General features: G+C 64.9%; 39 protein-coding genes and 1 pseudogene. 15 read left to right on the forward strand and 25 right to left on the reverse strand.

From position 1 onward, the window contains the following. Positions 1-237: hypothetical protein (locus I6F38_RS38125; RefSeq protein WP_225164036.1), on the forward strand; the 237-nt coding region annotated here is incomplete at its 5' end. Positions 238-258: 21 nt separating this feature from the next. Here the strand turns inward: I6F38_RS38125 and I6F38_RS38130 are convergent. Next, a complete protein-coding gene (locus I6F38_RS38130) occupies positions 259-447 on the reverse strand; it encodes a hypothetical protein (RefSeq protein ID WP_038387623.1) in 189 nt (62 codons plus the stop codon). A gap of 77 nt (positions 448-524) precedes the next feature. Between I6F38_RS38130 and I6F38_RS38135 the strand changes: the two genes are divergently transcribed. After that, positions 525-1871: a DUF805 domain-containing protein gene (locus I6F38_RS38135; RefSeq protein WP_225164037.1), complete on the forward strand. Its 1347-nt coding sequence runs from the start codon at positions 525-527 to the stop codon at positions 1869-1871. A gap of 187 nt (positions 1872-2058) precedes the next feature. Here the strand turns inward: I6F38_RS38135 and I6F38_RS38140 are convergent, their stop codons facing one another. Together I6F38_RS38140 and I6F38_RS38145 are read right to left on the reverse strand one after the other, a co-directional pair. Continuing rightward, positions 2059-3015: a DMT family transporter gene (locus tag I6F38_RS38140; protein WP_028343556.1), complete on the reverse strand. Its 957-nt coding sequence runs from the start codon at positions 3013-3015 to the stop codon at positions 2059-2061. A 231-nt stretch (positions 3016-3246) separates the two neighbouring features. Further along, positions 3247-3735: a transcriptional repressor gene (locus I6F38_RS38145; protein ID WP_026191999.1), complete on the reverse strand. Its 489-nt coding sequence runs from the start codon at positions 3733-3735 to the stop codon at positions 3247-3249. 167 nt (positions 3736-3902) lie between these two features. Here I6F38_RS38145 and I6F38_RS38150 point away from each other — a divergent pair, with 167 nt between their 5' ends. The 4 genes from I6F38_RS38150 (at position 3903) to I6F38_RS38165 (ending at position 8801) form a co-directional block, all read left to right on the forward strand. Then, positions 3903-4382: a MarR family transcriptional regulator gene (locus I6F38_RS38150; RefSeq protein ID WP_085970781.1), complete on the forward strand. Its 480-nt coding sequence runs from the start codon at positions 3903-3905 to the stop codon at positions 4380-4382. Continuing rightward, positions 4375-5547, forward strand: a complete 1173-nt coding sequence (locus tag I6F38_RS38155) for an HlyD family secretion protein (RefSeq protein WP_225164038.1) — start codon at positions 4375-4377, stop codon at positions 5545-5547. The genes I6F38_RS38150 and I6F38_RS38155 overlap by 8 nt, the downstream gene beginning before the upstream one ends. A 101-nt stretch (positions 5548-5648) precedes the next feature. Then, complete coding sequence (locus tag I6F38_RS38160) at positions 5649-7205, forward strand: MDR family MFS transporter (protein ID WP_225164039.1); 1557 nt, start codon at positions 5649-5651, stop codon at positions 7203-7205. A 285-nt stretch (positions 7206-7490) separates the two neighbouring features. Next, positions 7491-8801, forward strand: coding sequence for an ABC transporter substrate-binding protein (locus I6F38_RS38165; protein WP_225164040.1), 1311 nt, complete (start codon positions 7491-7493; stop codon positions 8799-8801). Positions 8802-8929: 128 nt separating this feature from the next. Here the strand turns inward: I6F38_RS38165 and I6F38_RS38170 are convergent, their stop codons facing one another. The 9 genes from I6F38_RS38170 to I6F38_RS38210 all read right to left on the reverse strand — a co-directional run bounded on the left by I6F38_RS38170 (position 8930) and on the right by I6F38_RS38210 (position 15705). Then, complete coding sequence (locus tag I6F38_RS38170) at positions 8930-10099, reverse strand: Gfo/Idh/MocA family oxidoreductase (RefSeq protein ID WP_225164041.1); 1170 nt, start codon at positions 10097-10099, stop codon at positions 8930-8932. Between the two features lie 16 nt (positions 10100-10115). Continuing rightward, the gene (locus I6F38_RS38175) at positions 10116-10970 is read right to left on the reverse strand and encodes a shikimate dehydrogenase (protein ID WP_225164042.1); all 855 of its coding nucleotides are present in this window, start codon (positions 10968-10970) and stop codon (positions 10116-10118) included. Positions 10971-10991: 21 nt separating this feature from the next. Next, complete coding sequence (locus I6F38_RS38180) at positions 10992-11456, reverse strand: SRPBCC domain-containing protein (protein WP_225164043.1); 465 nt, start codon at positions 11454-11456, stop codon at positions 10992-10994. An 11-nt stretch (positions 11457-11467) separates the two neighbouring features. Beyond that, positions 11468-11791: a metalloregulator ArsR/SmtB family transcription factor gene (locus I6F38_RS38185; RefSeq protein WP_225164044.1), complete on the reverse strand. Its 324-nt coding sequence runs from the start codon at positions 11789-11791 to the stop codon at positions 11468-11470. 143 nt (positions 11792-11934) lie between these two features. Further along, positions 11935-12537: a protocatechuate 3,4-dioxygenase subunit alpha gene (pcaG, locus tag I6F38_RS38190; RefSeq protein WP_225164045.1), complete on the reverse strand. Its 603-nt coding sequence runs from the start codon at positions 12535-12537 to the stop codon at positions 11935-11937. Position 12538: 1 nt separating this feature from the next. Then, a complete protein-coding gene (gene pcaH, locus I6F38_RS38195; protein WP_225164046.1) occupies positions 12539-13240 on the reverse strand; it encodes a protocatechuate 3,4-dioxygenase subunit beta in 702 nt (233 codons plus the stop codon). A gap of 38 nt (positions 13241-13278) precedes the next feature. Continuing rightward, entirely contained in the window at positions 13279-13818 is a 540-nt protein-coding gene (locus I6F38_RS38200) for a DUF4863 family protein (protein WP_225164047.1), read from the reverse strand. Between the two features lie 13 nt (positions 13819-13831). Next, positions 13832-14560, reverse strand: a complete 729-nt coding sequence (locus tag I6F38_RS38205; protein ID WP_225164048.1) for a nitroreductase — start codon at positions 14558-14560, stop codon at positions 13832-13834. Beyond that, positions 14536-15705 carry an ABC transporter substrate-binding protein gene (locus tag I6F38_RS38210; protein ID WP_225164068.1) on the reverse strand — a complete coding sequence of 390 codons (1170 nt, stop codon included), beginning with the start codon at positions 15703-15705 and terminating at the stop codon, positions 14536-14538. The genes I6F38_RS38205 and I6F38_RS38210 overlap by 25 nt, the downstream gene beginning before the upstream one ends. A 292-nt stretch (positions 15706-15997) precedes the next feature. On the opposite strand from I6F38_RS38210, the gene I6F38_RS38215 reads away from it, so the two are divergent. Then, complete coding sequence (locus I6F38_RS38215) at positions 15998-16975, forward strand: LysR family transcriptional regulator (protein ID WP_225164049.1); 978 nt, start codon at positions 15998-16000, stop codon at positions 16973-16975. 8 nt (positions 16976-16983) lie between these two features. On the opposite strand, the gene pcaG (I6F38_RS38220) is transcribed toward I6F38_RS38215, so the two are convergent. The 3 genes from pcaG (I6F38_RS38220) to pcaF all read right to left on the reverse strand — a co-directional run bounded on the left by pcaG (I6F38_RS38220) (position 16984) and on the right by pcaF (position 19603). Then, positions 16984-17586 carry a protocatechuate 3,4-dioxygenase subunit alpha gene (pcaG, locus tag I6F38_RS38220; protein WP_225164050.1) on the reverse strand — a complete coding sequence of 201 codons (603 nt, stop codon included), beginning with the start codon at positions 17584-17586 and terminating at the stop codon, positions 16984-16986. A 1-nt stretch (position 17587) separates the two neighbouring features. Then, the gene (gene pcaH, locus I6F38_RS38225; RefSeq protein ID WP_225164051.1) at positions 17588-18289 is read right to left on the reverse strand and encodes a protocatechuate 3,4-dioxygenase subunit beta; all 702 of its coding nucleotides are present in this window, start codon (positions 18287-18289) and stop codon (positions 17588-17590) included. A 105-nt stretch (positions 18290-18394) separates the two neighbouring features. Next, a complete protein-coding gene (gene pcaF, locus I6F38_RS38230; protein ID WP_225164052.1) occupies positions 18395-19603 on the reverse strand; it encodes a 3-oxoadipyl-CoA thiolase in 1209 nt (402 codons plus the stop codon). Positions 19604-19814: 211 nt separating this feature from the next. On the opposite strand from pcaF, the gene mutS reads away from it, so the two are divergent. Next, complete coding sequence (mutS, locus tag I6F38_RS38235; protein ID WP_225164053.1) at positions 19815-22544, forward strand: DNA mismatch repair protein MutS; 2730 nt, start codon at positions 19815-19817, stop codon at positions 22542-22544. 264 nt (positions 22545-22808) lie between these two features. Here the strand turns inward: mutS and I6F38_RS38240 are convergent, their stop codons facing one another. The 5 genes from I6F38_RS38240 to I6F38_RS38260 form a co-directional block, all read right to left on the reverse strand. Next, positions 22809-23612 (reverse strand): hypothetical protein, encoded by an 804-nt coding sequence (locus I6F38_RS38240; protein WP_225164054.1) that lies wholly within the window; start codon positions 23610-23612, stop codon positions 22809-22811. Between the two features lie 158 nt (positions 23613-23770). Beyond that, positions 23771-24280 (reverse strand): OsmC family protein, encoded by a 510-nt coding sequence (locus I6F38_RS38245; protein ID WP_225164055.1) that lies wholly within the window; start codon positions 24278-24280, stop codon positions 23771-23773. Between the two features lie 57 nt (positions 24281-24337). After that, the gene (locus tag I6F38_RS38250) at positions 24338-25123 is read right to left on the reverse strand and encodes an ABC transporter ATP-binding protein (RefSeq protein WP_225164056.1); all 786 of its coding nucleotides are present in this window, start codon (positions 25121-25123) and stop codon (positions 24338-24340) included. Beyond that, positions 25123-25956 (reverse strand): ABC transporter permease, encoded by an 834-nt coding sequence (locus I6F38_RS38255; protein WP_225164069.1) that lies wholly within the window; start codon positions 25954-25956, stop codon positions 25123-25125. The genes I6F38_RS38250 and I6F38_RS38255 overlap by 1 nt, the downstream gene beginning before the upstream one ends. A gap of 230 nt (positions 25957-26186) precedes the next feature. Beyond that, the gene (locus tag I6F38_RS38260) at positions 26187-27161 is read right to left on the reverse strand and encodes an aliphatic sulfonate ABC transporter substrate-binding protein (protein ID WP_225164057.1); all 975 of its coding nucleotides are present in this window, start codon (positions 27159-27161) and stop codon (positions 26187-26189) included. 197 nt (positions 27162-27358) lie between these two features. Between I6F38_RS38260 and I6F38_RS38265 the strand changes: the two genes are divergently transcribed. Then, a complete protein-coding gene (locus tag I6F38_RS38265) occupies positions 27359-30151 on the forward strand; it encodes a [protein-PII] uridylyltransferase (RefSeq protein WP_225164058.1) in 2793 nt (930 codons plus the stop codon). A 247-nt stretch (positions 30152-30398) separates the two neighbouring features. On the opposite strand, the gene I6F38_RS38270 is transcribed toward I6F38_RS38265, so the two are convergent. The 3 genes from I6F38_RS38270 to I6F38_RS38280 all read right to left on the reverse strand — a co-directional run bounded on the left by I6F38_RS38270 (position 30399) and on the right by I6F38_RS38280 (position 34404). Continuing rightward, positions 30399-32345 (reverse strand): glycosyltransferase, encoded by a 1947-nt coding sequence (locus tag I6F38_RS38270; RefSeq protein ID WP_225164059.1) that lies wholly within the window; start codon positions 32343-32345, stop codon positions 30399-30401. Then, a complete protein-coding gene (locus I6F38_RS38275) occupies positions 32342-33697 on the reverse strand; it encodes an HlyD family secretion protein (protein WP_225164060.1) in 1356 nt (451 codons plus the stop codon). Before I6F38_RS38275 ends, I6F38_RS38270 begins: the two co-directional genes overlap by 4 nt. 386 nt (positions 33698-34083) lie before the next feature. After that, positions 34084-34404 (reverse strand): hypothetical protein, encoded by a 321-nt coding sequence (locus tag I6F38_RS38280; protein WP_225164061.1) that lies wholly within the window; start codon positions 34402-34404, stop codon positions 34084-34086. A 313-nt stretch (positions 34405-34717) separates the two neighbouring features. On the opposite strand from I6F38_RS38280, the gene I6F38_RS38285 reads away from it, so the two are divergent. The 4 genes from I6F38_RS38285 to I6F38_RS38300 all read left to right on the forward strand — a co-directional run bounded on the left by I6F38_RS38285 (position 34718) and on the right by I6F38_RS38300 (position 37959). Then, on the forward strand, positions 34718-36469 hold the full coding sequence (locus tag I6F38_RS38285) for a PAS domain S-box protein (RefSeq protein WP_225164062.1): 1752 nt from the start codon (positions 34718-34720) through the stop codon (positions 36467-36469). Next, the gene (locus tag I6F38_RS38290) at positions 36463-37137 is read left to right on the forward strand and encodes a response regulator transcription factor (RefSeq protein ID WP_225164063.1); all 675 of its coding nucleotides are present in this window, start codon (positions 36463-36465) and stop codon (positions 37135-37137) included. Before I6F38_RS38285 ends, I6F38_RS38290 begins: the two co-directional genes overlap by 7 nt. 101 nt (positions 37138-37238) lie before the next feature. Beyond that, a complete protein-coding gene (locus I6F38_RS38295) occupies positions 37239-37613 on the forward strand; it encodes a response regulator (RefSeq protein WP_225164070.1) in 375 nt (124 codons plus the stop codon). 37 nt (positions 37614-37650) lie between these two features. Continuing rightward, positions 37651-37959 carry a hypothetical protein gene (locus I6F38_RS38300; protein ID WP_225164064.1) on the forward strand — a complete coding sequence of 103 codons (309 nt, stop codon included), beginning with the start codon at positions 37651-37653 and terminating at the stop codon, positions 37957-37959. A 427-nt stretch (positions 37960-38386) separates the two neighbouring features. Here the strand turns inward: I6F38_RS38300 and I6F38_RS38305 are convergent, their stop codons facing one another. Further along, positions 38387-38911: a methylated-DNA--[protein]-cysteine S-methyltransferase gene (locus tag I6F38_RS38305; protein WP_225164065.1), complete on the reverse strand. Its 525-nt coding sequence runs from the start codon at positions 38909-38911 to the stop codon at positions 38387-38389. A 189-nt stretch (positions 38912-39100) separates the two neighbouring features. Between I6F38_RS38305 and I6F38_RS38310 the strand changes: the two genes are divergently transcribed. Continuing rightward, the gene (locus I6F38_RS38310) at positions 39101-39463 is read left to right on the forward strand and encodes a DUF1304 domain-containing protein (RefSeq protein ID WP_225164066.1); all 363 of its coding nucleotides are present in this window, start codon (positions 39101-39103) and stop codon (positions 39461-39463) included. A 203-nt stretch (positions 39464-39666) separates the two neighbouring features. Beyond that, the gene (locus I6F38_RS38315) at positions 39667-40887 is read left to right on the forward strand and encodes an ABC transporter substrate-binding protein (RefSeq protein WP_225164067.1); all 1221 of its coding nucleotides are present in this window, start codon (positions 39667-39669) and stop codon (positions 40885-40887) included. A gap of 169 nt (positions 40888-41056) precedes the next feature. On the opposite strand, the pseudogene I6F38_RS38320 reads toward I6F38_RS38315, so the two are convergent. Then, positions 41057-41243 (reverse strand): annotated as a pseudogene (locus I6F38_RS38320) (transposase); the annotation flags it as partial.

Raw genomic sequence — 41243 nt, forward strand, 5'->3', positions numbered from 1 at the left:
CCCATCGGCCGCCAACAGGCCGCGTGGTTGTTTGGAACTCGCATCGCGCAAACCATCTTGGCCAGCGATCCATTCGATCGCACCCAACAGGCCGGACATATGGATGCAAGCGATCCGATCTCACCAAACAGCTCTTGTGCCACGGGGGCCGTCCACATATGGGTCCTGGCTTTCGCCAGGACGACGCTGAATGTTTGGCGCGCCGATGAGGCATACATCCGCATTCTCGCGACATGAATCGTCGGAGTCTTGAGGCGATCAAGCCGGCTTCTTGACGATCTCAAGGCCGCGGGCCGCCAATTCCTTCAAGATGCTCCGTGCGAGGTGGGAGCACTCATCCGGCTTGATCCAGCACGCGCTCCGCCAGTCCGGATCATCTTCCTTGGAGTATGCGGTGAACGCGGAGCGAATACCGGCTTCAATTGCATCGGTGGCATCGATTGGCATCGGCGCGCCTCCAACGGCATCCCTCGCATGGGAGCCTTCGTGGAGGCGATGTTGACGTAAATCGATACCGTCCGCAATTGCGCCTGAAGGCCACAATTGTCCGCTCAGCAATAGGGAAACGTAAATCTTCGCCGCTAGAGTGCTGCCGTCTGCCGGAGATGGTCGTGCATCCCACCGCGTCGATCGCCACCTGTTTCAGGAAGTTCGCTGATTTCACCGGACGGGCTTCGCGCGCCGAGTTCTGGTGGTTCTTCGGCTTTTGTCTGCTGCTCCTGCTCGCAGCCCATCAGCTCGACAAGACGGTCTACGCCGCCGTCGCAATAGCGCTGCCGCTGTTTGCCGTGACGGCCCGGCGCTTCCACGACAGTGGCCTGACCACCGGCCTTGCGGTGTTCTTCGCCGTTGCGCCGTTTGTCATCTTCTACTTCTTTTCCGCTGTCCAGGATCGCATCGAGGCATGGTTTGGCGTGCACGTGCCGTATGGATTGATCGCCGCGATCCCGGCGACCTGCGCCTTTGCTTTCTCTGCCTTCTGCTTCCTCGCCGCACTCGGCCGCCGAAGCCTGCAGACCGCTTCGACGGTACGGTCGAGGTCCGACGTCGATTCATCGGAAGCAAATCCGGCCGTGCTCGCCAGGCAAGAGGCGGAACGCAAGGTCTCCGGTTTTTCCAAAGCCGTCATGGCCGTATTCGCGATCCCGGCGGATGGCGGGACGTCGGCCGTCGCCGACAAAACCGACCCGGGCGTCACCGCCGCGTGCGGGATCGTCGTCGATCTCTGCGCGCGTTACGGACACGGCATCACCTCACCGCCATTCAACGCGCTGTTTTCCGGATCAGGGGCGCGACTTGAGGCCGCCGGCTGGCACGCCCTACCGGACGGCGGCGCGGAGATCGACCTGAACCATCGCGCAAGCACCAGCATCGTGCGCAATTGCGCAGTTGAACTGCGCAAGGACGCGGGACAGATCGACATTGCCGGCCTGCTGCGCAAGGAGAAAGAGCAGTTGCAGGCGGCCGAGACGGCGACGCCGGAACAGGATCGGACGACGGCCTATTACGCGCTCGACGGAGCGGGCGCAGCCGGATTCATTGCCATCGAGAAGCTGCGTCAAAGCTACAACACCTATTTCCGAATCCGCATCTGCCTTGCCGAACGGCATGGGCGCGCCGCGATGGAGACCCTGCGATCGTCGACGCTCTACCAGGCATTTCGCCACGCGTTCTCCGATGGCGCGCCGCCCTATCCCGCGTTCGGCCAGAGAATCATCAAGGGCTATCAGCCGATCCTCTGCCGGGACGGACTCGGCATCTCACTCGAGGTCACCGAACTCGGAGCCGGGAGCGCAAAAATGCTTGCCGGCCGCGGGCTGCATCTTCCGCCGGTCTACGTCGATTTCGAGATGCATGAGCGGATGATGTAACGGGATTGCGCTCCGGTTGTCTGCGGCATTCCGCTCCTCTTTGCTCGTCATCCTGAGGCGCGAGCTCTTGCGAGCCTCGAAGGATGAACGGCCCGGCCGCCGGCTGGGCTGTCGTGCTTCGAGACGCGCGTTCCGCGCTCCTCAGCATGACGGTGAGAGAGTTGAGTGCACGGCACCCAGGATAACCTCACGCCGGCACGTTGGGATCCGGCGTCACCTTCGGGTCGGGCTTGTTGACGAGATAAAGCCCGGCGATCACCAGCAGCGCGGCGACGCCGAACACCGCCGTCAGCGTGTCGTGCATGATGAAATAGGCCGCGACCACGCCGAACAGCGGCGTAACGAAGGTGAAGGCGGACAGCTTGCTCGCGGAGTAGGTTTTCACCATCGCGAACCAGATGACGAACGTGCAGCCCACCACCCAGACCGCCTGATAGGCGAGCAGCGAGATCGACAGCGCGCTCGGCACATGCTCGATGCGCTCGCCCGCGATCCAGGCGGCGAGGCCGAGGATCGGAATCGAGATCGCGACCTGGTAGCCGAGCGCCTTTTCCGGCGCGGCCTTGCGCAAGCCTGTGCCCTTGGCGACCAGCGTGGTCGCCGCCCACAGCGCGCCGCCGCCGACCACCATGAGGTCGCCGAGCAGCACCTTGGCGTCGACGTTCGGCTGCGGCACGCCGATCGCGAGCGCGACGCCGGCAAAGCTCAGCGCAAGCCCGCTCCACTGCACGGTCGAGAGACGCTCGCCGAGGAATTGGTGCGAGCCGAGCGCGACGAAGAACGGCGCGGTGTAGAGGAACACCGAGGCGCGCGAGGCCGAGGTGAAGACGAGGCCGGTGAAGATCAGCACGAACTCGCAGCCGAACATCAGCCCGGCGATGATCCCGGGCACGAGCGTGCCGTCGCGCTCGAAGAATTTGACGCCGCGCAGGTGGCCGACGATCAGCATCACCGGCAGCGCGCCGGCGGAGCGGATCATCGCCTGCAACATCGGCGGCACGTCGGGCAGCGCGAGTTTCACCGCAAGCTGGTTGAAGCCCCAGCTCACGCACAGCATCAGCATCACGGCGATGGCGCCGGGCGGCAGCCCATGCCCGACGCTGACGGGCCTCGTGACGCTGGCGGAGATCGCTTGGGTCGACATGTTTCCTCGCGTGCCGGCTTGGTGCCGTGTTGTTAATTGCCGGTTGGGCTCCCTCGCCCCGCTCTTGCGGGGAGAGGGTTGGGGTGAGGGGCCGTCGCCGCAAATTCGATAGAGGCGAGCGTGCGGAGAGTCCCCCTCACCCGAAATTCGCTACCGCGAATTTCGACCTCTCCCCGCAAGCGGGGCGAGGTAGCTCGAAAGCAGTGCGAGTTAGCTGAAACCATCGCGCCATCACGTCTTCTGGCAATGCGCGCAGGTGCCGGCGATCTCGACGACGGAGAGTTTCGGGATGAACCCCGAGGCCCGCGCCGCCGCGGTCAGGCTTTGCGCGACGGGGGCGGCCGGGATCTCGCCGACCGAGCCGCAATGGTCGCAGATCAGGAACGCCACCATCGAGGTCTCGTCATGGTCATGCGCGCAGGCGAGGAAGGCGTTGCGGCTCTCGATGCGGTGGACGAGACCGTTCTCCATCAGGAAGTCGAGCGCGCGGTAGACGGTAATCGGTGCCGGCCGCGGCATCGTCTTGGCCAGCTCGTCGATCACCTCATAGGCGCCGAGCGGGCGATGGCTCGACAGCAGCGCCTGCAGCACCTGTCGGCGGATCGGGGTGAATTTCTGGCCGCGGCGCGCACACACCTGCTCGGCATGCGCCATCGCGTCCGCGGCGCAGCGGCCGTGATCGTGGTCGGGGGCAGGAAATGTCGGCTTGGCCAGGCTCATTGCCTCGATATGTAGCATTTGCGCGCCCGTTCCCAAAGCCCGGCTCTCAACCCCGGTTCGCCGCCGCGTTGCAGCCATGCCCGCAATGCGGGGCAGCCTCGCGTTAACCCGGCATGCAGAAATCATAAGCAAGCTTATTATATCCTAAGCTTATGGAGGCAGGATCGATGCGCGGTTCGGTGGACACCGATTTCTTGTTTACGCTGGGCGAAGTGTTCCGGCTGATCCGCGTCTATGCGGACAAGGAGGCCGCACGCTACGGCATCACCCGCGCGCAATGGGCCGTGCTGTCCAAGGTGGAACGCCAGGAAGGATTGAAGCAGACCGAGCTCGCCGAGCTGCTCGAGGTGCAGCCGATCACGCTGACGCGGCTGATCGACAAGCTCTGCGACAATGGCTGGATCGAGCGCCGCAGCGACGAGAACGACCGCCGCGTCAACCGCCTCTATCTGAAGAAGGCCGCGCGCCCGCTGCTCGGCAAGCTCGCCGGCCTCCGCTCCGAACTCACCGCGACCGCGCTCGAGGGCATCAGCCCCGCTGACGCGTATCGCCTGCTCACCCAATTGGAATCGATCAAGGAAAACGTTCGCAATGCCGTCCAGACCCCAGCCGGCGAGCCCTCCCGAAAGGAACAGCGCTATGGCTGAACCCGTCCTCAAACTGGCCCCCGAGCAGAAGAGCAATCCGGGCGAGCCTGCGCCGTCGGGCAAGGCCAGCCGCGCGCCGCGCCGTCGCCTGATGGCCGGCCTGCGGCGCTATCGCCGCACGCTGCTGCTGGTCGTGCTGCCGACGCTCGCTGCGATCGGCGGCATCGTGTTCTATCTCAATGGCGGCCGCTATGTCGGCACCGACGACGCCTATGTCGGGGCGCAGAAGGTGCTGATCACGCCGGAAATCTCCGGCAAGATCGACAAGATCGTCGTGAAGGAAGGCCAGCACGTCAAGAAGGGCGACGAGCTGTTCGAGATCGACCCGGTGCCGTTCCGCCTCGCGGTGGCGCAGGCCAAGGCCGCGCTCGACCAGACCAGGACCACCTATGACAACCTGGTCGACAACATCAAGATCAACGGCAGGATGCTGGAATTCGCCCAGCAGAGCATCGAATTGAAGAAGCGCGACGTCGATCGCAAGTCGACGCTGGCCAAGCAGAATTTCGGCTCGCAGCTCGACCTCGACAACGCGGCGAACGCGCAAGTGACGGCCGAGAGCCTGGCGCAATACATTAGGCAGCAGATCTCCAAGGACAAGACGCAGCTGCTCGGCGACGTCGACCTGCCGATCGAGCAGTTCCCGCCCTACGCCCAGGCCAAGGCCAAGCTCGACGACGCACAGCGCAATCTCGACCACACCGTGCTGCGCGCGCCGATGGACGGCGTCGCGACCCAGGTCGACCAGATCCAGCTCGGCCGCTTCGTCGCCGCCGGCTCGCCGGTGTTCTCGATCATCGATGTCGACCATCCCTGGGTCGACGCCAATCCGAAGGAGAGCGACTTCACCTATGTCGCGGTCGGCCAGCCGGTTGAGCTCGACGTCGACGCGTTCCCGAACCATCAGTTCAAGGGTAAGGTCGGCTCGCTGTCGCCCGGCACCGGCGCGCAGTTCGCGATCCTGCCGCCGCAGAACGCGACCGGCAATTTCGTCAAGGTGGTGCAGCGCGTGCCGGTGCGAATCTATTTCGACGAGAACGATCCGTTCGTGAAGAAGCTGAAAGCCGGCATGAGCGTCTACGCGACGATCGACACCAACCACCGCCGCACGCTGGCCGGCCTGCTCGGGCTGGCGCCGGCCTCGGCGCACCCGGACCACGAGTAGGAATAAATGAGATGAGGCCGAACTGGCGGCCGCGATAACAGTACGCCACCTCTCCCGCTTGCGGGAGAGGTGATTCCAACGCTCGAACGGGACCGACCTGAATGAATGCACCGTCACCATCCGCCGTGCCCGGCATGCGCCGGAACATGGTGACGATCTGCGCGATGACCGCGACGATCATGCAGGCGCTCGACACCACGATCGCCAACGTCGCGCTGCCCTATATGCAGGGATCGCTGTCGGCCTCGCAGGACCAGATCAACTGGGTGCTGACCTCCTACATCGTCGCGGCCGCGATCATGACCGCGCCGGTGGGCTGGATCGCCAACCGCTATGGCCGCAAGCGCATCTTCATCATCTGCTCGGCCGGCTTCACCGTCGCCTCGGTGTTCTGCGGCCTGGCGCAGGACATCAACCAGATGGTGCTGTTCCGCCTGCTGCAGGGCGTGTTCGGCGCGGCGCTGGTGCCGCTGTCGCAGGCCGTGATGCTCGACTCTTACGCGCTGCATGAGCGCGCGAAAGCGATGTCGATCTGGGGCATGGGCGTGATGATGGGCCCGATCATGGGGCCCTCGCTCGGCGCCTGGCTGACCGAGACCTATTCCTGGCACTGGGTGTTCTTCGTCAACCTGCCGTTCGGCGCCATCACCGTGCTCGGCCTTGCCGTCTTCATGGACGAGACCAAGCAGGACCTCAATCTGCGCTTCGACTGGTTCGGGTTCGGCGCGCTCGCGGTCGCGATCGGTTCGCTGCAGCTCGCGCTCGACCGCGGCGAGCAGCTCGGCTGGCTGGAATCCAACGAAATCATGATCGAATTCATCGTCTCCGCGGTCGGCTTCTACTATTTCTTCGCCCATTCGCTGACGACCAGCCGGCCCTTCATCCAGTTCGCGCTGTTCAAGGACAAGAACTTCCTCGGCGGCTGCGTGTTCATGACTGTCATGGGCCTCGTGCTGTATTCGACCATGGCTCTGTCCTCGCCCTATCTGCAGAACGTGGTCGGCTACCCGATCATCACCGCGGGCCTGTTGTTGGCGACCCGCGGCGCCGGCACCTTCGTCGCGATGATGCTGGTCGGCCGCATGATGCGCTATATCGAGGCGCGCACGCTGATCATCTCCGGCCTGGCGCTGACCGCGGCCTCGCTGTTCCAGATGACCGGCTGGACCGACATGACGCAGGCCAACGAGATCATCGTCGTCAGCGTGGTCCAGGGCTTTGGCTTCGGCCTCGTGTTCGTGCCGCTGTCGACGGTGGCGTTCATGTCGCTGCCCAACCATCTGCGCACCGACGGCACCTCGATGCTGACGCTGCTGCGCAACGTCGCAAGTTCGGTCGGCATCTCGATCGTGATCGCGCAGCTGACGGAAGGCGGACGGCGGATCTACGCAAAGCTGTCGGAGCAGATCAATCCGTTCAACCACGCGCTGCAGATGCCCGACGTATCGGGCATGATCAACCTCAACACCGATGCCGGCCGCGCGATGGCCGACAAGATGGTGGCGGCGCAGTCGCAGATCATCGCGTTCTCGCACGACTACCAGCTGGTGATGCTGTTCATCCTGGTCTCGATCCCGCTTGCGCTGATGATCGGCTCGACCAAGGCCACGCTGCGCGCGCAGTCGGCGCCGTCGGATCATGCCGCGGTGATGGAGTAGGTTTTCGCCCTACGTTCTCCGATTGTCGGGGCGATTGGTCACACCGTCATCCTGAGGCGCGAGCATTTGCGAGCCTCGAAGGATGCACGGCCCCGTTGGTGGCCGTCGACCCTTCGAGACGCGCTACGCGCTCCTCAGGGTGACGGTGAAAGAGTGAGGACGCCCCCTCCGAAAGCGCAAGACGCCGCAGCCGCAAGCCGCGTTGACTTTCCGACCTCGCCTCCCAATACTCCGCGAAAACAAGCAAGGCCCGTCACACAACTGACGGTTTCAGGGGAGGACGCGATGCCGACTTCACGCAGGACGCTGCTGAAGACTTCAGCGGCTGCCGCCGCTGCATTCAGCTTGGATTGGACACGGGCGCAGGCGCAGGCCGAGACGGTCCGGATCGGCGTGATCTACGACCTGACCGGCCCGTTCGCCGCCGGCGGCTCGGTCGCCTCCTCGATCGGCACCCAGATCGCGATCGACCTCGTCAACGAGAAGGGCGGCATCGGTGGCAAGTACAAGATCGCGCCGGTCAACGTCGATTCCCAGAGCAAGCCCGATGTCGCGATCAACGAGGCCAATCGCCTGATCGACCAGGAGAAGGTCGACATCCTCAACGGCGTGTTCGCGAGCTCGCACGCGGTGCCGCTCGCCGCCAAGGTCGAGCAGCAGAAGCGGATCCTGTGGATCACCACCGCGGTCTCGACCGCCGTGTTCAAGGACAAGAACCTGCAATACGTGTTCCGCGCGCAGATCCATTCCGACCAGTACGGCCAGGCGTTCGCGAGCTTCATCAACGAGCACGCCAAGGCCAAGCTCGGCATGGAGCCGAAGGACGTCAGGGTGGCGCTGATCCATGAAGACGGGCCCTATGGCGTCGGCGTCGCCGCGGCCGACGAGGCCTTCGCCAAGGAGGTCGGGCTGCAGGTCGCGCTGAAGGAGGGCTATTCCGCCTCCGCGCCCGATCTCTCGGTGCTGGTCACCAAGCTGAAGCGCGCCAAGGCCGACGTGATCTCGCATGCCGGCTACAATCCCGACATCACGCTGTTCCTGCGCCAGACACGCGAGAGCGGGCTGAAGTTCAAGATGCTGTTCGGCGCCGGCGCCGGCTACAGCCAGCTCGACAAGCTGCGCGCGACCTTCGGCGCCGACATCGACAATTTCTGCAACATCGATCCGGTGCCGGCGCAGCTGCTCGATCCGGCCAAGCTCGCGCCGGGAATCGGCGATCTCACCAAGACCATGGTCGCGCGCTACCGCGAGAAGACCAATGCAACCGAAGTGCCACCGCACTGCTCGATGGGCTTCAACCAGACCTGGATCCTGCTCAACAATGTGCTGCCGGTCGCCAAGGAGAAATACGGCGGCTTCGATCCCGAGGCGATCCGCAAGGCGGCGCTCGACGTCGACATCCCCGCAGGCGGCACCATCCAGGGCTATGGCGTGAAGTTCTATCCGCCGGGCACGCCGCTGTCCGGCCAGAACGAGCGCTCGACGCCGGTCGTGATGCAGAACGCCGGCGAGCGTATCACCGTGGTGTGGCCGACCAATATCCGCACGCAGGATCCGGTGTTCCCGCTGCCGAAGGGATCGGTCTACGCGGCGTAGGGACGATCGTTTGCTGTGCGGCTCGCCGGAGAATTATCCCCGTCATCCCCGCGCAAAGGCTTCGCCTTTGCGCGGGGATGACGGGTCTGGCGTGAGTATACGCGCGTAATCTCGTCGTTCCCGCCACCCTACAGCACGACCCGCCTGCCCTCATCCGCCGCCCAGTAGCCGGCGTAGTTCACCCTGGTCGTCTCATACGCCAGCGCGAGGTCCGCGAGGGGCTGCCGCCCGGTCGCGACGCATTCCATGAAATCTTGGATCTCCTGCAGGTAGCCGCGGGTCCATTCCTCCTCGAGGCAGACATATTGCCAGCCGGTTTTGCGATCGACCTTTTCGGTGATGTAGACCGAGGCGAGCTTCTCCTCGCTCGTCTGGTAGCTGGTCAGATGCGTGTTGGGGGTGATGTTGGCGAACAGCGAGCCGCCGCTCGTATAGGTTTCGATCAGGTTGCGCACGCCGCCTATGATCATATCGCCCGAAAGCACCGTGGCCTTGGTTCCGTCGGAGAAGGTTGCGGTCAGCGTGCCCCAATCCTCGACGTCGACCGGATTGGCCTTGATGTAGGCGCGCTCTTCCGGCTTGAGGCCGGCAGTGACATTGCCAACATCGCAGGTGACGTTGGCGACCGTGAAGGTCTCGCCGCGCGCACGGGCCTCGACCTGCTTGAGATAAAGCACCGCCGACAAGGGATGACAGCCCATCCGGATCAGCGAGCCGCCGCCGGTCATCGCCCACTCGGCGGCATGCGCCGCATGCGAGCCGGAATGGCTCTCCTCGCCCTTCATGAACAGGATTTTGTCGCCTGTCGCGCGGATGATCTCCGCGGTCTTGGTCACCGCCGGCGCGTAGATCCAGTCCTCGGCATACATGAAGAGTTGTCCGCTTCGCTCGATCGCGGCGCGGGTTTTCTCCATCTCCTCCATCACACGCTGGTACATCAGCGCTTTCGGCACATGCCTGCCGATCGGCGCCTTGTCGCCGTCGCGGCCGAAATAACCGCTGAACGGCTTCTCGCAGATCACGTGCTTGCCGGCCTGCATCGCCTCGACGATCATCGCGGCGTGAAGGTTCGGCGGGGTGCAGATGTCGATGACGTCAAGCTCGCGGTCGGCGATCAGCTCGGCGAAGCTGCGATAGGCGTTCGGGATTGCGTGCTTGCGGGCGAACGCATTGACATGATCGCCGCGCGCCGCGACCGCCCTCACCTCGACGTCGACGCCATAGACGCGCCGGTAGGCAACCATGTGCAGCTCCGACACGAAGCCGCAGCCGGCCAGCCCGATCCTGATTTTTGTCATGTGATGTCTCCGCCCTTCAGGCGGGCGGAGAGTAGCGTGCGGCCATCACCGCGTCGAACGCATTTGCCATGACATCGGTCGAAGGCATCATTGTCGTGAACAATTCGAACGCGTCCGCTGCTGCGTAGATCGCAAGATCGCGCCCGGTCAGGACTTTGGCGCCTTTGGCCTTGGCCGCCAACAGCAACGGCGTCCAGAGCGGCGTGTAGACCGCGTCGGCGACCCACATCGACGGATGCAACAAGCTCTCCGGCACGGGACTGTCGCGGCTCGGCAGCATGCCGACCGGCGTTGCGTTGACGACGCCGGTCGCGCCATCGACCGCGACCTCTACGCTGGCGACACCACGAGCCGCATGGCGGCCGGCCAACTGACCGGCCAACCGCGCGACCTTCGCGGCATCGGCGTCGAAGATGCGCAGTTCACCGACACCGAGGCCGGCGAGCGCGAAGGCGATCGCCTTACCAACGCCGCCGGCACCGATCAGCGCGATCGGGCCGCGCGACGCTGAGACAATCAGCGGTGCGATCGCGCGCGCAAAGCCCGTCGCGTCGGTGTTGTGTCCGACCAGAAGCGTGCCATCGGCGACGATGGTGTTGACCGCGCCGATCGCGCGCGCATCGGGTGCGAGGTCATCGATGAGATCGACGACCGCCTCCTTGTAGGGAAAGGTGACGTTGACGCCGGCGAAGCCGAGCCGCCGGATGCCCTCGAGCATCACGCGCAGCTCGTCGCGGCCGGCGCCCTTGACCTCGATGAGCTGGTAGTGAGAGCGAACGCCGAGCGCAGCTGCGGCCGCTTCGTGCATCGCAGGCGCCGCCGAATGCGCGATCGGATAGCCAATCAGCCCCGTCAGGAAACGGTCGCGCATTGTCCCTCACGTCAGTCGCGTTCAGCTCATGCGGTCGAGCCGAGCATAGCTGTCTTCCATGCCGTGCTCCATGCCGGTCGCGAGCATCGCTGCGCGCGTTTCGGCATCCGGCAAGGTCATCCGCATCGTCATCAAGGTGCCGTCGCGGTCGGGCGCAAAGCGCGTCTCGACATGATTGTCCGGCGTCGGATCCGGCAGATGCATGCGCTCGACATGCACGATGCGGCTGAACGGTTCGAGCGCGAGATATTCGCCGGTCAAATGAAAGCCGCCGCCCTTGCCGTCGGTCCATTCGTAGCGGATCCTACCGCCGGGCTTCGCCTCGCTGATGCAAACCGGCATGGTCCAGCCGTCGGGACCGAGCAGCCATTTCTGCAACAGCTCCGGCTCGGTATGCGCGCGATACACCGCCTCCGGCGGCGCGACGAAGCGCCTGGTCACGACGACCTGGCGGTCGCCTTCGGTCTTCAGCGTCAACTTGCTCATGGGGATACCCTTCACTGCTCAGGCTTCATTGCGGCCAGCACACCGTCCAGCCGGTCGTAATTGGTTTCCAGCGCGCGGCGCAGCATGCCGAGCCATTGATCGATCTCGGCCACCGCCGTCGGCGCGAGCCGGCACGGCCGCTTGGTGCCCTCGATGCGCCGCACGATCAGGCCGGCTCCCTCGAGCACCTTGAGATGGCGGGAGATCGCGGGCTGGGTCATGTCGAACGGCTCGACCAGCTCCATGACCGTCGCCTCGCCCAGCGCGAGGCGCGCCAGGATCGCCCGGCGGGTCGGGTCGGCGAGCGCGGAAAAGGCGGCATCGAGGTTGGCCATGCTTGATCTCAAATCAGTTATATAACTTATTCATTATATAACCGATACCGCATGGTCAAGCCAAATCCGCCGCGGCGAACGCGCGCAGCGGATTTTTCGGTCGTCCCCCAATGTTGGATTGGCGCGCCGCTGGCGGCGCGCAGCTAGACGTCGAAGAACACCGTCTCGTTGTCGCCCTGCAGATGGACGTCGAAGGTGTAGGCGTTGCCCGCGCCAGCCTTGCGCCTGGCGATCAGCGTCGCGCGACGGTCGGCCGGCACCAGCGCCAGCGTGGAATCGGCGGCGTTGCCGGCCTCGTCGTCGAAATAGATCCGGGTGTAGAGGTGCAGCAGCATGCCGCGCGCGAACACCGCGAGCCCGATATGCGGCGCCTGCGGCTTGCCGTCGGCATCCGGCACCACGCCCGGCTTGATGGTGTCGAAGGCGTAACCGCCGTTCTTGTCGGTGCCGCAGCGGCCAAAGCCCTTGAACGAGGAGTTCGGCAGCGCGCGCGCATCCTGCGGATCGGAGAAGCGCCCTTGCGCGTCGGCCTGCCAGATCTCCAGCATGCAATCCGGGATCACGGCGCCGTCGCCGTCATAGACCTTGCCCTCGACGCGGATGCGCTCACCCGAGACGTCAGGCGTCAACAGATTGCTGGTGAAGGCGTCGTTCCATTCGTATTCGCCGTTCGGCGTCAGGCCATACTTGAAATAGGGGCCGACGGTCTGCGAAGGCGTGATTCCATCAGGACGCGGGTTCGACACGTTACTTGGTCTCCATCGGCGTGGCACTCTGCCCGCGCAGCACGATATCGAAGCGGTAGCACAGCGCCCATTCCGGTTTGGTGTTCTCGAGATCGAAGGCGGAGATCATCCGCGCCCGCGCCTTCCCGTCCGTCACCGAGTTGAAGATCGGGTCGAACGGAAACAGCGGATCGCCGGGAAAGTACATCTGCGTGACAAGCCGCGAGACGAAGGAGTGGCCGAACACCGAGAAGTGGATGTGCGCGGGCCGCCACGCATTATGGTGATTGCCCCAGGGATAGGCGCCGGGCTTGATGGTGATGAACTTGTAATAGCCCTTGGCATCGGACTGCGTGCGGCCGGCGCCGGTGAAGTTGGGATCGAGCGGCGCCGGATGTTGGTCGACGACATGGATGTAGCGGCCGCAGGCATTGGCTTGCCACAGCTCGACCAGCGTGTTGGGCACGCCGCGGCCGTCCTCGTCGAGCACATAACCATGCACGATGATGCGCTCGCCGAGCGGCTCGCCCTTGGCCTGGATGGTGAGGTCGTTGTCGTGCGCGCGCACGGTCTCATGACCATAGACCGGCCCGGTCAGTTCCGAGAGCGTGTGCCGCATCGGGATCAGCGGCTTTTGCGGCGAACGCTTGATCGCGCTCCGGTACGCAGGCGACAGGCGCGCGGGATGGACGCTGTTCGAAGCGACAGGGTAGATCAACGTCATGAGCTTTCTCCAGACCGGATTGCCGCCCGCGCCGGATATCAGGCCGGCGCCTTGAAATCGTAGGAGATGCGCCCAGCCGGCAGATAGAACAGTGCGATGACCGCGCCGCCCCTCACCTCCGGATAATGCCGGCTGCCGGGATCCGGCGCGGTCCAGCCCGGCCCCTGCCAGCCCTGCAGCCCCTTCAACTGCGCGCCCTTGTCGAGGGGAACGACGAGGTTGAGCTCGCCATAGGGGTGGCCGTGATATTGCCCGCGCAGCACGTCGTGATCGTCCTCGTCCTTGAAGCGGCGCGGATCGGCGCTGTTCATGTAGACCGCGGTGATGCTGAACTGGAACGTCTCGGGGACCGGCTCAAGGATGCGGCTGCGCCGATAGTTCGGGCCCTCCACCTCCTGGTTCGCCGCCCAGCCCTCCTCGACTCCCATTTTGATGAGGCGGGCGAGATCCTGGTACAGCGCGCTGTCCTCTCCATAGGTCTCGTTGAGCCATCGCTCCATCGCCGCGCTCGGCGTCATGTCCTTGACCTCGCGCAGAAACGGAATGCTGCGTTCGATAAGCTGTTCCCGGCTTCCCATGACTTTCTCCTGTCTAATCCTCGAAACCCTTGAAGGAGGCGAATGCCTCCAGTTCCGCGCGCGGCATCAGCCGCGTGCGCGACCGCTCCCTGGGGTGGCCCATCGAGATCCCGCAGGCCACCATCTGCTCGGCGGGGATCGACAGCAGCGGACGCAAGATCCGATGGAATCTGGCGAAGGTCTCCTGCGGACAGGATTGCAGCCCGCGTCCGACCGCCGCCAGCATCACGTTCTGGATGAACATGCCGAGATCGAGCCAGCTTCCCATCGCCAGGCGCCGATCGATGGTGACGATCAACCCAACCGGCGCGCCGAAGAACATGAAGTTCTTTGCGGTCTGCCGGCTCCTCGCCGCAGCGTCGCTTTGCGCGATCCCGAGCGAGTCATAGAACAATCGCCCGAACTCCTGACGACGGCCGAGATACGGCTCGGGGAAAGCGCTGGCGTAGTATTGATATTCGGAGACGTGCTCGTTCGGCTCGTTCTCATACGCATCCAGCAGCGCAGCCGACACCTCGGTCTTGGCGGCGCCGGCGAGCACGTAGACGTGCCAGGGCTGGATGTTCGCGCCGCTCGGCGCGAACCGCGCCACGCGCAGGATCTGCTCGATGGTCGATCGGGAGACCGGACTGCCGGAGAACTCGCGGCACGACAGCCGGCCGGCGATCACCTCGTCGATTGGATTGCGTGCGGCTCCGCACGCCACACCCCGGTCGATCACGACTTCTTCACGAGCGAGCATCCGCCGTCCTCCATCGGTCTGAAGGCCTCTTCACCCGGGATCGTGGCCAGCAGCTGGTAGTAGTCGAACTGGTATTTCGACTCTGCCGGCGACTTGACGCGGAACAGATACATGTCGCGGACCAGCCGGCCGTCGGGACGGATCCTGCCGTTGCGGGTCATGAAATCATTGACCGGCAATTCGCGCATCTTGGCCGCGACCGTCGGCCCATCAAGCGTGCCGGCGGCTTCGACCGCCTTGAGGTAGTGCATGACAGCACCATAGGTGCCGGCGTGGATCATGGTGGGCACCTTCTTCGTCTTCTCGATGAAGCGCTTCGACCACGCCCGCGTCTCGTCGTTGAGGTCCCAGTAGAACGCCGAGCTCAGCATCAGGCCTTGCGCACTCTGCAGCCCAAGGCTGTGAATGTCGGCGATGAAGACGATCAGGCCGGCAAGCTTCTGCCCGCGCGTCACCCCGAACTCGCCGGCCTGCTTCACGGCGTTGATGAAGTCGCCGCCGGCGTCGGCGAGCGCGATCACGTCGGCCCTGGAGGCCTGCGCCTGCAGCAGGAAGGACGAGAAATCGGGCGTGTTGATCGGGTGTTTCACGGCGCCGACCACCTTGCCGCCGGTCGTGTCGATCACCTTGCGGCTGTCGGCCTCGAGCTGCGCACCGAGCGAGTAGTCGGCCGAAAGAAAGAACCAGGACCTGGCGCCGAGGCGCGAAATCGCCCTCGTCGTCCCCTGCGACAGCGCATAGGTATCGTAGGTCCAGTGGATGCCGGTCGGCGAGCACTCGTCGCCGGTCAGCCGGGACGTTGCCGCGCCGGTGGCGAGAAACAGCTTCTTCTTGTCGCGCGTGATGCCCTGCACCGCCAGCGCGACCGCGGAATTCGGGACATCGAGAATGGCCTCGACATTGTCGTTCTCCAGCCAGCGCCGGGCAATCGCCGAGCCGATATCCGCCTTGTTCTGATGATCGCCGGCAACGATCTCGATCGGGCGGCCGAGCACCTTGCCCTTGAAATCGTCCACCGCCATTTGCGCCGCGACCACCGAGCCCTGGCCGCCATTGTCAGCGTACAGCGACGACATGTCGGTCAGCACGCCGAGCCTGACCGGCCCGTTCTGTGCAATCGCCGACGTCGCCGTCGCCACCAGCATCAACGCCAGTCCGATTGATTTACGCGCGCCACTTCGGGCCAACATCACCCAGGCCTTCATCGCTTTTCTCCTCCCAACCCGGCGCCGGCAATCTTGGCCAGAACGCCGCGTTGCGGAAGTGAAAGTCTTGCAGAGTGATCCTGAACCGGCTTCAGATGGCAGGTGGTGACGACACGGCTATACGCTCGTGGAGAATCCGCTCGGTTGCATCCGCCAGACGCCTGGCCTTAACTGCCGTCGATCGCGGAATTTTGCCGAGGCGAGCGATCTGCCATAGACGGGGACTCTCAACGTGTCCGTTTCCTTCAAGACCCTGGATCTGAATCTGCTCAAGGTATTCGACGCCGTCATGGAGGAGCGCAGCGTGCTGCGGGCCAGCCAGAAAGTCGCGCTGAGCCAATCCGCTGTCAGCCACTCTCTGGCGCGGCTGCGCGAGATGCTGGATGACGACCTGTTCGTGCGCACGGCCACCGGCATGCAGCCGACCGCGCGCGCGTTGACGATGGCGCCGCAGGTTCGCCAGGCGCTGCGATCGCTGGAGGCCGCGGTCGAGCTGCCGACCTTCGCTCCAGCAGCCTCCACCAAGCCGTTCACGCTGGCCGCCAACGACTTCACGACGATGGTGCTGGCGCCGCCGCTCCTGAAGATCCTGGGCCGGGAAGCTCCTGCGATCGACCTCACCATCAAGCCGGTGACGCGGATCGATCTTGCCGAGCAGATCGACCTCGGCCGCATCGACGTCGCGATCGGCGTGTTCTCGGCGCCGCCGAGCCGTTTCCGCACGGCGCTGCTGTTCGAATATAATGATGTGCTGATCGTCGGCAAAAGGCGCAAGCTTGGCCGGCTCGACAAGGCAAAGCTCGCGACCTTGCCGTTGGTCGTGGTGTCCTTTGGCGGCGAGCAGGAAGGCGCGATTGGCGGCTTCATCTCCGAGCGCGGACTCGCCAGGCGTTCGGAGATGTACGATCGCCCCGCGCTCGAACGGGCGCTGTCCGACAGCGACCGGCCGCCGCGGATCGCGGTCTCGCTGCCGCACTTCCTTGCCCTGCCCGCACTGCTGATCGATTCCGAGTTGGCTGCGATCGTCCCGCGGCCGCTGGCGCGTGCACTCGAGCAGGCACATGCGATCACGACCTATGAACTGCCTTACACCACGACGCCCGTGGAGGTTCGGCTGCTCTGGCACGAACGCGTCGAGGACGAGCCTTCGCACGAATGGCTTCACGAGGTGCTCCGGCGCGCCACCGAAGAGCTGCGGCGCGGCGGCTAGCGGCCGGGCTAGACGTCGAAGAACACCGTCTCGTTGTCGCCCTGCAGATGGACGTCGAAGGTGTAGACGTTGCCCGCGCCGGCGTTGCGCCTGGCGATCAGCGTCGCGCGGCGCTCCGCCGGCACCAGCGCCAACGTGGAGTCGCCGGCGTTGCCGGCCTCGTCGTCGAAATAGATCCGGGTGTAGAGGTGCAGCAGCATGCCGCGCGCGAACACCGCGAGCAGGATGTGCGGCGCCTGCGGCTTGCCGTCGGCATCCGGCACCACGCCCGGCTTGATGGTGTCGAAGGCGTAAGCGCCGCTCTTGTCGGTGCCGCAGCGGCCAAAGCCCTTGAAGCTCGAATTGGGCAGCGCGCGCGCATCCTGCGGATCGGAGAAGCGCCCTTGCGCGTCGGCCTGCCAGATCTCCAGCATGCAGTCCGGGATCACGGCGCCGTCGCCGTCATAGACCTTGCCCTCGACGCGGATGCGCTCACCCGAGACGTCAGGCGTCAGAAGGTTGTTGGTAAAAGCGTCGTTCCATTCATATTCGCCGTTCGGCGTCAGGCCGTACTTGAAATAGGGGCCGACGGTCTGCGAAGGCGTGATTCCATCAGGACGCGGGTGCGACACGTTACTTGGTCTCCATCGGCGTGGCACTCTGCCCGCGCAGCACGATATCGAAGCGGTAGCACAGCGCCCATTCCGGCTTGGTGTTCTCGAGATCGAACGACGAGATCATCCGCGCCCGCGCCTTCTCGTCGGTCACCGAGTTGAAGATCGGATCGAACGGAAACAGCGGATCGCCGGGGAAATACATCTGGGTCACGAGCCGCGAGACGAACGAGTGGCCGAACACCGAGAAGTGGATATGCGCCGGCCGCCAGGCGTTGTGGTGATTACCCCACGGATAGGCGCCGGGCTTGATGGTGATGAACTTGTAATAGCCCTTGGCATCGGACTGCGTGCGGCCGGCGCCGGTGAAGTTGGGATCGAGCGGCGCCGGGTGCTGATCGACGACATGGATATAGCGGCCGCAGGCATTGGCCTGCCACAGCTCGACCAGCGTGTTGGGCACGCCGCGGCCGTCCTCGTCGAGCACATAGCCGTGCACGATGATGCGCTCGCCGAGCGGCTCGCCCTTGGCCTGGATGGTGAGGTCGTTGTCGTGCGCGCGCACCGTCTCATGACCATAGACCGGCCCGGTCAGCTCCGAGAGCGTGTGCCGCATCGAGATCAGCGGCTTCTGCGGCGAACGCTTCACGGTGGAGCGATAGTCCGGCGACAGCCGCGCCGGATGGGCCGCAAGCGATTGCAGCGGGTACAACAAGGTCATGGCGAATTCCTCCGCGGCCCACGCGCCCGGTGAGCTCACGTCAGATCATTATAATGCATAACCAAATTGGGGAAGGGCTGTTTTCAGCCCCTCCAAGCCATTGGCTTAATTCAGCTTTTCGATCGCGACCGCGACGCCTTGGCCGACCCCGACGCACATAGTTGCCAAGGCAAGCTTCCCGCCCAGCTTCTCCATGCCGTGCACGGCGGTCAAGACCAGCCGCGCGCCGCTCATGCCGAGCGGGTGGCCGAGCGCGATCGCGCCGCCATGCGGATTGACGAAATCGGCGTCTTCCTTGACGCCGAGCTGGCGCAGGCAGGCGATGCCCTGCGAGGCGAAGGCCTCGTTGAGCTCGATCAGGTCGAAGTCCGACACCTTGATGCCGAGACGCTCGACCAGCTTCCTGGTAGCCGGCACCGGGCCGATGCCCATGATGCGCGGCGGCACCGCGGCCGAGGCAAGGCCGAGGATTTTTGCGCGCGGCGTTAGGCCGTGCTTCTTCACCGCGGCTTCGGAAGCGAGGATCATCGCGGCGGCGCCGTCATTGACGCCGGATGCGTTGCCCGCGGTCACCGTGCCCGGATTGCGCACGATCGGCTTCAGCTTGGCGAGGCCTTCGAGCGTGGTCTCCGGACGCGGATGTTCGTCCTTGTCGACGGTGATCGGGCCGGCCTTGCCGCCGGGCACCTGGACCGGAATGATCTCCTCGGCGAAATAGCCCGACGCGATCGCCGCGCCCGCACGCTGCTGCGAGCGGATCGCCATCGCATCCTGATCGGCGCGCGACACCTGGAATTCCTCGGCGACGTTCTCGCCGGTCTCCGGCATCGCATCGACGCCGTACTGCGCCTTCATCAGCGGATTGATGAAGCGCCAGCCGATCGCGGTGTCGTAGATCTCGGACGAGCGCGAAAAGGCTTCCGCGGCCTTGCCCATCACGAACGGCGCGCGCGTCATCGATTCGACGCCGCCCGCGATCGCGAAATCGATCTCGCCGGCGCGGATGGCGCGGCCCGCGGCGCCGACCGCGTCGAGGCCGGAAGCACAGAGCCGGTTCAGGGTTTGGCCGGGAACCGACTCCGGCATGCCTGCGAGCAACAGCGCCATGCGCGCGACGTTGCGGTTGTCTTCGCCGGCCTGGTTGGCGCAGCCGAAATAGACCTCGTCGACCTCGTTCCAATTGAGCGTCGGGTGCTTGGCCATCAGCGCCTTGATCGGGGCCGCCGCGAGATCGTCGGCGCGTACTTTGGCGAGCGAGCCGCCGAAACGGCCGATCGGGGTCCGGACCGCATCGCAAATGAACACATCACGCATTGAATCTCTCCCTGAATGCCGCGACTTAGCGCTGGATCGGCTGGAACTTGAGATCGGTTTTAGGAGCGTGCCCGCGGCAGGTCAATTGATGCCACCGCGCGCCCTGCACGCATTACCGTGAGGGCTGACAAACCGACACCGTGGACAGGGTGGAAAACCCCCTTCTCTCGGATAGGACCGCGCGGCGAAATTTTGTAGCTTCCGCCACCTCATGACCATCCAGCAGCCCATCCCCGTTCCGCCCGAGTCCGCTCCCGCCGCCGAGGCGCCGTCGCGCGTCACGCCGATGATGGAACAGTATCTGGAAATCAAGGCCGCCCATCCCGGCCTGCTGCTGTTCTACCGGATGGGCGACTTCTACGAGCTGTTCTTCGAGGATGCGGAGATCGCCTCCCGGACGCTCGGCATCGTGCTGACCAAGCGCGGCAAGCATCAGGGCATGGACATCCCGATGTGCGGCGTGCCGGTCGAGCGCTCCGAGGATTACCTGCATCGCCTGATCGGCGCCGGCCACCGCGTCGCGGTGTGCGAGCAGACGGAAAATCCCGCGGAGGCCAAAGCCCGCGGCAACAAGAGCGTGGTCCGCCGCGGCGTGGTGCGGCTGGTGACGCCGGGCACGCTGACCGAAGACACCCTGCTCGACGCCCGCACCAACAATTATTTGATCGCGATCGCGCGCGCCCGCGGCTCGGCCGGCGCCGACCGGCTCGGGCTCGCCTGGATCGACATCTCGACCTCCGAATTCATGGTGACGGAGTGTTCGACCGCGGAGCTCGCGGCAACGCTGGCGCGCATCAATCCGAACGAGGCCATCGTCACCGATGCGCTCTACAGCGACAGCGAGCTGGCGCCGACCTTGCGCGAACTGCCGTCGGTGACGCCGCTGACCCGCGACGTGTTCGACAGCGCCACCGCCGAGCGGCGGCTGTGCGACTATTTCGCGGTCGCGACCATGGACGGCCTGTCGGCGATGTCGCGGCTGGAGGCGACCGCCGCAGCCGCGGCCGTCACCTATATCGACCGCACCCAGGTCGGCAAACGTCCGCCGCTGTCGCCGCCGGCGCGCGAGGCCGCCGGCACCACGATGGCGATCGATCCGGCGACCCGCGCCAACCTCGAACTGACCCGCACGCTGGCCGGCGAGCGCCGCGGCTCGTTGCTCGATGCGATCGACTGCACCGTCACTGCGGCGGGCTCGCGCCTCCTGGCGCAGCGCCTTGCCGCGCCGCTCACCGACGTTGCCGTGATCGCGCGGCGGCTCGATGCCGTCTCGGCCTTCGTCGCGGATTCCGCGGCGCGCGAGGACGTCAGGACCGTGCTGCGCGCAGCGCCCGACATGTCGCGCGCGCTGGCGCGGCTCTCGGTCGGCCGCGGCGGCCCGCGCGATCTCGCGAGCCTCCGCGACGGCATCCTCGCCGCCGACCAGGCGCTGGAGCTGCTGGCGCAGCTTGCCAATCCGCCGGCCGAGATTTCGACCGTGATGGCGGCGCTACAGCGCCCGTCGCGCGATCTGGCGCAGGAATTCTCCCGCGCACTCGCCGATCAGCTTCCGCTGATCAAGCGCGATGGCGGTTTCGTCCGCGAGGGCTATGAGGCCGCGCTCGACGAGAGCCGCAATTTACGCGACGCCTCGCGCCTCGTCGTCGCCGCGATGCAGGCGCGCTACGCCGAGGACACCGGCATCAAGACGCTGAAGATCCGGCACAACAACGTGCTGGGCTATTTCGTCGAGGTCACCGCGCAGCACGGCGACAAGCTGTTCGCGCCGCCGCTGAATGCAACCTTCATCCATCGCCAGACGCTGGCCGGACAGGTCCGCTTCACCACGGCAGAGCTCGGCGAGATCGAAGCCAAGATCGCCAATGCCGGCGAGCGCGCGCTCAATCTCGAGCTCGAGATCTTCGACCGCCTGAGCGCGATGGCGCTCGCGGCGAGCGATGATCTGCGCAATGCCGCACATGCCTTCGCGATGCTCGACGTCGCGACGTCATTGGCCAAACTTGCGATCGACGACAATTACGTGCGGCCCGATGTCGACGGCTCGCTCGGTTTTGCGATCGAGGGCGGACGGCATCCGGTGGTCGAGCAGGCCCTGAAGCGCGACGGCCAGCCGTTCATCGCCAATGCCTGCGACCTGTCGCCGGCGCCGGGCCAGAAATCCGGCCAGCTCTGGCTGATCACAGGTCCGAACATGGCCGGTAAGTCGACCTTCCTGCGGCAGAACGCGCTGATCGCGCTCTTGGCGCAGATCGGCTCTTACGTGCCGGCGTCGCGCGCGCGGCTCGGCATCGTCGACCGGCTGTTCTCGCGCGTCGGCGCTGCCGACGACCTGGCGCGGGGACGCTCGACCTTCATGGTCGAGATGGTCGAGACCGCGGTGATCCTGAACCAGGCGAGCGAGCGGTCGCTGGTGATCCTCGACGAGATCGGCCGCGGCACGGCGACGTTCGACGGGTTGTCGATCGCCTGGGCCGCGATCGAGCATCTGCATGAGAGCAACCGCTGCCGCACGCTGTTCGCGACGCATTACCACGAACTGACCGCCCTCTCGGCGAAACTGCCGCGGATGTTCAACGCCACGGTGCGGGTCAAGGAGTGGCAGGGCGACGTCGTGTTCCTGCACGAGGTGCTACCCGGCTCCGCCGACCGCTCCTACGGCATCCAGGTCGCAAAACTCGCCGGCCTGCCGCCGGCCGTGATCACGCGCGCCAAATCGGTGCTGGCAAAACTCGAAGCGCAAGATCGCGGCCAGACCGCGCGCGCCTTGGTCGACGACCTGCCGCTGTTCGCCGTCCCCTCCCGCGCCGCCAGCGAGGACAAACCGCCGAGCGAAGCCGATCTGCTGGTCGAGGCGGTGAAGGCGCTGCACCCCGACGAGATGTCGCCGCGCGAGGCACTGGATGCGCTGTATGCGCTAAGGGCGAAGCTGCCGAAGCAATAGATCCGTAACCCGGATGCAGCGAAGCGAAATCCGGGAACGCGCTCTCCATTGCACGACCGCCGCGGATTGCGTGGAGTCCGTCATCGGGCGCGCGTTCGCGCGACCCGTTGGCTTCATCCGGGCTGCGGATCATCCTTCTCCTTCCCCCTGAAAGGGGGAAGGTCGGGATGGGGGTCAGCCGCAGGCAACACTGTTTGCGGAGAGAGCAGATCCCCACCCGCTTTGCTCAGCCGAGCAAAGCGACCTCCCCTTTTCAAGGGGAGGTCAAGACGCCTTCCCACTCTTCCTCCGCCCGAGCTGCCACAGCACCAGATTCCAGACGATGCAGGTGACGAGCGCGCAGCTGAGGCCGATTGGCGAGCCGAATTGCAGCACCGCGACGTGCAGCACGGCAACGCCGAGACCAAATCCCATCAGGCCCCAGGCGCTGTTGGCGAGCACGGCGGCGGTGGCGGGGCCGCCGATGCGCGGATGCAGGATCAGCATCATCGAGGAGAACACGATCGGAAACAGTGCCATCACGCCGGTAACACGCGGGCCGACCCAGCCTGACGCCGTGACCACGGTGCCGACCAGGCTTGCGACCAGCGCCGCGCGCAGCGGAATGTCGTACCAGCGCCGCGCGATCAGCGGCATTTTCGCGACGTGCCGATAGGGCCTCAGCAGCGGGATGCAGATCGCAAAGGTGATGGCGTTGACGATCAGCCCGGCGGCGAGCGACCACTCGAACTGGCGGATGATGGTGGCGAGCACCAGCCACACCGCGATCGCGCTGCCCGCGCTGATCCACATGCTGAAGCGCTGCGCCAGCACGGCGTAGGTCAGGCCCATATAGATCGTGGCGGCGTTGACCGGCAGGCTCGCCAGCGCGCCCTCGGCGATGAAGGCGGCGTCATGGTCGAGCGCGAGGAAGGTGTAGGACGGCCCGGCCGAGATCGGCAGGGTTGCGATCAGCGCGCCGATCACCGGTCCCGAACGCTCCGTGATGATGGACGCGCTGACCACGAATGCGGCCGCCACCGCCATGCGCAGCACGAGGATCAGGACGAAGTGGAGTTCGGGGGACATTCTGCGTCATCCCGGCGAAGGCCGGGATCCATAACCACGACTATTCGTGGGGAGCGAAAGCCGTCGGGCAGCGGGGCTTGAATCGAGAAGACACGGCGTATGGGTCCCGGCTCCGTGCGCAATCGCGCACTAGGCCGGGACGACACCGTTGAAAGCGGTTACACCCGCTGCATCGTCACCGACACCTTCGGGCCGTTCTTGATGGTCTGATAGACCACGCAATAGCGCTCGGTGAGTTTCAGCAAGAGATCGAGCTTGTCCTGCGGCGCGTCGGTGCCGATCTCGAAGCGGAGGCGGATCTCGCGGAAGCCGACCGGGGTCTCCTTGTCGACGCCGAGCGTGCCGCGGAAATCAAGATCGCCCTCGGCGAAGACATTGCCGGGCTTCAGCGGCACGTCGATCGCGGTGGCGACCGATTTCAGCGTGACGCCGGCGCAGGCGACCAGCGCTTCCAGCAGCATGTCGCCGGAGCAAAGCTCGAGCCCGGAGCCGCCGGTAGCGGGGTGGAGGCCGGCGATCGCGAGCGCACGGCCGGTCTCGACCTTGCAGGCGATGCTCTCATTGTCGATCGAGCCCTTCGCCTTCAGCGTGATCACGGCGGTCTGGGGATCGGTCTTGTAGCGCTCCTTGATCGGAGCCTGCATTGCGCGGAGTTCGGAGGCGTCCATGGTCTTATCTCCCGGCTATTCTTCTTTATGCCGATGTAAGGCCTTAAGGAGCGGATGTCACCACCACATCGCCTCGCCGGCGCTCGATTTGTCGGTGACGTCCCGCACCGTGCGGTCCAACGAGCGGTCGAGCGCGGTCAGCACGCGGCGCTTGAAGGTGTCGAACAGCTCCGATTTCCGGTCGCGCGGCCGCGCCAGGTTGATGGTGATCTCCTCGAATAGCCGGCCCGGCCGCGGCCGCATCACCAGCACGCGGTCAGCGAGCACCACGGCCTCGTCCACGTCATGGGTGACCAGGATCAAGGTCGGCCGCGTGTCGGCCCACAGATCGAGCAGATGATCCTGCAGATCGCGCCGCGTGAACGCATCGAGCGCCGAGAACGGCTCGTCGAGCAGCAGCACTTCGGGCTGCGGCACCAGCGCGCGGGCGATCGCGACCCGCTGCGCCTGGCCGCCGGACAATTCGCGCGGCCAGGCCGCGGCCTTGTCGGCAAGGCCGACGCGGGCGAGCGCCGCCATGACGCGCGCGCGCCTCGCCTCGGCCGGAAGGTCGGCGAGGCCGAAGTCGATATTGTCGGCGACGCTGAGCCAGGGCAGCAGCCGCGGCTCCTGGAAGATGATCCCGATCTTGGCGTGCGGCGATGATATCACCGCATTGTCGAGCGTCACGCTGCCTGTGCTGGCGCGGTCGAGGCCGGCGATGGCGCGCAGCAGCGTCGACTTGCCGCAACCCGAGCCGCCGATGATCGCGATGATCTCGCCGGGCGCAATCTCGGCCGAGAACCGCTCCAGCGCGTGGACACCGTTCGGATAGGTCTTGCCGACGTCCTTGAGAGCCAGCATCACTGCCCTCCCCGCGCGCCGAACGCGTCCTGCCAGCGCAGCAGCGGTGCGGCGGCGACCTCGATCAGCCAGTCGGTGAGCTTGCCGAGGATCGCGAAGATCACGATCGCGGCGAGGATCTGCGCCGGCTTGCCGAGCTGCTGGCCGTCGAGCAGGAGATAGCCGAGTCCTTCGGAGGCGCCGATCAGTTCGGCCGCGACCACGAACATCCACCCCAAACCAAGCCCGACCCGCAGCGCCACCACATAGGCCGGCAGCACGGCGGGCAACAGGATGCGACGGATCATGGCGGGTCCGGACAGGCGGAATACGCGCCCGACCTCGACGACCTTGCGATCGACCGACAGAATTGCGCCCATCACGCCGAGATAGATCGGAAAGAACACGCCGACCGCGATCAGCGCGACCTTCGAGGTCTCGAAAATGCCGAGCCAGAGCACGAACAGCGGCACCCAGGCGAGCGAGGGGATCGCGCGCAGCGCCTGCACCGTCGGATCGAGCAGCCGCTTGGCGAAATCCCAATAGCCGGAGATCGCGCCCATGATGGTGCCGGCGACGACACCGAGCGCAAAGCCCGCGCCCACGCGCCACAGCGTCGCGAGGATATGGCGCGACAGCTCGCCGCTCTTGGCGAGCTCAATGATGGTCTCGAACACCTTTGACGGCGGCGGCACCAGGCGGCCGTTGGAGTAGCCGAGAGAAACAACGAGTTCCCAGCCCAGTGCCAGCGCGACCGGCAGCACGAGCCCGAGCACCGGGCGCGCATAGCGCGACCACCGCGCAGGTGCACCGGGCGGGGCCGTCTGTTCTAGCGCGGGCAGGTCAACGGTCATGGCCATAGCAAGAACTATTCTTCCGGCGGGATCGCAAGGTGGGGCCAACTCCATTCACGTCGTCCCGGCGAAGGCCGGGACCCATAACCACAGGGCATGGTAATCAAGCGAGCTGGGGCCACAGCCTTGTCCAACGATAGAGCCCTGTGGTTATGGGTCCCGGGTCGCGCTTCGCTTGCCCGGGACGACGAAGGTTAGTTTGACGACGGAGGTTAGTCTAACGACAGCGGTTAGTTGGTGGGCAGCGGGACCTGATCGTCGACCAAGGAATCCAGCGCGGCCTTGACGTCGGTCTTGGGGTCGATCACGCCCGCCTGCTGCAAGGCGAGGCCGGCGGCGAGAATCGATTCGCGCTGGGCGCTACCGATCCGGCCGTGGGTCAACTCGGTGCGCTCCTTGAGCTGTTTGTCGACCACGGCGTCCGGCAGCTTGGTGACAGCGATGAAGGTCTTCTTCAGCTCGTCATAGTTGGCCAGCGAATATTTCCGCGCTTCCTCGTACGTCGCGAGCACGCGGCGGACGATATCCGGATGCGCCTTCAAGAACTCCTCGCGCACATTGAGGATGCCCCAGGTGTTGGCTTCCGCCTTGCGGTAGAACAGTTTCGCCCCGTCCTCGACCTCCGCCTGCGCCATCATCGGATCGAGACCGGCCCACGCGTCGACATCGCCGCGGATCAGCGCAGTCTTGCCGTCGGCGTGCTGCAGCAGCACCGGCGTGATGTCCTTTTCGGTGAGGCCGGCGCCGAGCAGCGCACGAACCAGGAAGATGTGCGGATCGGTGCCACGCGTCACCGCGACGCGCTTGCCCTTGAGGTCGGCGACGGACGCGATCTTGGAGTCCTTGGTCGTGACCAGTGCGGTCCATTCGGGACGCGAATAGACATAGATCGACTTGATCGGGTTGCCGTTGATCTTCGCGACCAGCGCCGCCGAACCCGCGGTCGAGCCGAGATCGATCGAACCGGCGTTGAGGAATTCGAGCGCCTTGTTGGAGCCGGCCGACTGCACCCAGACGATGCTGATGCCGTCCTTGGCGAACTCCTTCTCCAGCAGGCCCTTCTGCTTCAGGACCATCGACACCGGATTGTAGGTCGCCCAGTCGATCCGGATCTCCTTCAGCGCGTCGGCGGCGCGCGCCGCGCCGGGCAGCAAGGTCGAGACCGCGAGCAGCGCAGCGAACGTGCGCCGGGAAAATTTTTGCATTCGTCGACCCCCGATCAGATGTAAGAAACAATCTTTTATTTCAATGAGTTAGCCTTGCGGTCAACGAGAAAATCTCTACCCTTTACGAGATGGCGCGAGAACGATCTTGCTCGAAGCGCCGCCATGAAAGCATGGAGCTGCTGTCGTTATACTTTGGTCAGTGACAGCAACGGCTCCGTCCGATATCGGATGAACCTATGGACAGCGTCGTAGCCGAGGCCCGCCCTGAAGCGGATGATCGTTTCGAGACCGAGCGGATCACCGCGGCGGTGAATGCACTTGCCGAACGGCATGCCGGCCGCGAGGACCAGTTCCGCGCCGCGATGGCGCAGCTGCTCAAGGCCGAGCTGATCGCGGCGCGCGCCACGGCGCAGGCGCTGCTGCTCAAGGACCGTCACGGCCGGCGCTGCGCCGAACGGCTCTGCTTCGTGCAGGACGAGATCATCCGCATCCTCTACGCGGCGGCGACCCGCCACCTCTATCACTCGCCGATCCCCTCGGGCGCCGAACGCATGGCCGTGGTGGCGACCGGCGGCTATGGCCGCGGGCTGATGGCGCCGGAATCCGACATCGATCTGTTGTTCATCCTGCCCTACAAGCAGACCGCCTGGGGCGAACAGGTTGCCGAGGCCATTCTCTATTGCCTCTGGGACATGGGGCTGAAGGTCGGCCATGCCACCCGTTCGGTCGATGAATCGATCCGCCAGGCGCGCGGCGACATGACGATCCGCACCGCGATCCTGGAGACGCGATTCCTGACCGGCGACCAGCCGCTTTATGACGAGCTGGTCGAGCGCTTCGACAAGGAGGTGGTGCAGGGCACCGCGTCGGAATTCGTCACCGCCAAGCTTGCCGAGCGCGAGGAGCGGCATCGCCGCGCCGGCCAGTCGCGCTATCTGGTCGAGCCGAACGTCAAGGACGGCAAGGGCGGCCTGCGCGACCTGCATACGCTGTTCTGGATCGCCAAATACGTCTACCGCGTGCGCGAGACCGACGAGCTCTTGGAACGCGGCGTGTTCGACGCGCAGGAATACCGCACCTTCCGCCGCTGCGCCGACTTCCTGTGGTCGGTGCGCTGCAATCTGCACTTCTTCGCCGGACGCGCCGAGGAGCGGCTGTCGTTCGACATGCAGCGCGAGATCGCGGTCCGCCTCGGCTACACCTCGCATCCCGGCATGCAGGATGTCGAGCGCTTCATGAAGCACTACTTCCTGATCGCGAAAGACGTCGGCGACCTCACGGCGATCCTGTGCGCCAAGCTCGAGGAAGAGCACAACAAGCCGGCGCCGGTGCTGAGCCGGATGGTGGCGCGGCTGCGGCCCGGCACCAAGCGGCGGCGGGTTAACGGCAGCGACGACTTCATCGTCGACAACAACCGCATCAACCTCGCCGCGCCCGACGTCTTCAAGCACGATCCGGTCAATCTGATCCGGATCTTCCGCCTCGCGCAGCAGAACAACCTCGCCTTCCATCCCGATGCGATGCGCACGGTGACGCGCTCGCTGAAGCTGATCAACACCCAGCTACGCGAGAACGACGAAGCAAACCGCTTGTTCATGGAGATCCTGACCTCCGACAATGCGGAGATCGTGCTGCGGCGGATGAACGAGACCGGCGTGCTCGGCCACTTCATCCGCGCCTTCGGCAAGATCGTGTCGATGATGCAGTTCAACATGTACCACCACTACACGGTGGACGAACATCTGCTCCGCTGTATCGGCTACCTGCAGGACATCGAGCGCGGCGGCAACGAGGAGTTCACGGTCGCCAGCGACCTGTTTCGCAAGATCCGCCCCGAGCACCGCCCGGTGATCTATATCGCGACCCTGCTGCACGACATCGCCAAGGGCCGGCCTGAGGATCATTCGATCGCCGGCGCCAAGGTGGCGCGGCGGCTGTGCCCGCGGCTCGGCTTCTCGCCGGCCGACACCGAGCTGGTGGCGTGGCTGATCGAGGAGCATTTGACGATGTCGACGGTGGCGCAATCGCGCGACCTGTCGGACCGCAAGACCATCGAGAATTTCGCCGCCGTCGTGCAGTCGGTCGAGCAGATGAAGCTGCTCACGATCCTGACCACCGCCGACATCCGCGGCGTCGGCCCGGGCGTGTGGAACGGCTGGAAGGCGCAGCTGTTGCGTACGCTGTATTACGAGACCGAGCCGGTGCTGACCGGCGGCTTCTCCGAGGTCAACCGCGCCCAGCGCATCGCGGTGGCGCAAGCCGAATTCCGCCGCGCCTTCACCGAATGGCCGGAGGCGGAGCTCAACGCCTATATCGGCCGGCACTATCCGGCCTACTGGCTCAAGGTCGAGCTGGCGCGCAAGATCCGCCAGGCCCGCTTCATCCGCGCCAGCGAGCAGGCCGGCCACAAGCTTGCGATCAATGTCGGCTTCGACGAGGTCCGCGCCGTCACCGAACTGACGATCCTGGCAACCGACCATCCCTGGCTGCTGTCGATCATCGCGGGTGCCTGCGCGTCGGCCGGCGCCAACATCGTCGACGCCCAGATCTACACCACGACCGACGGCCGCGCGCTCGACACCATCTCGATCTCACGCGAATACGACCGCGACGAGGACGAGGGCCGCCGCGCCACCAGAATTGGCGAGATGATCGAGCACGTGCTGGAAGGCAAGCTGCGGCTGCCCGAGGCGGTCGCAAAGCGCACCGTCCGCAGCAAGGCGCGGCCGTTCATCGTCGAGCCCGAGGTGACCATCAACAACCAGTGGTCCGACCGCTACACCGTGATCGAGGTCTCCGGGCTCGACCGGCCCGGCCTGCTCTACCAGCTCACCACCGCGATCTCGAAGCTCAACCTCAACATCGCCTCGGCCCATGTCGCGACCTTCGGCGAACGCGCCCGCGACGTGTTCTATGTCACCGACCTGCTCGGCGCCCAGATCACGGCGCCGACCCGGCAGGCCGCGATCAAGAGCGCGCTGCTGCATCTGCTGGCGAGCGAGGACCAGGCGGCGAAGCCGGCGGCGTAGATCGAATCGTAAGAAGCGTACACGCCTGTCCCGTCATCCTGAGGAGGCCGCGCAGCGGCCGTCTCGAAGGATCGACGGCCACGTTCCTTCCCCAAGAGAGTGGGAGTATGCGGAAGCGGCCGGGCCGTCGATCCTTCGAGACGCGCGTTCCGCGCTCCTCCAGCGACAAAGGCGAAGCCTTTGCGCGGGGATGACGGGATCGAAAACCGTTTCCACCGAAGGAGCGAAGCCCCAATCCCGCGGCGGATCAACCGAACAGCCGCATCAGCAGGGCCTTGCCGACCGGCGCCGCGCGCACGCCGCGGAAGGCGCGGACATATTCACCGGCATAGAATGCGCGCACGACATTCACCCGCGTCGCCACCGCGTCCTCGAAGCGGACGCCGAAGCCGTCGCGGGTGCGCCGGACCACGGTCGCGGCGACGTTTTGTCCGTAGACATTGCATTTGATCAAGGAACCGATGGCGGGCGGGACAGGATCGATGAAGCGCGCGCCCGAGATCGAGATGTCGGCCATCCGGATCAAGCGCATCTCGCTGTCCTGATGGATCAGGATCGGCTCGTCGCGTTCGAACCGCTCGGCCTTGCGGCGCCGCGGCTGCTCGATGCAGATGAAGCACACGATCGCGAGCACGACGCAATTGTACAGGCTCCAGGCCAGCGCCAGCCCGCCATAGGCTATGCTGTCGCCGCGCAGATGCAGGATGAAGGCATAGGCGATCGCCAGCAGCGTGATCAGCAGGGCGGCGCCATAGAGCCGCAGCAGCGGCCATTCGATGAAGCGGCGGTTGCGGTCGCCGCCCTTGGCCGTCACCTTGAACTTGTGGCCCTGCGGCCTGGCGAGGCCGGTCACGACCGCCTTCAACACCGCGGGCGCCGCGATGTATTGCGACACGTCGGTCATGATCGCGAGCGAGCGGCCGCGCGAGATCCAGGCCATCGTGAAGGCGTGCCAGACATAGAACGGCAAGAAGTATTTCAGCAGCTCGAACAGGTCGGCGTGGACCGCCTTGATCCCGAACAGCAGATAAAGCCACGGCACGACCAGGCCGAAAACCTTGGTACCGTAGGCCGCCGCCCAGCTCATGAAGGCATCGACCAACGACAGCCGGTCCATGAAGGCGAGCTTCGATTGCCGCGAGAACGGCCCGCTGCGGCCGCGAAATATCTGCATGAAGCCGAGACACCAGCGCCCGCGCTGCGTGATGTATTCCTTCAGCCCCTCCGGCGCGAGGCCGATGGTCAGGCGCTCGTTCAGATAGACCGTGCGCAATCCCTTCTCCTTCAGGCGCAGCGTGACGAGGTAATCCTCCGTCACCGAATCGGTCGGGAAGCCGCCGATCTGCATCAGGCCGGAGAAGCGGATCAGCGACGAGGTGCCGCAGCAGAATGCCGTGTCCCAGGCATCCTTGGCCGGCATCAGGATATCGAAGAAGAAGCGCTGCTCGTCGGGCCACACATCGGTCGCCGCAAGATTGGTCTGGATCGGATCCGGGTTGATGAAGTGCTGCGGCGTCTGCACGACGCCGACGCTGCCGTCCTGCATCAGGCTCATCGCCCGGGTCAGGAAATCCGGCATCGGGACAAAATCCGCATCGAGGATCGAGATGAACTCCGGCCGCTCAGCCAGCCCAGAAACGTGCTGGAGCGCATGATTGATGTTGCCGGCCTTGGCGTGGCGGTTGTCCGGGCGGGCCAGATAGTTGCAGCCGAGCTCCTGGGCGAGCCGGCGCAGCCAGAGCCGCCGCCCGTCGTCGAGCACCCAGACGCGGTAGTTCGGATAGTTCAGCCCGGTCGCGCCGATGATGGTGCGCTCCAGGATCGCCTTCTCCTCGTTGTAGGTGCAGATGAAGACGTCGACGAGCGGCGCGTTTGCGGGCAGCTTCGATCGGCGCAGGATCGAATTGACCTCGGGTGAGCGGTCGATCGTGCGGCTGAGGAACAGCAGCGACAGGCACACCGCGATCATCGAGGCCGCCTCGGCCAGCATGAAGGGATAGCCGACCAGCGCGTCGGCGGTGAGGCCCGGAGGCGGCAAGGTGTGGGTCACCCGCCACGCGAAATAGTGGACCAGCAGGACGAACGACATGCCGGTCATCATGACGCGGGCCAGGGTCTGCTCGCGGCGGAGCAGGGGCAGGATGGCAAGGCAGGCGCCGAAGGCGACCAGCCCGGGCGCAAATGCCGCCATCATGACTTTGCCACGTCCGCGTTGAACACCACGCGCCCGGTGCGGCCGACCGCGCAATCCTTGCCCGTGGTATCGAGCGCCGGCATCGAGACCGTCACCCGATACGGCTCCTTGTTCAGCGCATCCGGATTGATCGCAAGGTTCGCGGGCGCGCCCGACGCGCCGGTGAGATTGACGATCTCGCCCTGCAGCGCGGCGCTGCCGTCATTCGGCTCGAAGCTCGCCTGCTCGCCGAGTTTCAGTCCGTTGTAGACGCTCTCGGTGACGTTCGCCGTGACCACCGCGCCGCTGCAATCGAGCAGCTTGAGCAAGGGCTGCCCGGCCCTGACGTCCTCGCCGGGCGAGGTCATCATCTCCCAGATGCGCCCGCCAACCGGGGCCTTGATGTCGGCTTCGGCCCGGTTGACGTAGTGCAGCTGCTCGGCGGCGATCTCGTGGGTCAACCAGTCGATCTCGGCATCGGCATGCGCCAGATCGGCGCGCAGATCGCTGACGCGCTGGCGCATCTCCTCCTCGCGCTGCACGGAGCTCGGCCGGTCATTGTAGCTGTCGCCGAGATAGGTACCGTTCCTTGCCGCGGTGAGCTCGACCTTGGCGGCATCGAGACGCCGTCGAGCGCCGATTTCGGTCTGCTGCGAGATCGCCTGCTCGCGCGTCAGGCGAGCCATTTCGACCGTCGACACGCTGCCCGACTTGATCAGCGACGACGCCCGCTCGACGGCGGCCACGGCCTCCTCCCGCCGTGCGGCGGCGGCCTCGATCGCAGTCTGGATTTCGGCGATCCGGGCCTCGAGCTGGAGGATGCGGCCGTCACGGAACTGGCCGGCCTGGCGGGCAAGGTCCTGTTGCGCCGTCTCGGCGGCCGCAAGCTTGGCCGCCAGACTCGGGCGCTCATTTTCCAACCGCGACATCTGCCGCCGGAGATCATCGAGCCGGGCGCGATCGCCGCGCGCGTTGACGACATGAAGGATCGCATCGCCCTCGCGCACCACGCTGAGCTGCGTGGATTTCTGCGGCTTCGCGCTCACGGTGCCGTCGATCGGTGACCGCAAGGTCACGATCCTGGCGTTGACCACGGCCTCCACGCTCGAGGTCTGCAACACAGCCCTGAGCGGCAGCCATCCGAAGACGGCGACGATGGCAAGGCCAATACCGACCTTGAGCAGGCGGCGAACCATCCGGCCCGATCCGGCGGGCGCTTCGGGATGGGGAGCGCTATCGCTGACCGGCTCGTCGTGCTCCGGCTGCAGCCGTTCCTGCAGATCGCGCTGCAATCCCCGTGCGCCGTCGGCCTCATTCCTGGTGACGGAATTATTATCTTCGGGAAGCGGCTTGTGCTGCTGTGCCTGATTCATATTGACCGGCCCCTGATCTGTCAGTGCGCGAACCAACGCACAGCTCTGCAGAGCGATGCCGTTGCCGGACAGATCCAATAATCAGGTGCTTCAAAAGCGGCTAAAGCGAACCGGGCATCTTTCGAAAAAATTGCTGCAATTTGCCGCCGTCGGGAGCCTGGCGCGGGAGCCGCGCCGTCGACCTGCTCCGCCCATCATTCCGGTGCGCCATTGCGCAGCCGAGGCGCCTGCAGAACTGAGCCCGGAATCCATCAGGGCCGGGGCTAGGCGGGGAATGGATTCCGGGCTCTCACGGAGGCTGTGATCGGACCCGTCTTGCGCGACCCAGGCGTGAGCAGCCAGCGCTTCGGTCCCGGCAGCCTGCCGGACTTGGAATTCAGGGCCGGCTACCGCCCTGAATCTGGCACGTCGAATTGCGGCTGCAGCGCCGCCAGGCTCGCTCCCAGCAAGGCGAGGTAGCTGGCCTGACAGACCACCACGCCGAGATCGAATGCGTCCAGCAGATCGATCCACGGGTTGTCGGCCGGCGTGCTTGCTGTTTGCTTGCCACCATCGATGACGGAAGGCTGGAAGCTGCGATCGCGTCTCTGAGGCCTTGCCTCGTGGTCGACGTCGTCGGAGCAAACGATCAGATGCAGGCGCGCGCTGGGCATTTCAATCTCCGTCACTGATTGGCGATTGCTGAACCCGGAAATCTCTACCGTCATCGAGTTACCCAATAAGCGTAGTCACCGGGATGGAACGGGCCATTGAACGGAGGTTGATCCGACCGTTACATTCGGTGGAGACGACTCATACTTGAGTTTAGGTCGCAACCTGGACCTGAGCGTGCTCGATGGCTTCGCTTTCTGCGCGATCTCACGGGTTTGGACCGCCAAAAAGGCCGGCGCCATCCCGCCCGGGCGGCAAGAAAGCTGCTAATATACAGTCTATTGGGAGGGCGACGTTGTCGCCGCTGATGGTAGCAGTCACCTAGCGACGCAGCGCGGCCCATGATGATGGCCAAGTGCTGGGCTGCCGATGATCCGCGACCCGACCACGAAGTCCTGGTCGGCCGAGCAATGGCTGCTCGGCGGCATGGTGCTGGCCTTGGCGGCAACCTGCATCGGGCTGTTGCTAGGTCCGCAGCCGGCAGCTTCCGCCCATCTGGTTGCCCTGGCGCTGCTCGTCGCGTCGCTTACCGCCGCATTGCTGATGATCCGCCTGGTTGGCCGTTCGCAAAGGCGGATGGAAGCCATGTTGCGCGGCCGAGCCAGCAGCGAGGAGCGCGCGATGGAGGCGCTGCGCAACAGCGAAGCGCAATGGAAGGAGGTATTCGAGCACAACCCGGTCATGTACTTCATGGTCGACGCAACGGGGCTCGTGCTGTCGGTCAACACGTTCGGCGCGGCGCAGCTCGGCTACACCGTCGACGAACTGCTCGGACAATCGGTGCTGCGGGTCTTTGCCGCCGAAGACCGGGACATGGTCCAACGCAACGTCGCGGCATGCCTCGACAACATCGGCCAGACCCACAATTGGGAAATCCGGAAGGTCCGCAAGGACGGTTCAAGGATTTGGGTTCGTGAAAACGCCAAGGCGGTGCGGCGGCTGGGCGATCAGCTGATCGTGCTGATCGCATGCGAGGATATTACCGAGCGCAAGCACGCCGAAAATGCGCTGCAGCAGAGTGAAATGTACCTGACCGAAGCCCAGCGATTGAGCCACACCGGCAGCTTCGGCTGGCACGTCGCCAGCGGCGAGATCATCTGGTCGGAAGAGACGTTCAGGATCTTCGAATTCGACAGAGCTCCTTCCATCACACATGCCACGGTCCTGCAGCGCGTCCATCCGGACGATCGCGCCCGCGTGCAACGGACCATCGACCGCGCCTCGCTCGACGGCAAGGACTTCGAGCACGGCTACCGATTGCTGATGCCCAATGGGGCGATCAAGTTTGTTCACGCCAGGGCGCATACGGTAACGAACCTTTCGGGCGACACCGAATTCATCGGAGCGGTCACCGACGTGACCGCCCGCAAGCGAGCCGAGGCGGAGTTGCACGAAGCGCAGACCAACCTCGCACACGTCACGCGCGTGACGGCGCTCGGCGAGCTCGCCGCATCGATCGCCCATGAAGTGAACCAGCCGCTTGCCGCCGTGGTCACCAATGCCGCGGCTTGCCTGCGGTGGCTCAACCGGGCAGCCCCCGATCTGAACGAAGCCCGCGGCGCGGTCAGGTCGATCATCAGCGACGGCAACCGGGCGGGCGAGGTCATCCAGCGCGTCCGCGCGATGGTGAACAAGACGACCGGTCAGAAGGCGCCGCTGGACGTCAATGAAGTCATCAACCAGGTGATCGGGCTGGTGCAGCATGAACTGCAGCGTCACCTGGTATCCTTGCAGCTCGACCTCGCTCCCGCGCTCCCGTCTGTCGTCGCCGACCGTATCCAGCTGCAGCAGGTCATCCTCAACCTGGTCCTCAATGGTATCGAGGCCATGCAGCCGGTCACGGACCGGCCGCGGGAACTCGTGATCCGGACGCGCCATGACGAGGCCGGGCAGATCGTGGTCACGGTCACCGACTGCGGCGTCGGAATCGCGACCGAGAATGCCGAACGGCTGTTCGACGCGTTCTACACCACCAAGGCCAGCGGCATGGGGATGGGGCTGTCGATCTGCCGATCGATCATCGAAGCTCACCGAGGCCGCCTGTCCGTGGCCGGAAACATCGGCCCCGGCGCGACGTTCCAGTTCACCTTGCCACTGCACGAAGAGGATCATGCATGGTGACCGGGCGCGCGGCATCGCCTTCTGGTCTGGCAAACGCCGAGGATCCCATCGTCTTCGTCGTCGACGACGACGCATCCGTGCGGGACGCGCTGAGCAATCTGTTCCGGTCGGTCGGCTTGCGGACCGCAGCATTCGGCTCGGCCCATGAATTTCTGCAGCGCAAGCCTCCGGATGTCCCGAGCTGCCTGATCCTCGACATCAGGTTACCGCGGGTGAGCGGGCTGGACTTTCAGGGGGAGCTGGCGAAGGCGGGCATCGATATTCCGATCATCTTCATGACCGGCCACGGCGATATCCCGATGACGGTCAGGGCCATGAAGGCCGGCGCTGTGGACTTCCTGACCAAGCCATTCCGCGATCAGGACATGCTGGATGCCGTCACGACGGCGATCGAGCGCGACAGGAATCGTCGCGATGAGGCCAAGGTTCTTGCCAACCTGCGCGCCGCCTTCGCGACCCTGACGCCGCGTGAACGCCAGGTGATGACGCTCGTCACGGCGGGGTTGATGAACAAGCAGGTCGCCGCCGAAATCGGTGTGGCCGAGATCACAGTGAAGATACACCGCGGGCACATCATGCGGAAAATGGCGGCAAAGTCGTTACCCGATCTGGTCAGGATGGCACAGATGCTCCAGATCGGACCGGCAGCCGGCGGGGCGCAAACCTAAGTATGATTCTCCGGCCCCGATTGGCGACGCACTGTGGTCCCCACATGATGCACACGCCAGAGGCCCTCCGGCCCGGGAAAACCTCCTTGCCCAACCCGCCAGTGATATCAATCATCGACGATGACATGTCGGTTCGCACCGCGACCGACAATCTCGTCAGGTCGCTAGGCTACGCGGTCGAGACCTACGCGTCGGCCGAGGAATTTTTGCACTCGCCCCGCCTGAATGACACATCCTGTGTGATCGCGGATGTCAGGATGCCGGCCATGAGCGGGCTCGACTTGCAGAGCCACCTGATCGCCAGCGGACACCGCTTTCCGTTCATTTTCGTCACGGCGTTCTCGGTCGAAAGCGATCGCGTCCGGGCGCTGAAGGCTGGAGCGATCTGCTTTCTGAGCAAGCCCTGCGACGGGGACGTCCTGATCAAATGCCTCGATACCGCCCTCGCGCAGCGCAGCGCGGCGCCGGGTGCGTGAGTTGGATCAGCCATCACCGGGCCGGCTATACGCAAGGATGATGCCACAAAACATCTGGACAAGTTGCGCATGGACGGCGGCGGCGCGAGATTTCGCATCGTCGTCCTTCGGGAAGATCGACGGCAAGGACAGCACCAGACATTTTGATTGGCAAATGGCAATTCCTCGGAGGGAGGTCGCCATGCGTGCGGAACCGCGCTGCGCCCAGTGTGACAGCGAAGACCCCAAGATCATCTGTTTGCGAAATCCGGCGGGCGAACGCTACTGCGGACGCCTCTGCCTCTACAAAGGCCAGGAGGACTTCATCCGCTGGCTTTGGCGCGCGAATGCGGAGGCAGCGTCATGACAGCTCGTTGCGGAAATCCGGCGTGCAAACGGCCTTTCGGGCTGATCCGGCACAATTGGTATTTTGAGCAGTTTTGCTCGACGAAGTGCCGCGAGATCCACAAGCGGCAGCTGGAGCGCAACAAGGCCTATTGGAAGTGGCTGTATCCCTTCCCCAGAACCGGCGCCCCGTCGAAAAAGCCGATCTGACGACGTCGGCCAATAGCGCGCAAGGAGTCTCACATGACGACGGTCGATGCGATGCTGGTGGGAGCGATACTCGCGTGGGTACCTTCGCTCGTCGTGTTCCTCTATATCGTGCGCGATCTGCGCAACATGCCCCGCGAAGATCTCGACTGATCGCCGCACCGGCGGCCGAAGAGGTTGCTGTTTTGTTGTCATGACGCGCTTCTTCACGCGAACCGGTATCCACTTCACTCGAAAGCGCTCTAGACCTCCACGCCCTCGTGGCGCAGCAGCCAGCGCTTGCGCTCCAGCCCACCGCCATATTTGACCAGCGAGCCGTTGGCGCCGATCAGGCGATGACAGGGCACGACGACGCTGATCGGGTTGGAGCCGTTGGCATGGCCGACCGCGCGCATCGCATTCGGCGCGTTGAGTTTCGCTGCCAGCGCGCCGTAGCTCATGGTGGTGCCGTGCGGAATGTTCGGCAGCGCGTGCCAGACCTTCTGCTGGAACGGCGTGCCGGCGACGCGCCATTCGACATCCGCGAGCCGATCGAGATCGCCCTTGAAGTAATCGCCGAGCGCCTTGCGCATCGCAGCCGGCGCGCGACCGTCCCGCAGCGTCACGGCGCCATAATGCAGCCGCAGCAGGTCGAGCATGCGCCCCTCATAGTCGTCCCAGTCGAGCGCGCGCAGCACGCCGTCATCGTCGGTCACCAGCAGCGCGGCGCCGATCGGGGTCTTGAGGCGGTCGAGGTTGAAGGTCTGTGCAGTCCTGGGGTCGGCCATTGTCATATCTCGGGCAAGCAGATCGGCCGGCATACAATTCACCGCCCACGTGCTAGCGTCCACCCGAATTCCGGTTAAAGCGTTTTCGAGCGAAGTGGACACCGGTTGGCGTGAAGAAAACGCGTCAAAACAACAATCTTGAGCTTCGATTCTGATTCAATCAGAACCGAAGCTCTGGGGGACCGCAATATGTTGTTGCTTGCCAATGTTCTGGTCGCGGTGGTGGCCATGCTGCACGTCTATTTCCTTGTGCTCGAGATGTTTCTCTGGACCAAGCCGCTCGGGCTGAAGACGTTTCGCAACTCGATCGAGAAGGCAAACGATTCTGCGGTGCTCGCCGCCAATCAGGGGCTGTATAACGGCTTCCTCGCCGCCGGACTGATCTGGGGCCTCGTACATGGCAATCCGGCCTTCGCGTTCCAGATCAAGACATTCTTCCTGCTCTGCGTGATTGTCGCCGGTGCCTATGGCGCCGCCACCGTCAGCCGCCGCATTCTTTATGTGCAGGCTGCTCCCGCTGCGTTGGCGCTGATCCAGCTCTGGTTGGCCTAAAGCGCGGGCGCGGTTTTGTTTTCTTGAGCATGATCCGCTCGGAAAACCGCTCACACTTTGCCGGATCATGCTCGAACGCGACATCGCGCGCAGGGTGCATCGTCTTGCAATGGCTCAGCCGTTCCTCCATCATCCCGTGCAACGGTGACATCCGCCGGTCTGAGCTTGCGGACAAGATCACCGGCAACAGGGAGGTCACGGACATGAGAAGCGTGCAATTGCTCGCTGCGACGGCGCTTGCGATCGCGTTGTCGGTTACATCGGCCACCGCGCAGAAGAAATACGACATCGGCGCGACCGACACCGAGATCAAGATCGGCCAGACCGTGCCGTTCTCCGGCCCCGCATCCGCCTATGCCGGCATCGGCAAGACCCAGGCGGCCTACATGAAGATGATCAACGATCAGGGCGGCATCAACGGCCGCAAGCTGAACCTGATCCAGTATGACGACGCCTATTCGCCGCCGAAAGCGGTCGAGCAGGTGCGCAAGCTCGTCGAGGGCGACGAGGTGCTGTTCACGTTCCAGATCATCGGCACGCCGTCGAATGCCGCCGTGCAGAAATATCTGAATGTCAAGAAGGTGCCGCAGCTGCTCGCCTCCACCGGCGCGTCGCGCTTCTCCGATCCGCAGAACGCGCCGTGGACGATCGCGTTCAACCCGAACTACCAGTCCGAGGGACGCATCTACGCCAAATACATCCTAGCCAATCACCCGAACGCGAAGATCGGCATCTTCTACCAGAACGACGATCTCGGCCGCGACTACATCACCGGCCTGAAGAGCGGGCTCGGCGACAAGGCCGCCAGCATGATCGTCGCCGAGGTGTCCTACGAGCTGACCGACCCGACGGTCGATTCCCAGATCGTCAAGTTGAAGGCCGCCGGCGTCGACCTGCTCTACGATGCCTCGACGCCAAAATTCGCCGCGCAGGCGATCCGAAAGGTCGCCGATCTCAACTGGAACCCGGTGCACATCCTCGACATCAATGCGAGCCCGGTGTCGGCGACGCTGAAGCCGGCCGGTCTCGATATCTCCAAGGGCATCATCTCGACCAATTACGGCAAGGATCCCGCCGACCCGCAATGGAAGGACGATCCCGGCGTGAAGGCCTATTTCGCGTTCATGGACAAGTATTATCCGGAAGGCGACAAGCTCAACACCGTCAACACCTACGGCTACTCGACGGCCGAGCTCCTGATCCAGGTGCTCAAGCAGTGCGGCGACGACCTCACCCGCGAGAATCTGATGAAGCAGGTGACCAGCCTGAAGAAGTTCGTGCCGAGCCTCGCGCTGCCGGGCATGTCGATCACGACGGGGCCGAACGACTACCGCATCAACAAGCAGATGCAGATGATGAAGTTCAACGGCGAGCGCTGGGAGCTGTTCGGCCCGATCATCGAGGACACCGGACCGGCGGGCTAGCCGCGGTCGGGACGAGACTCCACTCCCTCTCCCCGTTCTTACGGGGAGAGGGTCGGGGTGAGGGGCTGCTTCCGCGCACCGCTGCATTAGCTGCGCCCGCGGAGACTCCCCCTCACCCGCATCGCATCTTCGATGCGATGCGACCTCTCCCCGCCTGCGGCTCTCCGATTCACACATTTTGGAGTCTCAGGGTCGAGCCGTATTTGATGCGCTGGAAGTCGTCGAGGCCCCGGCGCATGGTTTTTGGGCCGGGTTTGTCATAGTAACCGGTCCAGCCGCCAAGACGAGCGATGACCCATGCGGCGAAGGCGAGCGATCCCTTTGAATGCGGGTTCTGTTGGCGCGCGGTTTTGCCT

Origin of the sequence: Bradyrhizobium sp. BRP56 (assembly GCF_020194035.1) — a bacterium.
GTDB classification, from domain to species: Bacteria; Pseudomonadota; Alphaproteobacteria; order Rhizobiales; family Xanthobacteraceae; genus Bradyrhizobium; species Bradyrhizobium australafricanum.

Bases quoted from the DNA above. Each gene is read 5' to 3' on its own strand.
- I6F38_RS38310 (WP_225164066.1), top strand. From the start codon at position 39,101: ATGTTGTTGCTTGCCAATGTTCTGGTCGCGGTGGTGGCCATGCTGCAC.
- I6F38_RS38165 (WP_225164040.1), top strand. From the start codon at position 7,491: ATGCCGACTTCACGCAGGACGCTGCTGAAGACTTCAGCGGCTGCCGCC.
- I6F38_RS38170 (WP_225164041.1), bottom strand. From the start codon at position 10,099: ATGACAAAAATCAGGATCGGGCTGGCCGGCTGCGGCTTCGTGTCGGAG.
- I6F38_RS38180 (WP_225164043.1), bottom strand. From the start codon at position 11,456: ATGAGCAAGTTGACGCTGAAGACCGAAGGCGACCGCCAGGTCGTCGTG.
- I6F38_RS38265 (WP_225164058.1), top strand. From the start codon at position 27,359: ATGGACAGCGTCGTAGCCGAGGCCCGCCCTGAAGCGGATGATCGTTTC.
- I6F38_RS38160 (WP_225164039.1), top strand. From the start codon at position 5,649: ATGAATGCACCGTCACCATCCGCCGTGCCCGGCATGCGCCGGAACATG.
- I6F38_RS38290 (WP_225164063.1), top strand. From the start codon at position 36,463: ATGGTGACCGGGCGCGCGGCATCGCCTTCTGGTCTGGCAAACGCCGAG.
- I6F38_RS38210 (WP_225164068.1), bottom strand. From the start codon at position 15,705: ATGCTGGTGGCGACGGCGACGTCGGCGATTGCACAGAACGGGCCGGTC.
- I6F38_RS38155 (WP_225164038.1), top strand. From the start codon at position 4,375: ATGGCTGAACCCGTCCTCAAACTGGCCCCCGAGCAGAAGAGCAATCCG.
- I6F38_RS38140 (WP_028343556.1), bottom strand. From the start codon at position 3,015: ATGTCGACCCAAGCGATCTCCGCCAGCGTCACGAGGCCCGTCAGCGTC.
- I6F38_RS38240 (WP_225164054.1), bottom strand. From the start codon at position 23,612: ATGTCCCCCGAACTCCACTTCGTCCTGATCCTCGTGCTGCGCATGGCG.
- I6F38_RS38150 (WP_085970781.1), top strand. From the start codon at position 3,903: ATGCGCGGTTCGGTGGACACCGATTTCTTGTTTACGCTGGGCGAAGTG.
- I6F38_RS38305 (WP_225164065.1), bottom strand. From the start codon at position 38,911: ATGGCCGACCCCAGGACTGCACAGACCTTCAACCTCGACCGCCTCAAG.
- I6F38_RS38245 (WP_225164055.1), bottom strand. From the start codon at position 24,280: ATGGACGCCTCCGAACTCCGCGCAATGCAGGCTCCGATCAAGGAGCGC.
- I6F38_RS38200 (WP_225164047.1), bottom strand. From the start codon at position 13,818: ATGGGAAGCCGGGAACAGCTTATCGAACGCAGCATTCCGTTTCTGCGC.
- I6F38_RS38185 (WP_225164044.1), bottom strand. From the start codon at position 11,791: ATGGCCAACCTCGATGCCGCCTTTTCCGCGCTCGCCGACCCGACCCGC.
- pcaF (WP_225164052.1), bottom strand. From the start codon at position 19,603: ATGCGTGATGTGTTCATTTGCGATGCGGTCCGGACCCCGATCGGCCGT.
- I6F38_RS38145 (WP_026191999.1), bottom strand. From the start codon at position 3,735: ATGAGCCTGGCCAAGCCGACATTTCCTGCCCCCGACCACGATCACGGC.
- pcaH (WP_225164046.1), bottom strand. From the start codon at position 13,240: ATGACGTTGATCTACCCTGTCGCTTCGAACAGCGTCCATCCCGCGCGC.
- I6F38_RS38130 (WP_038387623.1), bottom strand. From the start codon at position 447: ATGCCAATCGATGCCACCGATGCAATTGAAGCCGGTATTCGCTCCGCG.
- I6F38_RS38280 (WP_225164061.1), bottom strand. From the start codon at position 34,404: ATGACGGTAGAGATTTCCGGGTTCAGCAATCGCCAATCAGTGACGGAG.
- I6F38_RS38255 (WP_225164069.1), bottom strand. From the start codon at position 25,956: ATGACCGTTGACCTGCCCGCGCTAGAACAGACGGCCCCGCCCGGTGCA.
- I6F38_RS38175 (WP_225164042.1), bottom strand. From the start codon at position 10,970: ATGCGCGACCGTTTCCTGACGGGGCTGATTGGCTATCCGATCGCGCAT.
- I6F38_RS38315 (WP_225164067.1), top strand. From the start codon at position 39,667: ATGAGAAGCGTGCAATTGCTCGCTGCGACGGCGCTTGCGATCGCGTTG.
- I6F38_RS38250 (WP_225164056.1), bottom strand. From the start codon at position 25,123: ATGCTGGCTCTCAAGGACGTCGGCAAGACCTATCCGAACGGTGTCCAC.
- I6F38_RS38300 (WP_225164064.1), top strand. From the start codon at position 37,651: ATGATGCCACAAAACATCTGGACAAGTTGCGCATGGACGGCGGCGGCG.
- I6F38_RS38285 (WP_225164062.1), top strand. From the start codon at position 34,718: ATGATCCGCGACCCGACCACGAAGTCCTGGTCGGCCGAGCAATGGCTG.
- pcaH (WP_225164051.1), bottom strand. From the start codon at position 18,289: ATGACCTTGTTGTACCCGCTGCAATCGCTTGCGGCCCATCCGGCGCGG.
- mutS (WP_225164053.1), top strand. From the start codon at position 19,815: ATGACCATCCAGCAGCCCATCCCCGTTCCGCCCGAGTCCGCTCCCGCC.
- I6F38_RS38270 (WP_225164059.1), bottom strand. From the start codon at position 32,345: ATGATGGCGGCATTTGCGCCCGGGCTGGTCGCCTTCGGCGCCTGCCTT.
- I6F38_RS38205 (WP_225164048.1), bottom strand. From the start codon at position 14,560: ATGCTCGCTCGTGAAGAAGTCGTGATCGACCGGGGTGTGGCGTGCGGA.
- I6F38_RS38275 (WP_225164060.1), bottom strand. From the start codon at position 33,697: ATGAATCAGGCACAGCAGCACAAGCCGCTTCCCGAAGATAATAATTCC.
- I6F38_RS38260 (WP_225164057.1), bottom strand. From the start codon at position 27,161: ATGCAAAAATTTTCCCGGCGCACGTTCGCTGCGCTGCTCGCGGTCTCG.